The sequence below is a fragment of the Serratia sp. PL7 genome (assembly GCF_945957435.1).
In genome coordinates this window covers 1-57,671 of the sequence record NZ_CAMFLB010000036.1, presented here as the reverse complement: position 1 = coordinate 57,671, position 57,671 = coordinate 1, and the positions used below count along the sequence as shown (strand labels likewise).

Sequence of the window (57,671 nt, the reverse complement as noted above, 5' to 3'; positions counted from 1 at the left end):
AGATAGACCCCGGTGGAATATTCGCGTTCGAAGATCAGGAACATCAGCAGCCAGGATCCAATCAGGCCATAGCGGGAGAGCGGGATCGTCACATGGCGCGTGATCTGCCCGCGAGAGGCTCCGGTGCTGCGTGCAGCCTCCTCCAACTCGGGAGCAACCTGCAACAGCGTCGATGAGATCAGCCGTAGGCCATAAGCCATCCACACCACGGTATAAGCCAGCCAGACGCTGAAAATGGTGCTGCGCAGAGAGCGTAACCACACCACCAGGTTTTCACGCAGCCATTCGGCGATCGGCAGCGCGGAGAGCCAACCGGCTTTTAGTGATTTATCCAGCCACATCGGCAGGAACAAGAATACCCACAGGAAAGCCAAGCCTGCCAGTAAGCCAGGCACCGCACGCGGCACCAGTACGCTGTAATCCAGAAAGCGGGTCACGCCGTCAGGTTTACGGTGCATCGCAATACCGATAAACAGATAACACACCACCGCCAGCGCACCACCAAACACCCCGATCGCCATCGAGTTGACAATCGCCCGCAGCAGGTTAGGTTGCTGCCATATGGTGCGGAAGGTGTTGAGCGACAGCTCATCCCAAATGGAAACCCCGACGCCCCAGTTGGAAATAAAGGCGCGCAGCACCACACCCACCAGCGGAACACCGATGGTAACGGTAAGCCACAAGACCACCACGCCACCGGCGACCCAGCGCCATTTACCCAACGGCAATGCACGGGCCTGAGAGGCTTTTCCCTTGACCGTGACAAAGCGGTTGGCGGTTCGCATCAGACGCCGTTGCAACATCACCAGTGGAATGGTAATGCAGATCAACACCACCGCCACCGCCGCCATCAGATGGTAAGACGGCGTACCCAGCTTGTTGGTCAGTTGATACAGGTAAGTCGCCAGCACCAGGTTGCCTTCCGGGTCGCCCAGCACCAGCATCAGCCCAAACACTTCCAGCCCCAGGAAGAACAGCAACACGCTGGCATACAGGATCGACGGCCGCACCATGGGCAAGCTGACGGCGGTCATGACCTGCAACGGAGAAGCCCCGGCGGTGCGGGCGGCCTCTTCAACATCTGAACCGACGCTGCGCAGCGCCGATGAAATATAGAGATAAGCGTGGGGAACATGCGTCAGCCCGGCGATCACCACGATGCTACCCATCGCATAGATATTCCAGGGCACAAAACCCAGCAAGGATTCTGCCCACAGCGAGAAGAAACCGACCGGTCCGGCTGCCACTACGTAGCCAAAGCCCAACACCATCGGCGAAACGAAGATCGGCACCAGGATCAGCGGTTCAATAAAGCGGCGGCCCGGCAAATCGGTTCTCACCATTAAAAACGCCAGTACGCCACCTAACGGAATGGAGATGACAACCAGGCCAAATGCCAGAATAAATCCGCTTTTCAGCGCCTTGTAGAAATCGGGGTCGGTAAAGATAAACCGGAAGGCCTCAAGGCTGAACACCTTGGAAGGCGAGAAAAACGGCGCGGAAAGGAAGCTTTGGATCACGATAAACGACAGTGGTACGTAGATAACCAGCGCGGTTATCAGCACCACCAAGCCGCGCGGCAGGCTCTGCCACTTGTTGCGCAATGCTTTCATAGACTGTCCCGATGGTGATATCCCCCTGCATCCTGAGATGCACCGGGGTAGAGTTCCCTGTTTAAGCAATACAGGCTTCATGCTGAAGGAGAACGCAGGAAAGACTCTGTGCAGTTCCCCTCACCCTAACCCTCTCCCACAGGGAGAGGGGACTGAATGTGCCACGACTTAATCACGACACCCGCCCCAAGCATTAATCCTGTTACAGATTAACTTCTGCACCTGCCCCCAACCCCGTACCAGCTCCCTCTCCCTGTGGGAGAGGGTTGGGGTGAGGGGTAACAATGATTGGCGTGCCCTATTCCGTCATCACTTCGCAGCGGCGGTACGCCACTGTTTGATGTACTCCAGGCGCTTGGCAGGTTCCAGATATTCCAGCAGGCTTTCATCCACCGGGATCGGTTTCAACGCCTTACCCAGCATCTGCGTCATGCCATCGATGTCGTTCTTACCTTCGATATCGTTGCGGATGGAGGGGATATCCGCCTTGTTGGCCAGGATATTCTGCCCTTGCTCAGACAGCACGTAGTTCACCCACAGTTTGGCCGCATTGCTGTTGGCCGCTTCCTGGCTGATAAAGGTCACTCGTGACAACACCAGCGTGTAGTCTTTGGGATACGAGATACCGAGTGAAGGGTCCGTTTTGGCTCGCGCCTCGGCATAGGACCCCAGGATATTAAAACCAATCAGGTTTTCGCCTGAGGAAACCCTTTCCATCATGGTGCCAGTGGAAGACTGCACGGCCAACCCGCCCTTGGCGATATAGGCCAAGGTAGCGAAGTAGTTTGGATCGGCCTTGAAGTCTTGCACCGAGAGCATGAAGCCCAGGCCCGACTTCTCGATGTCATAGGTGGTGACTTTCTTTTTGAATTTATCCGGCTGGCTGGCAATCAGCTTAGCCAGCGCGGCATGGGAGTCCGGCACCTCACTCTGCGGGATCAGGCGCTTGTTGTAGATAAACACCACCGGCTCATAAGTCGTGCCATAGGCCTTATCTTTCCACACGGCCCATTTAGGCAGTTGCCCCAGCTCTGGCGAGGCATATTCCAACGCATAGTCGGTGGCCAGCTTCAGCGCGGTATCCATAGAAGAACTCCACACCACGTCACCGCTAGTGCCCCCAGCCGCCTGCTCGCTGATATAGCGGTTATACAGCTCGGTGCTGTTCATATCGTTGTATTCTACTTTGATACCAGGATACAGCGCTTCAAACCCCTGGATCAGTGCCCCTGCGGCTTTGGTATCCGTGGTGGAATACACCACCACCTTGCCTTCTTTTTTCGCCGCATCGACAATCTTTTGATAATCGGCCGGGTAGCCTGCCGGGAACTGGGCAAAGGCCGGAGCAGAGATTAAGACGGCCGCCGCCGCCATAGATACGCCAATCTTAAAAAACATACCATTAACTCCTAGTTACATTTATAAAACCAAAAATTAACATATAGCGAATGGCGGTGGTTAAGCAACGCCGTTAATTCGCTATGTTGCTGTTTTGTGATGGTGGGCGATTTTTGGACAGCAACAGCCATGATTATCCAATCATTAAGGATTTCTTAATGTTGTCTGGGCTGAGGAGAGAGAAAGGTGAGTGGGTGGGGAGTAAAAAATAAGGGGCGAATATTCGCCCCTCGCACAGTTAAAGCTCAGTCGTTATTTCAACAACGCGTTAGCCTTGGCTACCACGTTGTCGACGGTGAAGCCGAACTCTTTGAACAATTGCTCTGCCGGAGCAGATTCACCGAAGGTGGTCATGCCCACGATCGCGCCGTTCAGGCCAACATACTTGTACCAGTAATCCGCGATACCCGCTTCCACCGCTACGCGAGCAGACACTGCCGCTGGCAGCACGGATTCACGGTAGGCCGCGTCCTGCTTGTCGAAGGCGTCGGTAGACGGCATGGATACCACACGCACTTTACGCCCTTCGGCGGTCAGTTTGTCGGCGGCTTCAACGGTGATGCCCACTTCAGAACCGGTGGCAATCAGGATCACATCCGGCGTACCTGCACAGTCTTTCAGCACATAACCACCGCGATAAACGTTCGCCAACTGCTCGGCGGTACGTGGCTGCTGGGTCAGGTTCTGACGGGAGAACACCAGCGTGGTCGGGCCGTCATTGCGCTCGATGCCGTACTGCCAGGCGATAGCCGATTCAACCTGGTCACAAGGACGCCAGGTGCTCATGTTCGGCGTCACGCGCAGGCTGGCCAACTGCTCAACCGGCTGGTGCGTTGGGCCATCTTCGCCCAGACCGATAGAGTCGTGGGTGTAGACGAACACGTTGCGGATTTTCATCAGCGCAGCCATACGCACCGCGTTACGGGCGTATTCCACGAACATCAGGAAGGTCGCAGAGTACGGCAGGAAACCACCGTGCAGCGCGATACCGTTGGTGATGGCGGTCATGCCGAATTCGCGCACGCCGTAATGGATGTAGTTACCCGCCAGATCGTCACCCAGAGACTTGGAGCCGGACCACATGGTCAGGTTGCTTGGTGCCAGGTCCGCAGAACCACCGAGGAATTCAGGCAGCAGTTTACCGAAGGCTTCCAGTGAGTTCTGTGATGCCTTACGGCTGGCGATGTTGGCCGGGTTAGCCTGCAACTGCTCAACGAATTTCTTCGCTTCCGCTTTCCAGTTGGCTGGCAGTTCACCGCTGGTGCGGCGTTTGAACTCTGCGGCCAATTCTGGGAAGGCTTTGGCGTAAGCGGCGAGTTTCTCGTTCCAGGCGGCTTCTTTAGCCTTACCAGCTTCTTTGGCATCCCACTGGGCATAGATATCCTGCGGGATTTCGAAGGCGGCATATTTCCAGCCCAGAGCTTCACGGGTAGCCGCAACTTCAGCTGCGCCCAGTGGAGCACCGTGGGAATCATGGGTGCCCGCTTTGTGTGGTGAACCGAAGCCAATCACGGTTTTGCACATCAGCAGGGAAGGTTTGTCGGTGACCTTACGGGCTTCTTCGATCGCGGCTTTGATAGAGTCGCTGTTGTGGCCGTCAACGCCACGCACCACGTGCCAGCCATAGGCTTCGAAACGCTTGGCGGTATCGTCGGTGAACCAGCCTTCTACGTGGCCGTCGATGGAGATGCCGTTGTCATCATAGAACGCAGTCAGTTTGCCCAGCTTCATGGTACCAGCCAGGGAACAAACTTCGTGAGAGATGCCTTCCATCATGCAACCATCGCCCATAAAGGCATAGGTGTGGTGGTCAACAATCTCGTGGCCTGGGCGGTTGAACTGCGCGGCCAGCGTACGTTCGGCAATGGCGAAACCGATCGCGTTAGCGATCCCCTGGCCCAGCGGACCGGTAGTGGTTTCTACGCCTGGGGTATAACCATATTCTGGGTGACCCGGAGTTTTGGAATGCAGCTGGCGGAAGTTTTCCAGCTCGCTCATCGGCAGATCGTAACCGGTGAGGTGCAGCAGGCTATAGATCAGCATTGAGCCATGGCCGTTAGACAGCACGAAGCGGTCACGGTCAGCCCAGTGCGGGTTGGTAGGGTTGTGGTTCAGGTAGTCACGCCACAGGACTTCGGCGATATCTGCCATGCCCATAGGGGCGCCCGGGTGGCCGGAATTTGCTTTTTGAACGGCGTCCATACTGAGTGCGCGGATGGCGTTGGCAAGCTCTTTACGAGAGGACATGTTTTACTCCAGGTCGGATTAAAAAAGCGATCAAGATTTCTATTTTCTCAGACTCGGCATTGAAACAGCAATCCCTAATACCGAATGAGAGCGAGTTCATCACTAATGCGCACGTTCGGGACACATTTCGGAATATGGCTATTTCAGCCAAGCCTGCCGTACACTAGGCTATGCGCAGAATAATGGCAGCAGAACACAGTACCACCCCCCTTTACTATCACAGGACGATAGAACGATGAAAATCCGTACTTCTTTGATTGCACTGAGCATTACTGCTTTATTGAGCGGCTGTCAAAACCTTAATACCGATACCCTACTACAATCCGGTGCCCAGGCCTACCAGGCGGCGACGCTGAGCGATAGCGACGTCAAGGCACTCAGTGATAAATCCTGCGCAGAGATGGATAGCCAGGAGCAAATCGCGCCAGCAAGCAGCGAATATACCAAGCGCCTGAACAAGATCGCCGCAGCGTTGGGGGATAATATCAACGGTACCCCTGCAAACTACAAGGTTTACGTGACCAAAGACGTCAACGCCTGGGCGATGGCAAACGGCTGCATCCGCGTCTACAGCGGCCTGATGGACATGATGGATGATAACGAAGTCGAAGGCGTACTGGGCCATGAAATGGGCCACGTTGCGCTGGGCCACACTCGTAAAGCCATGCAGGTCGCTTATGGGACAGTTGCATTACGTACCGCAGCATCTTCAGCTGGCGGTGTAGCAGCCTCATTGTCTCAGTCGCAGTTGGCCGATCTGGGCGAAAAACTGGTCAATGCCCAGTTCTCTCAGAAACAGGAAAGCGAAGCGGATGATTACTCGTTCGATCTGCTGAAAAAACGCGGCATCAATCCTGCTGGCCTGGCTACCAGTTTCGATAAACTGGCGAAATTAGACGGTGGTCATGAAAGCAGCATGTTTGACAGCCACCCAACTTCCGAAGCCCGTGCCAAGCACATTCGCGATCGCATCGCTGCCGGTAAGTAACTCTATGTTCCCTCTCTTGGGAGTACGCCTCTGGAGAGAGGGAACTGAGTAAACGGTCAGTACAGCTTCTGCGGTGGGCCAGCGAAGGTCAACGGCCCAACGCTTTTCATATCAACCTCTACCACCGATGGCCCTGGGTAATTAATCGCCTCTGCCAGCACGCCACCAAACTGCGCAGCATCGCTCACTTTCCAGGCTTTCAGCCCCATCGCCTCTGCCACCTGGCAGAACGCCGGAGTATGCAGTTCGTTATAATACTGGCGTCCAGAGAAATACTTGTCCTGAATGCCACGCATCACGCCATAGCCGCCGTCGTTCATGATCAGTAAGGTAATATTGGCCTGTTCCTGCGCCATGGTTGCCAGTTCCCCCAGGCCCAGCGCCAAACCGCCGTCCCCAACCAAGCCAACCACTTTACGCTGCGGGTTGGCAATGGCCGTGCCGATCGCCATCGGTAACCCCATGCCGATCGCTCCTGCCAGCGAGTGAATATTGCATAAAGGCGAAATGGCCCGGAACAGGCGGCTACCCCACACGCTGCCAGAAACGGTGATATCACGTACCAGCAGGCCATCCTGCGGCAGCGCAGCGGCGATAGCATCGTTCAGTTTGGCGTATTCACCAGACTGCTGGCGCAGTGCCGTTTCGGCCAACTCCACCGCACGGCCAATCTCGGCATCCCACTCGGCATTCACTTTCTCGCCGGGTGCCAGGCGTGCTGCCAGCGCACTCAGCAAGGCGGAACAGTCGCCATAAACCTGCTCATCCGCCAGATAATTACGGTTAGCCGCCGCCGGATCGATATCAATCTGTACCAACGGGCGCGGCAGTGGGAGTGACCAGGTACGAGTTTCGTTACTCCGCAGGCGGGAACCGGCCACCAGCGTCAAATCACACTGCGTCAGGATAGACTCAACGCTTGGCGAGTTGTGGAAGGCCCGTAGGCTGCGCGGATGGCTATCCGGTAAAATCCCACGCCCATGGGTGCTGGAGATCACTACCACACCGGCATCCGCCAACTGTTTCACCGCCTCACGACAGGCCAGCGCACCACCACCAACCCACAGTAATGGACGTTTGGCACGCTTCACCTGCTGGTAAAGACGTTCAACCGCAGCTTCATCCGCAGCAGGCAGCGCTGGAGGCTGTACCACCTTCCCTACCAGGCTGGCGGGAACCAGGCTGTTCTGAATATCGATCGGGATCTCTACCGCCACCGGGCCACAAGGCACGGTCTGAGCATCCAGAATGGCGCGCTGGATCACCGCAACCGCCTGCTCTGGCGAGTTCACCCGGTAGGCCTGTTTCGAACAGGCGCGCAGGAAGCCCAGTTGATCCTTGGTTTCGTGGATAAAACCGGCATCGGCGTCCAGATAGGCTTTCTCTACCTGACCGGTGATATGCAACAGCGGCGTATTGGCGTTCAGCGCTTCAATCATCGCACCGACGGCGTTACCGGCTCCGGCACCGGTGCTGGTCAGCGCCACCCCCAAGCCAGAAAAGCGCCCGTGGGCATCAGCCATGGTTACAGCACCTGCCTCACCGCGCGCCGGAACAAAACGGATCGCGCCACGCTGCCCAACGGCATCGGCAATCGGCAGATTGTGGATCGAGATGATGCCGTACATTGCCGCCACCTCGTACTGTTCCAACGTTCGGGCTATCGCCTCACCAACCGTAATTTTTTCGCTCATCATCTGCCTTCTTATTGTCTTTGATCGTAGGGTACGTCAGTCGCTCCAGCGGTTAGGCTGATTGCTGAGGGAGAGATACAAACTCTTTTGCTGCATATAGGCCTGGATGCCATGCAGGCCCTTTTCGCGCCCCAGGCCGCTTTGTTTAAAACCGCCAAACGGTGTGGAAATCGAGAATGTCTTGTAGGTATTGATCCAGACGGTGCCGGTTTCCAGCTGTTCCGCCAGCGCCATCGTGCGGGCAAAATCACGGCTCCAGATCCCGGCCGCCAAGCCATAGATCGAGTCGTTGGCCTGTTCGATCAGTTGCTGTTCATCATCAAACGGCAACACCACCAGCACCGGGCCAAAGATCTCTTCCTGGCAGGTGCGAGCACTGTTGCTCAGCCCTTCAATAATGGTCGGCAGGTAGTAGCAGCCCTGAGCCAACTGCGGATCGGCAGGAGCTTCACCGCCAATGAGCACCCGGCCCCCCTCCTGCTGAGCCAAGGCCACGTAGTCCGCCACGCTCTGGCGATGCTTGTGGCTGATCAGCGGGCCAAGGTGGACACCGGCTTGCAGCGGGTTACCAATACGCAGCCCGGCGGTCAGCTCGCATAAACGGGCCAACAGCGGCTGATACAGCGAACGGTGCACAAACAACCGTGATCCGGCGATACATGCCTGCCCGGCCGAGCTGAAAATGCCGTAGCAGATGCCACGTGCCGCCTGTTCCAGATCCGCATCTTCCAGCACGATAGTGGGCGACTTGCCTCCCAACTCTAGCGATGTAGGGATCAGTTTTTCTGCGGCAATATGTGCCAAATGACGGCCAGTGGAAGTCCCGCCGGTGAAGGAGATCTTTTTCACCAACGGATGGCGAGCCAAGGCTTCACCAATCACCGACCCCTTGCCCGGCAATACGCTGAGTAATCCGGCAGGCAAGCCTGCCTGTTCAAACAGTTCGGCCAGCTTCAGCGCCATTAACGGCGTGGCTTCTGCCGGTTTCAGTACCACCGCATTCCCTGCCGCCAGCGCCGGAGCCACCTTCTGCATTTCACTGGCAATCGGTGAGTTCCACGGCGTGATCGCCGCTATTACGCCCAGCGGCTGATACTGGCTCAGCGTCATCGCATCACGGTTACGCTGGGTAGGAAGTTCACCCTCCAACACCTCGCAGGCCGCAGCAAAATAGCGAGCCGTAGCTGCCGCACTCATGACCAGACCACGGGTTTCCGCCAGTGGTTTGCCATTGTCACGGGTTTGCAACTGCGCCAGAGCTTCCACTTGTTCAGTAATCAAATCGCTAACGCGATGCAGGATCGCCGCACGCTGATGCGGCACCAATCCACGCCAGCTCGGCTCGCGCCAGGCTTTTTCTGCCGCCGCAACCGCCTCATTCACATCCTCGACGTTCGCCGCTCGCAGGCGAGCATTCACGCTGCCATCAGCCGGGAAAACCGAACTCATCTCTTCGCCACGCCCTTCGCACCAGCGGCCGGCAAGAAAAATCTTTAACGTTTCCATGCTTTGCTCCTGCCATTCAGGCAATAAAACCGCCGTCCACCAAACTGCGGCAGGCTTGTACCGCACTCAGCGCCGCCAGCGTTGATGTTTTCGGGTTGCTGGCCAGCGGGTTGCCGCACAGCTCAATCTGGAACTCGCCAAACTGGCCACACACCTGTAGGCGGTGAGTATTACGTTGAGTATGCGGATCTACCTGCAAGCGTACCCGCGTGGCATCCATCCCCAAGCCATGGAGCGCAATGGTGGCCGCTACGTTGGCGTTGGCTGGGAACATGCTTGCGGCTTCCCGCGCCGACCCCTCAAAGAACACCTGGGCTTCGCTGACCGCATCCAGATTAATCATTTTTTCCGCCGGGCTGCCGCGCCAACTGGCCGGGCTTTTGCTGGACTGATAGGTCACGCTGTCCAACCCGCCTTCCCGCGCCGAAGCCAGGCCATCCATACCCGCCACCGCACCAGACAGCACGATCAGCCGCCCGTGGTAACGTGCGCAGGACTGCTGCAAACGCTGCTGCAATGCGGCATCTGCCAGGGCGCCAGTAGAGATCACTGCCAGCCGCCAGCCACGTTTAACGATGGCCTCACCAAACTCGGCGACCGCCTGCTGGCTAGCACACTCCAGCACCAAGTCAGGTTGCCCGGTACACTGGTCAGGATGGGTCAAAGCCTGCACCTGCCCGGCAAATGCGGCGTCGATCTCGGCATGATGCGCTTCCCGTGCCACGATCCAACCGACTGCCACGCCCTCCGGCAGGCGCGCCAGCACCTCTTTTGCCATCGCGCCATAGCCAATCATCATGATCTTCTTCATCTTTTCAGTCCCGTCAGAGATGGCGATTGAAGCCGCCGGAAACGTCCAGCGCCGCGCCGGTGGTAAAGGAGGACATCGGGGAGGCTAAAAACAGCAGCGCCCGTGCCGGTTCCTGCGGTTTACCCAAACGCCCCATCGGGATGCCACGCCGCTCGGCAATCGCCGCCGTCCACTGTTCCCAGCTTTGTTGTTGATCCTGGCGCTCGGCGAAACGCCGCCGCCATTGGCCCGACTCCACCATCCCCAGCAGGATGGAATTGACGCGGACTCCTTTGCTCACCAGCTCTTTGGATAAGGTCAGCGTCATATTGAGCAACGCGGCACGGGCTGCCGAGGTGGCAATCATGTGCTCTTCCGGCTGCAGGGCCAGCAGTGAGTTAACGCAGGTAATGGAGGCGATATCCGAGCGCTCCAGCGCCGGTAAAAAGGCCTGCACCGGGTTGATCACCCCGAACAGCTTCAGCTCAGCCTCATGTAACCAGGCCTCGCGCGGCGTCTGATCGAAATGCGCCACAAACCCCTGCCCGGCGTTGTTGATCAACATATCCACTGCGCCAAAATGCGTGCTGACCTGCTCGGCAAACTTGGCAACCTGCTCGGCGTCGAGCACGTCGCAGCGTAACGCCAGGATCTCCGCCTGCGGGAACTCTTCACGCAGGCTGGCCTCGGCGCTGGCCAGTTTGTCCTGATTGCGGCCACAGAAGGCCACCTTCGCCCCTTCGGCCAGCAGTAAACGCAGCGTCTCAAAACCGATCCCCGAGGATCCTCCGGTGACCACCGCCACTCGCCGCTCAATCTGAAAATTCATGGTTGGATTGCCCCCGTAAAGTCCTGCAAATAGCGGTTAAACAGCGCTGGCGCATCGAGATAGCTGGCATGCCCCGCCGCATCAATCAGACGCATTGTCGCATCCTGCTGTTGTGCCAACGTTGCGGCCCCCTGCGGTGGCGTGATGCGATCGACACTGCCACACCACACCTGTAACGGGCCGCGATAGCGCACCAGGTAGCGGTTGATATCGTCATTGGCCAACATCCAGGCGGCGCTGAGAAAACCGGCCGGATTAAGTTGCTGCATGCCGCTGCGTACCCAGGCAATATCCTGCGGATCCGCATCTTCACGTAACAATGCTGCCGCACGCTGTTCGCCGTAGCCCTGTGGGCCAAGCGTTTCGATCATCTTTTTGCGTTGGCCATATACCTGCTGGCGTTTTTCCAGCGGCGCTGTGGCATAGCCCTGAGCCGGATCGGCCAGTACCAGCCCTCTCAGCCCATCCGGGTTGGCAGCGGCAAAGGCACTGCCGATCAACGCACCGAGCGAATGCCCCACAATCAACGGCTGTTGTAACTGCAACTCGGCGATCAACCCCGCCAGCGCGTTGGCATAAGCAGCAGCATCTGGCTCTGTCTGTGCCAACGCTGCACTACCGCCATAACCTGGAGCATCCCAGGCAATCAGGCGGTGGCCGTCTGTCAGGGCGCGATCGCTGAACTGCTTCACCCACGAAGCAGAACCGGAACTGATGCCATGCAGCAGCACAACTGCCCGGCCATGCCCGGCTTCGCGCCAACTTAGCCGCTGGCCTCCACAATCCGCCTGCTGGCGTTCCGGTAAGCTGTTCATCAGTTACGCTTCACTTTCGACAACGGGTGATCGGCCGGGTAAGTCGGGGTTTCCGGCTTGGCAGTACCGAGCATCACGCACATCAGAGCTTCTTCTTCACCGTGATTGAACAGGCCGCGATAAACCCCCGCCGGAACAGAAATCAGATCGCGCTCTTTCAGGATGGTTTCGTAATACTCTTCACCGTCCTGGATCATCAGTGTGATCTTGCCTTTGAGCATAAAGAACACTTCTTCAACGTCGTCATGCAGGTGTAATGGCCCCTCACATTTTGACGGCAGCACCATGGTGGAGAAGGTAAAGTTCCCCGCCGGAATGGTGTTGGTGTCGCTGACTACGCCAGTGGCACCGGTGCCGATATAGCGCATCTGCGCCCGGCGGTATTTCGGATCGTAATCGGCCTGGAACTTCAGTGCGTTCCAGTCATACTTACGGCCTTCAAAACGGGCGATACGCGATTCCACCCACTTTTCCATTGTCAGATCCTGCGGCTTGATGCCGGCTTTATTCTCAACCTGGGACATGTTGTCTCTCCTTCGTTGCATCAATACTTATTCAGTAACGGCAGCAGAATGGCGCAGCCGACAAAGGCCATCACCACCAGGAACAGCAAACCGTTATCCATATTGCCGGTGGCGGCGATCAGAGCCCCCATCAGCACCGGTGCCAATGCGCCGGCAAAATTACCCAATCCGTTAAATACCCCACCAGCGGTAGCGCTCACCCGGCTGCTGGTGGCCTTGGCCAACAGCGCGAAGATGTTTGGCGCGCCGGCTCCCCACATAAAGGTGCTGAAGGACATGGCGGCGATCACGCTGTAGGTGCCCTGCATATACAGAACGACACCTAAACCGATCCCTGCACCGCACAGCGAGATGAAACAGGCCAACGCTCGGCGATCCATCTTGTCCGACAGCCAGGCCCCTACCACCTCGCCAAGCAACATGGCAATAAACGGCAGTGACGACAGGTATCCGGCGTGCTCCAGATGAATGCCTTTGCCTTCGATCAGATAGCTCGGCAGCCAGCCATTCATACCCCACAGGTAGGTGAGAAATGCGATGTTAAACAGGCAAATCATCCAGAAATGTGGCGTGCTGAACAGTTCGCGGCGCAGTTGCTTGCGTTCGGCAACGGCCGGTTTACTGGTGGTGCTGGCCGCCGGGCGTGCCACGTTCAGGTGACGCATGCCAAACAGCACCAGCAACATCACCGGCACGGTCAGAAACGCCATAAAGAAGAAGGTGGTTTCCCAGTTAAAGCGGCTGAGAATAAACAGCGTGACCGGGAAGCCCAGTGCCGCGCCAATCGGAGTCCCCAGCAGCCACAGCATGGTGGCACGTGCCTGGAGGCGCTGCGGAAAAGCCTGGCGCACGATGGCATAGGCCATTGGCAACAACGGCCCTTCGGCGATGCCCAGCAGGATACGCAGCGTCATCATGGTGTGATAAGAGCGCGTCATCCCCATCAGCACCATCAGTACGCCCCAGGTCACCATCATGCCAATCAGCACTTTGACCGGATTGAGCCGATCGCCAATGCCGCTCAACAACATCGAAGAGAAGCCGTAGGAGAACAAAAAGGCACTCATCAGCAGCCCGAGCCGGGTGGGATCAAAGCCGATGCCCATCGCCTGCTGAAACTCGTGGTCAGAAAACAGCGCGGCAATGCTGATCTTGTCGAAAAACGCCAGTAACACGCAGGCAAACAGGGCTGCCGGCACCGACCAACGCACGCTGGTTGGCGAATTTTCGGCAACAGCATCCCCCACCCGACCGCTGCGGGCGTCGATATCTTGCGTAGTCATAAAACGCTCCCTTTGGGTCGGGCGTTATTTCAACGCCATCAGAGAAAATTCCACATCCGCCAGTTGCTGCGGATCCAGTACCCGGCCGCTGGCCAGCCAGCGTTTACCCAGCTTGATGGTGCGTGCGTCGTTAAACGCGACCAGTTGCACCAGTTGCCGATCGGCATTCAGGGTGAAGAACAGTTGTGACTGCGGCGTGCGGCGCACTATCTGGTGAACGCCGCCGGTAGGAACGCCCAGGATTTGGATATTGGCGTCGTATTGATCCGACCACAGCCAGGCAACATCATCGTAAGGTGCGGCAAACGCATCCAACATGGCGCAAGCGGTGCTAATCGCCTGATTCTGTGCGTAGGCCCAGGATTGCAGACACAGGCCGAGGGTTGGATGGCGCGCAACATCGCCTGCGGCAAAAATGGCCGGATGGCTGGTACGCCCTTGTCCATCTACGACGATCCCGCCTTCAAGCTTCAGCCCTGCGCTGTGGGCCAGTTCCAGATTCAACTCAACACCGATACCGACAACCACCAGGTCGAAGGGCTGCACAGCACTGCTGGCACTGCCAATCCAGGCTTCACCATCGCGATCTTCAAGCGTGATCTCGCCGCAGTCGCAATGCACGGTGACGCCCTGCTGTTGATGCAGTTCCAACAACGCCTGGGAAACGCTGGCCCCTACGCTGCGCATACACAACGCGGGTTGGCGCTCAAACACCGTCACGTCAACGCCCAGCTTGCGGGCCGAGGCGGCAATCTCCAGCCCAATCCAGCCCCCACCCACAATCGCCAGCTTTTGGCATTGTTGCAGGCCCTGGCGCAGGCGTGCCGCATCATCCCAGGAACGTAAGGTCATTACTCGCGGGTGCTTGGCCCAGCTGGCATCCGGCAGGCGTGGTCGGCCACCGGTCGCAATCAGCAGTTGATCGAACTGCAGTTGGCTGCCGTCGCTGAGCGTGACGATTTGCTGCTGTCCGTCGATGGCTTCGGCACGTAGCGGACGATGCCAATCGATATTCATCCCGGCCACCACTTCTTCACTGAACAGGCGGCTGAGTGGCGCACTACCATCCAACAGCGCCGCCTTGGAGAGCGGTGGGCGTTCGTAAAAATCATAAGGCTCGTCACTGATCACTGACAGCCTGCCGTTGTAGCCGCGATCGCGCAGCGTTTTCGCCGCCCAACCACCAGCTTGACCGCCGCCGATAATGACAATGCCTGCACGGGTTGGTTGGCTCATACCGCCCCCGGCTTCTTATGTTGGCGGCGGGTATCGTGATCGATACCGCCTTCGACCGCCCATTCGGTAAACGACACCAGCGAATGCTCCAGCTCACGCGGCTGCCAGTTTTCCGTCAGGTAGTCATCATTGGTGTAATACTCAAAGGCACCGCCGGTCGGGCTGTTGACGTACCAAAAATAGGCCGAGGAGATCGGATGGCGGCCTGGGCCAATAAAGGTGCTCCACTGCTCTTTATTCATCGCGATGCCACCGCCGATCACCTCATGGATATCGCGTACGGTGAAGGCGACGTGGTTCAGGCCCCGTGGGCGGTTAGGCAGTTTCAGCAGGAACAGGTTGTGATGGCCACCGCGTGCCTGGGTGCGCAGGAAGACGGCGCGGTCGATATAGCGGTCGGAAACCTGGAAACCGAGCAGATCGCAGTAGAAGCGCTCGGTAGCAGCCAAATCCTCAACGAAGAACACTACGTGGCCAATATTGACCGGCTCGGCTTTGGCATAAACCGGGCTTGGCTGGTCGATGCGGCGTACATCGCCCCATTGGTTGATGGGCGAAACGGGCAGCTCCACCGGTTGCTGCGCCGTAACGGCAAAACGCAGCGTCATACCGTTGGGATCGCGGCATTCCAGTTCTTCGCCAACGTGGCGGAAACCAGGCATCTGCGCCAACAGGGGCTGCAACGCAGCCAGCGCCGCAGGGCTTTCAACTGCCCAGGTCATGCGGCGCAGGGTTGAACCCGCCTCAAACGCGGCCGGTAAGACCTCGCTGTCTTGCGGATACAGCACCACGCTAGCACCGCTCAGCGTGGTAAATTCACGGCGCGGTTCGCCCCAATGCTGTAGCGTCGGTTGCAGACCGAAGTCTTGCATGAATTTTTCGCACGTTGGCAGATCTTCGACGCCAAATTCCAGCTTTTCGATTCCGGTTATGCTCATTATTGTGCCTCACGTTCTCGCTGAATGCGTTTTTCAGGCATGATCGACCCCGGCCCATGAAGCTCATGAGTCTTATCCCTGCCTGAGTGATTGGTAGTGGGCGAATAGCGTCGCCCAGATAACAAAGCGTTTGGCCGGTTAGCCGACGTTAGCCTGCGGTGGCGCGCCTAACAGGCCCGATATTTTCACTGCGGCATCCCGGACTTCCATACGCAACCGCTCACGATCCGCCTTTGGGATCTCATCGGACGGCACCATAATGCTGACCACCGCTTCCACCCGCTGTTCGCGGTTAAAGATCGGATAGACGATCGAGGAAATGCCGTGGCGGTAGAAGGATTCGCCAATCACATAGCCACGGGCCTTATCCTGCTGCACCATCTGCCACAGCGCTTCGCGATTGGCCGGTGTCCCCGGCGCCGCATCGGGCAAGGCTTCATGCGGGAACAGGCGTTCAAACTCTTCCCGGCTGGTGCTGGTCAGGAGCATCCGGCCAAGCGAGGTGCGGTGAACCGGTAAACGGGTGCCCACGCTGACCTGGTTAATCTGCGAGCCAGCCGCGCTGACGCGGGCGATATAGATCACGTCATGTCCATCGCGGATCGCCAGATGGCTGCTGCATTGGCTACGATCGCGCAGCTGCTCGATCACCGGTTGGCCAGCCTGGGCCACGTCCAGCGAGGCGATATATTCAAAGCCCAGACGCAGTACTTTGATCCCCAACGCAAAGGTGTTGGTGCGTGGATTGCGCTCCAAAAAGCCCAGATGCTCCAGCGTTTGCACCACGCGGTAGGCGGTTGCCTTTGGCATATCGACCAGGCGATGTAATTCTGCAAAGGTCATTTCCTTATGCTGCTCGCCGAAGGCCAGCAACAGTTGTAACCCGCGATCCAGCCCCGGGATCAGATATTTACACGCTTGGTCGTCTGCCATGTGCTGCTCCTAAAATGTTTGCCTGTCCGTCAGGCGGTCAGTTAAACACGAAACCACCGTTGACCGGTATCAGTTGGCCGGTGACAAAATCCGCCAGCGGCGACAGCAGATAGAGCACGCTACCGGTCACATCGTCCGGATGCTGTGCACCTGCCAGTGCCCGGCCTTGCTCATACAGCTGATGCCGTTCGGCAGGGACGTATTCGGTCGCTTCAACGCGCGTCAAGCCCGGTGCAATGGCGTTGACGCAGATGCCCTGCGGCCCCAGCTCACGTGCCATGGAGCGGGTCATCGAGATGATCGCCCCTTTGCTCGCCACATAGGCCATCAGTTTCGGCGCCCCCCACAAGGCGGTATCAGAGGCAACGTTGACGATTTTGGCATGCGGCGTTTGGGCTAATAATGGCACCGCCGCCTGGCTCACCAACCAGGTCCCCCGCACGTTGACCTGCATGACCTTGTCCCACAGTTCAATGTCGTATTCCATCATGGTCTTGCCACCGACACCGGTTGCCATCGCAGCGTTGTTCACCAACCCGTCGATCGCGCCGCCCTTGGCAATCGCACTGAATGCCGCAGTGATGGATTGCGGTGAAGCCAGATCGATAACCTGAGCTTCAACCTGTGCCCCCTGCTCACGCAGGCTGGCGGCGCTGTCCTGCAACTCTTCCGCCAGGATATCGCACATCACCACGCTGGCCCCGGCCTGAGCCACTGCAGCGGCAAAGCTGCGCCCCAGTCCACGCGCCGCTCCGGTGACTACGATACGTTTCCCTGCCAGCAAGCCGTTCACTGTGCCGCCTCCAGCTCGCTAAGCGTTGCCAGTTGCTTTTGTGCCTCTTTCTGCATCATACGGCGCAGGCGGGAGAGGCCCACGTCATGTTGATACAGGTATTCACGACCACGCGCGTTCGGTGCCATGTTCTCCAGCACGATGCGATCCTGCTCCAGTACGTCCCAGTGCAGTTCTTCCAGACGGTTGCGGTACATAAAGCGCCATGCGTCACGCTGCCAGTCTTTCACTTTGCGGATACGCCAGAAGAATACCCGGCAGTGATCCTTATCTTCCGGCACCACCATGCCGATGATCCAGAAGTGGCCGCCTGGCCCAAAACGCTTTTTGTAAGGGATCGACAGGCGCATCCAATAGGCACCGCTGCTACCAAATTCGACCCAGTCGAAGTTCACGCCAATCTGGCCGTTCTTTTTAAAGATGAAACCGCTGTCGGTGGGTTCCAGCGCCATATCGGCCTTGCGATCCCCTTCCGCCATCGAATGCGATGAGGAGTGCAGGTAAGTGCCATGCATCGGATCCATCACGTTTTCCAATGCGTATTGATAGTTGCAGTCCCAGCTGGCGGTACACAGGAAGTTGCTGTAGTTGGCCTCATCCGCCAGCTCTTGCGGGAAGTTCAGTTCGGCAGGCTGTTCATCGGCAGTGACGCCGAAATACAGGAACACCGCGCCATAAGCCTCTTTCGCCGGGTAGGATTTCAGGCATTTCTGCCCTACCAACGGGCAGCGGTCTACCGCTGGCACATCTTTAACCTCGCCATCGCCACCAACTTCAACGCCGTGATACCAGCAGGCAATGCGATCGCCAAGGTTCCAGCCCATCGACAGGCGAGCGCCACGATGCGGGCAACGATCTTCCAGTGCGTGGATCGCCCCTTGTTTATCGCGCCACACCACGATCTGTTGTTCAAGACGGGTGATGCCCACCGGGTTGTTACCCACTTCCCAACTGGCCAATACCGGGTACCACATACCGCGCAGGCCCTGATCCAGATAGTCTTGTACCGTCTGCGCGGAGGATGTTGTGTTTGCTGTCATTGTCCTTCTCCCTGTGCGGCTCAGAAACCGTTGACGTGTAGGAATTCGCGGAACGTGGCTTCATTCCATGGCTGACCACTGCGATCGAACAGACGACGCTGATTGAGCGCACTGACGATCTGCTCCAGCTCCTCCGCCCCTTGCTCGAAGATCTCTTCCAGCGCGGCTACCAGTGAGGTTTCAAACCCGTCTGGCACACGTGCCCGGGTTTGCCAGATCACATTCTGAAACTGGCCGGGTTGGTGGATTTGGCCGTTGCCGCCCTCACGCGCCGGGATCACCTGTTGGGTATCCGGCAGCCAAGGGTTGAAATCGGTAATGTGCTGCATGCTTATTCCTCCGCGATAAAGGTGATTTGGATTTGATTGTCGATCACCCGGGTAGGGTAGGTTTGCAGATCTCGGCCACCGGGTTCGCGCAGGCATTGGCCGCTACGCACATCGAACACCGCTTCGTGCAGTGGACACTCCACTTTTCCGTCATCGACAAACCCTTGGCTGAGCAAGGCATAGGCATGCGGGCAAACGTCTTCCAGCGCGTAATATTGACCGTCGATCAAATAGACGCCGACCTCTTTTCCCTCAATGTTGGCGGAGAAAGGAAAATCTTCTTTAACTTGAGACACTTCGCACACGTTCTTCCAGCTCATTGCTTCTGTCCTCTATCTGATTGTTTCATATATGAAACTCAGTTTCTTATTTAATACAGTCACTATAGATATGGCGAATCTTTCGTCAAGCCGGCAAAGGGAAGAATGTTAATGATTGGTTATTTTAAAGTTACAACTGCGGAGTGGATCACGAAAAAATGCAGCGGGGGTGTAAACAAAGCAAAACGGCCCCAGTCATCAAGACTGAGGCCGTTTAATTAGCAGTGATTGGCAGAAAACGCCGACTTAGCGCCCTTTCTTTTTGCGCCCCGGCTGAGCAAAACGCTTACGCGCCGGTGCTTGACTGCCCGCTTTATCCGCGGTTTTCTGCCCGCCACTCGCCGGTTTTTTCACCGCAGGCTTGGGCTTGGCCGCTTTCTTCGCAGGTTTAGCCTCTGAAGATGAGTCTTCAATCAACTTAAACAGCTCAACCAGTTCGTCATCCGTCAAATCGCGCCATTCCCCTAACGGTAGCCCAGACAGGCCGACGTTCATGATGCGGGTGCGCTCCAGCTTGGTCACTTCATAACCGAAATGCTCACACATACGGCGGATCTGGCGGTTAAGCCCCTGTACCAGCACGATACGGAACACAAAGGGCGCTTCTTTCTTCACCTTGCATTTTTTGGTCACCGTGCCCAGCATCGGCACTCCGGCACCCAAACCACGAATAAAATCGTCGGTTACCGGTTTGTTGACCGTGACCAGATATTCCTTCTCGTGGTCGTTACCGGCACGCAGGATCTTGTTCACCAGATCGCCGTGGTTGGTGAGGAAGATCAGCCCCTGCGAATCTTTATCCAACCGCCCGATCGGGAAGACACGGGTGCTGTGGTTGACGAAATCGACAATATTGTCTTTCTCACCGTCTTCGGTGGTGCTGACGATACCCACCGGCTTGTTCAGCGCAATAAAAATCAGATTGTCTTCGTTACGGGGTTCAATAAGCTGCCCGTTAACCTTGACCACGTCGCCAGCGAATACCCGATCGCCGAGCGCTACGCGCTTACCGTTGATAAAAACATTGCCCTGTTCGATGTAACGATCGGCATCGCGACGCGAGCAGATGCCGCTCTCGCTAATATATTTGTTGAGGCGTATAGATGGTTTAGTCAGCACGGTTCCTCCGTAAACGCGAAATACACTTTATCTTCACGGCAATATTTTCATGATGGGTTGACGGGTAAGGGCCGCTGCCAAGCGGGCGCAGCATACCGCGCCCCTACGGTCGACTATGTGCGACCCCTACCCATTCAGCAAACTGATTTAGCCCTGCTTTTTGGCCGCTTGCAGATACAACATTTCCAGGCCCAGCGTTGCCGCTGCCAGTGCGGTGATCTCAGACTGGTCGTAAGCCGGAGCTACTTCTACCACATCCATACCGACAATGTTCAGCGATTGCATACCACGCACCAGTTTCAAGGCGCGATCGGAGGTCAGGCCGCCGATCACCGGGGTGCCGGTGCCAGGTGCGAAAGCCGGATCCAGGCAGTCGATATCGAAGGTCAGATAAACCGGCATATCGCCAACGATCTGTTTGATCTGCGCCAGCAGATCGTCCACGCCACGATCGTTAACCTGCGCAGCATCCAGTACGGTGAAGCCGTTGTCACGATCGAACTCGGTACGGATACCGATTTGCACGGAGTGATTTGGATCGATCAGGCCTTCGTTCGGCGCATGGAAGAACATGGTGCCGTGGTCAAACTTGCTGCCGTTGGCATAGGTGTCGGTATGGGCATCGAAATGCACCAGCGCCATTTTACCAAAATGCTTGGCATGCGCGCGCAGCAGCGGCAGCGTCACGAAGTGGTCGCCGCCGAAAGAGAGCATGCGTTTGCCAGCTGCCAGCAGTTTTTCTGCGTGCGCCTGCAGCTTGTCGCTCATATCCTGGGCATCACCAAAGTTGAATACTACGTCACCACAGTCGACCACGTTCAGACGATCGCGCAGATCAAAGTTCCACGGCCAGCGCGCCCCTTCCCATGCCAGATTGGTAGAAACCTGGCGGATCGCCGCAGGGCCATGACGCCCACCGGCGCGGCCGGAGGTAGCCATATCAAAAGGAACACCGGTGATCACCCACTCTGCATCGCTATCGTAAGGCATAAAGTTCAGCGGAAAGCGCAGGAAACCAAAGGCGTTGGACACTAAGGAATTATCGGGCTGATGGCCTAAGGTACTCATATTTACCCTCATTTTTCAACGGTTCGCCCGTAGCCGGACGCTTGGGCGGTAGCAAAAAAAAAATCCCTCCCGCGTCGTTAGCCCGACGAGAAAGGGATTTATTCGATGTCTGTTTCAATGGGTAGATTATCGCCGCAATTGGCTCACTCTTCAAGGTGCCCGTTGTCAGCAGATGCACAAGAAGGAACAACCAACCTGCCAGCATCGAGTTCGACTACGCGATCGGCAGAGGCTATCGTCTCGGGCCGGTGAGCAATCAGCAGGATGGTTAAGCCCAGGTTGCGCAAAGTGCTGCCGATCAGGATTTCATTGGTGACATCAAGATGGCTGGTTGCCTCATCCAGGATCAGTAACCGTGGGCGTTTATATAATGCCCGAGCCAACAGCAGGCGCTGCTTTTGGCCCCCCGACAGCGAATTACCCATTTCCCCAATCAACGTCTGGTAGCCCATCGGTAACGCGATGATATCCTCATGCAACTGAGCCAGTTGAGCACAGTGTTGCGCCCAATCCAGATCGCTGTGTTGAGAAAAAAAGGTGATGTTGTCGAGTATTGCCCCACGAAATAGCCGATCCTCTTGCATCACCGCGCCAATCATTTGGCGAACCTGCCCATATCCCGCGCGGTGATGCTCGATGCCAAACACCTGCAACCGCCCTGCCGTTGGCGGGTAAAGCCCCAGGAGGAGCTTGGCCAAGGTGGTTTTCCCGCAGCCAGAACGCCCTACCAGTGCCACCACCTCTCCAGGCATGATTCGCAACGCCGCTCCTGCCAAGATATCGTTACCTCCCTGGCCGTAGCTGAAGGTGATATTTTCCAGTTCCACAACTGGGCGATCCTCTCTCTGCTTGGGGAAAGCTACGGTAAGAGATTCTGCCGTCTGAGCACCGCCCTCCTTCTGGGTCAGCACAATATCTGCCAGCCGTTCGTTATAGACATCCAGCATTCGCCAGGCAAACGCCTTATCGATCAGGCCATTGATGCTGGCGGAAAAACGCCCTTGAAATGACATATACGCCACCAGCATGCCGATCGAGAACGAGCCCGACAGCACCGCATTGGCACCAAACCACAGCACCGCCGCGCCCACCAGGCTACCAATGACCTGGTTAATGATGTCGTAGCCGATGGCCAGCTTATGCTCACGCAGTTGGCTATTGCGCCTGGCGATATTCAGGTTACGCCAAGCTGATTCCCGCTGGGCCAGCGCTCCGTTAACCCGCAGGCTGAGCATGCCATGCAGCGTTTCCAGAAAGTGGCTTGATTCCAGGGTGCCCGCCGTCCAACTGTCCTCTGCTGCCCGGCGCAGGGTGCGAAACCATAGCACGCGTAATAAGCCGTATATCAGCGCTGCGCCTAGCGCCAGCATGGATAACGACACGCTGTAGAGCAACATCATGCCCAAGGTACCGACCACCAGCAATACGTCCAGCATCGCCTCAAGGATGCTGGTGGTGAGCGTATCCTGAATGGTATCGACCGCATCAAACTTGGCGCTGACGTTACCAATGTCACGCTTCTCAAACCAGTCGATCGGCAAACGCAGCAGGTGATGGAACACGTTGGCCGTCCACTGCATATTGAAATTGACCGCCATGGTGATGGTGGCCCATTGCCGGGCCAGGCCAATCAACGTCTGGGTCGCACTCATCAGCAGCATGGCAATGACAATCAGCACCAACAGGCTATCATCCAGCGCCACCAGGACTTCATCGATCACGATCTGATTGATCAACGGGCTAAGCAGGGCCAAGACTTCCAACGCCAGGGCAAAGCAGAAAATGCGCGCCAGCGCAGCCTTCAACCCTACCGTCTTGCCAACCAATTCCGTTAGCCGCACTTTCTTGCGTTCATCACGCTGCTCAAAGTCATGGGTTGGCGTCAGTTCCAACGCGACACCGGTAAAATGACGGTTAGCCTGTACCAACGACATGTTAACCACCCCGCATGCCGGATCGTGCAGTTCGATCTCGTTACCTCGTACCCGTTTAAGCACCACAAAGTGGTTGAGATCCCAGTGCAAAATGCAGGGTACGGTCAGTTGGCTGAGTTCCTCCAGCTCTAAACGTACCGCACGACCTGTTAATTTCAGGATCTGAGCGCATTCCATCAAATGCACGAAAGTCATGCCCTGCGTCGAAACACTGAATTTTGCTCGCAAGCTGGGGAGGTCAATACGGTAACCGTGCCAACCGGCGACCATCGCCAGGCAGGCTACCCCACATTCCGCCGACTCGGTTTGACGGATCAACGGCAAGCGGTGGCGCCAATGCAAATTCAGGTGCAAATGCTCGGTCCATTCCATGGCTATATTTTTCCTTGCAGGCTCCATAACGGTTCCAGCAGCCATTCATATAGCCGCCGCTTGTCCAGCTCGATATCTGCGGCCACCACCATCCCGGTGCGCAATAATTCCTGGCGGCCATACACGGTCACGCTGGGTTTATCTGGCACGACAATCACCCGGTAATGCCCCTCATTTTCTTTCCACACCACCGGGTTATGTGACATGACATCTGTCGGGCTGAGGCTGATGCGGGTCACCTCCCGCGTCGTGCCATACTGCACGCCAAATTTTTCATAGGGATAGGCCGCGAAACGCAAGCCAACCCGCTGATGAGGTTTGATAAACCCAACGGACTTGCTGGGCGCATACAGCTCAATCTGCATTTGGGCCGCCTGTGGCACCAGCGTTAACAGCGGCTCATTTTGGCTGACCGTTTGCCCCGCCTTGACCAGCACCGCGGCAACACGCCCTGCCACCGGGGCAGCCAGCGTGCTCTCCTCCTGCGATTGCAGCTCTATCTGTTGTTGCCGGATCCCTTGTAGTAACCGGTCCAGCTCCACCCGGCGGCTTTGCCCCTGCTGCAACAAACTCCCCTGATCCGTTTCAACCGAGGCCAACTCACGCTTCAGGCGCTGTTGTACCTGCCGCTGGTTTTCGACATAACCTTCCGCGGCCGCCAGTTCGATCTGCTTTTGCTGATACTCAAGCTCGGAGACATACTTCTGCCGCACCAAACGTTGATAACGCTCCATCATCGAGCGGGTTAACTCCGCCTGGCGCAGTGTCTGCTTCAGGGCCTCATCGGCACTGCGCAGTTCATCCTTCAGTTGGCTTGCCCGCTGCCGTAATCCCTGTATCTGCAAGGTATTGGCGGCAACTTCCTGATGCTGTTGCTGCACCAACATCTGATACTGCTGCGCCAGGGAGTTTTTTAGCGTCGCCAAGGTGGCCAAACCCTTGCCGTCATAGCGTTCGCCACTTAGCCGATAGAGTAATTGGCCTGCTGCAACCTCATCGCCTTCGTTAATCAGCAATGCTTCAACCCGTCCTTGCGTACGCGCAACCACTTTGACTACCCCGGTTGAAGGCATCACGACACCTTCCAGACGGGCTTTACGGGTATATTCACCCCCGATTAAAAAAGCGATTAATGCAGCCACCAAGAGCACGCTGGCACAGGCATAAAGCGTCATGTTCGGGCTGGGGGAAATCAGAATCCCTCCTTCGGCTCGCGTGGCCTGGGCAGCTAAATAGGCCTGGCGGTAGAGACGCGTCACGTGATTGAAGCAGCCAATTTGATCGTCTTAACGGCGATATAATGTTGTTCTGGCAATCTATTATTAACCATAAATATTACCGTTCCCTATAACTGAAGTTAATAGCGATTATTACCAATCGACACTTGAGCATTAGTTATTTAATTAAAGGTGACAGACTGTTATTTACTTGATTTTAGAACAGAGATTTTCTTTAACAAAGAAATTACCAAAATAAACAGAACAACTCAACAATATCGTCAACTATTATTAATTGATTGATAACGTAAAATAAATAAGTAAAAGCCATCTCCGAGGAGATGGCTTGAGGCTACTGGGAAAACTCCACTGGCTAATATATTACAGCAAAGACTCTTATTAATTAACCAGCACCGGTTCTGCACGATATTGCGTTGGGAACAGTTGCTGTAGCTGTTTTACCTTTGGCAAATCATTCACCACGATATAGGGTTGATCTGGGTTAAGCGTGAGATAGTTTTGATGATAAGCCTCGGCAGGATAAAAATGACCATTTTCCTCAATGCGGGTCACCAGTGGTTTGGCAAAGCGCTTACTGGCATCCAACTGTGCAATATAAGCCTTGGCAACCTGCTGTTGTGATTCCGTCAGAGGGAAAACGGCTGAGCGGTATTGTGTGCCGCTGTCCGGCCCCTGGCGATCGAGCTCGGTTGGGTTGTGTGCTACCGAAAAATAGATTTGCAGCAGTTGGCCATAGGAAATCTGCTGTGGATCAAAGGTGACCTGCACCGACTCCGCATGGCCGGTATCCCCTCCGCTGACGGCCTCATAATTAGCCGTTTGTGCCGCACCTCCGGTATAACCGGATATGGCATTGGTCACGCCTTTAACGTGCTGGAAAACCCCCTGCACGCCCCAGAAACAACCGCCGGCAAAGATCGCGGTTTCCGTACGCGATGTCGTCGGCGCTTCGTCTTTTACCGGCGAAGGGATCGCTACCGCCGCCTCAGCATCACCCAGTGGCCAGGCAACGCTTTGTAAACAGAACCCGGCGGCAACCAATATCGCGCCCCATATGCCGTATTTACCTAGCGATGGCAGCTTTTTGTCTACGTTTCTCATGTTATTCCTCACTATTCTGGTTAGGCCGAGCTTGGCGTGAACAACATGGCGATGCCATTCATGCAGTAGCGCAAACCGGTGGGTTGTGGGCCATCGTCAAATACGTGCCCCAAATGCCCGCCGCAGCGACTGCAATGCACCTCTTCGCGGACCATGCCCAACGTTCGATCCTTGCGCGTCGCCACCGCCTGTTCGAGGGGTTGCCAGAAACTGGGCCAGCCGGTATGGCTGTCAAACTTGGTGTGGGAAGAAAACAGCGCCTGCTGGCAACCCGCACAGGCAAACTGACCATCGCGGTGCTCATCGTTAAGTGGGCTGCTATAAGGGGGTTCCGTACCTTCCTCGCGCAAAACCGCATATTGGCTGGCTGAAAGCCGTTGCCGCCATTGTTCTGCGGTATAGTTGACGGCAAACGACTCCGCCATCGCCGAACGAGAGAAAAGTGCAGGCAGCAGGCCCACGGCATAGGCCACAGAGAGTGCTCCACCACCCAGAATAAAATACCGTCTGTTGATCATCATCGTTACCTCTGGTGCTATTCACCGACAATGACAAACTACAGAGAAAGTCGTGACCAAATCCTCACGGAGAGTTCACAAATTTGTGATAACTGAGAACACGCCATTAAGACGTTGAAAGTTTAAATGGATTTTCTAATTTGGCGGGGTTCGGGCTAAGAGGGAAAAATGAAGGGGCGCAGCCTCTGCCGCGCCCCTGGATAGAAAGTATGTCAGCTTATCGGGATAGTTTACTCATCTTCGAGATAAGTATAGCCATACAGACCGGCCTCAAACTCTTCGACAAATTGCGCCTGCAACTCCGCGTCAAGATCGGTTTCTTTCACCTGATCGCGGAATTTCGCCAACAGCGCGATCGGATCGAGCTGCACGTATTCCAGCATGTCGGCTACGCTATCGCCTTCATCAGACAGCTCGGTTTCTACGCTGCCATCAGGGAATACAAACACGTCTACCGAAGCCGTATCGCCAAACAGGTTGTGCATATTGCCCAGGATTTCCTGATAGGCACCAACCATGAAGAACCCCAGCAGAGGTGGGTTTTCCGGATCGTACGGAGGCATCGGCATGGTGGTGGCTACGCCGTCACCGTCAATATAGTGATCGATGGTGCCATCGGAGTCACAGGTGATATCCAGCAATACCGCACGACCTTCCGGCGGCTTGTCCAAGCCTTCCAACGGCAAGACCGGGAACAGCTGATCGATACCCCAGGCATCCGGCATCGACTGGAACAGTGAGAAGTTGACGTAGAACTTGTCCGCCATCCGCTCCTGCAATTCGTCAATGATTGGCCGGTGCGCACGATTGCTTGGATCGAGCTGCTGCTGGATCTTGTTGCAGATGTTCAGATACAGCTGCTCGGCATAGGCACGCTTGGTCAGATCCAACATGCCATGAGCATACTGGGTATGTACATCGTGCAGATCCATCTGGCTATCGTGCAGCCATTCACGCAACGAACGACGGTTCTCCGGCTCGTTCATTTCCTGCCAGGTTTCCCACATGCTTTCCAGCGCGCGAGGTGCATCTTCGACCGGAGGAACCGGCTCACAGAATTCGTTGCGCTCCACGCCAATGACGTTGGAAACCAGCACCGTATGGTGGGCGGTTACGGCACGGCCAGACTCGGTGATCACCGTTGGATGCGGCAGGCCATGCTCATTACAGGCATCACCGATCCCCCAAATCACGTTGTTGGCATATTCATTCAGGCCGTAGTTGACCGAACAGTCGGACTGCGAACGGGTGCCTTCATAATCCACACCCAAACCGCCACCCACGTCGAAACATTGAATGTTTACGCCCAGCTTATGCAGCTCTACATAGAAACGCGCAGACTCACGAACGCCAGTGGCGATATCGCGAATGTTGGCCAACTGAGAGCCCAGGTGGAAATGCAGCAGTTGCAGGCTATCCAGGCGGCCCGCTTCGCGCAGGGTTTCCACCAGCTTCAATACCTGAATGGCTGCCAGACCGAACTTGGATTTTTCGCCACCGCTCGACTGCCACTTACCTGCCCCTTGTGAGGCCAGGCGGGCACGCACGCCCAGGCGTGGGATCACATTCAGGCGTTCAGCCTCTTCCAGCACCATCTGGATTTCCGACATCTTCTCGATCACCAGGTACACCTTGTGCCCCAGCTTTTCACCGATCAGCGCCAGACGAACGTATTCACGGTCTTTGTAGCCGTTACAGACGATCACCGAGCGGGTCATACCAGCATGGGCCAGTACCGCCATCAGTTCCGCCTTGGAACCCGCTTCCAGCCCCAGTGGTTCACCGGAGTTGACCAGTGATTCAATCACGCGGCGATGCTGGTTAACCTTGATCGGGTAAACCAGGAAGTAGCCACCTTCATAGCCGAAGGATTCACGTGCACGTTTGAACGCGGCGTTAATGGAACGCAGGCGATGCTGCAAGATCTGCGGGAAGCAGAACAAGGCAGGCAGGCGCTGGCCATCTTTTTGGCGCTCTTTCACCAACTCGGCGAGATCGACGCGCGCATGCGGGACGTCTGGGTCCGGGCACACGCTGATGTGGCCCAGCTCATTGACGTCAAAGTAATTGTTGCCCCAGTAGGCGACGTTATAAGTGCGCAGCATCTTGCTGGCATTACGATCATTCATGGCAACCTCCTGCATGGAGCGTAAAGATAAATTATCACCCGCTACTGACGGGCGTTGGATCGGCATATCTTCAGACATTACTCGCCTCACCTTGCATACTGACGATATAGTCAGCCACTATCGCAGCTACAACCCGCGAGAACAACCCGGAAACACCCCATTTTAGCAGTGAATTCACCTGCCGTTCGTGGTCAGCGATCGGTTTATACCCAATAGATTTATTGTAAGACACCCTGTTCAAACCTCGTGAATCGGGTAAAGAATCATCCCACAGGAGAGCTGCAGGCTACCCTTGTTCAGTGCTTCAGACAGCCGTTAACCGGCCCGAGAATCCTGAGTAGCGCCCAGATGCGTGTAACATCGGGTAGATGGTGTAGAGACAAGACGGGAAATAGCACAAGAATGCGCGCCAGAACGGCACTGCTGTTGAGAACCAACAACCAGTAGACAACGGATCATTAATCCAACCACCTCCACGCATGCCGCTCGCGATGAACGACAAAGCCTCTATATAGTATAAGAACATGAACGTTCAATGAAGCGGCGGCCCCATTAGTGGGTACCTACGGTAGATCATGGCGCGGCGTTGCCGGGGTTTACAGAAAGTTTCAATTTTCTGCAACACGCTGTGCACCAAATGAACCGCGCGCGCAGTTTATACCGGACCCCCGGGCAAAATGCAAAATGAAAATTCGCCAGAAACTGTTTCAAGCGATGAAAATGGCGGCAAGCGGTTTGCCCAAAAGAGCGTTAGGGCAAAAAATTACTGGCAATCCGGCTAAAGGCTGACCTAAAATAGACGTCCAGATGTTAATCCATCTATACCGATTAACTGATAAACTGCTTAACGGCTTTGCCTGAGGGGCGTTGCAGGATGCATCTCGCCATCAGCGGAAGACCCTTCGCTTTGATGCCCGGATCTCCAGCGCTGTGCAGTAATTTCCAACCCGTCTTTTGCAAGGTAAAGAACACCATGGCTAAACACCTCTTCACGTCCGAATCTGTTTCAGAAGGACATCCGGATAAAATTGCCGATCAGATCTCGGATGCCGTTCTTGATGCCATCCTGGAACAGGATCCAAAAGCCCGCGTAGCCTGCGAAACCTACGTGAAAACCGGCATGGTGCTGGTTGGCGGCGAGATCACCACCAGCGCCTGGGTCGATATCGAAGAGATCACCCGCAAAACGGTGCGCGAGATTGGCTATATCCATTCCGATATGGGCTTTGATGCCAACTCCTGTGCCGTACTGAGCGCCATCGGTAAACAATCACCGGATATCAACCAGGGTGTTGACCGCAGCGATCCGCTGGAGCAAGGCGCTGGCGATCAGGGCCTGATGTTCGGTTATGCCTCTAATGAAACCGACGTGTTGATGCCTGCACCAATCACTTATGCCCACCGGCTGGTTCAACGCCAGGCCGAAGTGCGTAAAAATGGCACCCTGCCTTGGCTGCGCCCAGATGCCAAAAGCCAGGTCACGTTCCAGTATGACGATGGCAAAATCGTCGGTATTGATGCCGTGGTGCTGTCCACCCAGCATTCCGATGATATCGCGCTGAAAGATCTGCAAGAAGCGGTGATGGAAGAGATCATCAAGCCGGTACTGCCAGCCGAGTGGCTGACCGCAGGCACCAAATACCACATCAACCCAACCGGCCGTTTTGTTATCGGTGGCCCAATGGGTGACTGTGGTCTGACCGGCCGTAAAATCATCGTTGATACCTACGGCGGCATGGCCCGTCACGGTGGCGGCGCGTTCTCCGGCAAGGATCCTTCCAAGGTTGACCGCTCTGCAGCTTATGCGGCGCGTTACGTGGCAAAAAACATCGTTGCCGCAGGCCTGGCAGATCGTTGTGAGATCCAGGTGTCCTACGCTATCGGCGTAGCGGAACCGACTTCCATCATGGTGGAAACCTTCGGTACCGAGAAGATCTCAACCGAGCAACTGACCCTGCTGGTGCGTGAGTTCTTCGATCTGCGCCCATATGGCCTGATCCAGATGATGGATCTGCTGCAACCGATCTACCGTGAAACCGCAGCTTACGGCCACTTTGGCCGCGAACACTTCCCATGGGAAGCGACCGACAAGGCAGCCCAGTTGCGTGAAGCGGCTGGCTTAAAGTAAGCCTGAGCGTTAGACCTAACAACGGCGAGCCTGAGGCTCGCCGTTTTCGTTTGTAGACTAAACATAGTCAACCGGATCGATAACTCACGGAGTCTTCTGAACTGCACCACTCAAGGTTAACTGTAAATTTACTTTCATGTTATCCGAGGGAGAAAAATGAGCAACGCTGTTTCGAATAACGGCTTTGCGCTACAGTAGCCCTCCAATTTCCAGCCGGATGGATAACATGCCAACCGTGGTTTCTACCGAATCTTTCAGCAGCATCATCCATTTTGTGACGGCTGCAAATTCAAGTAGCTTTACTCAAGCTGCTGAACAGCTAGGTGTGTCCAAATCAGCAATTGGAAAAAGCATTCAGCGTCTGGAAAATAACCTCGGTACGCCTCTATTCCATCGCACCACGCGGAAAATCAGCCTTACGACAGAAGGAGAAGCATACCTGGCAAGCTGCCAGAGTGCGCTAGAGACATTACAGATGGCCGAGATGGCGTTACGTTCGAAACTAACGGAACCCGTAGGCACAGTCAGAATTGATCTTCCTGCTGCCTTTGGCCGTTCGGTCATGATGCCGGTGTTGATGGACATGACGAAACGCTATCCCCACCTGAAACTGACCATTACCTTTAATGACCGGATCATCGACCCTCTGGATATAGGTTTTGATCTCGCCATTCGTTTCGGGGCGGTTAAAGATACCACCGACCTTGTAGCCCGCAAGCTGAATGAGCAGCACCTGATTATCTGTGCATCGCCAGCCTATCTTTCTGCCTATGGCACGCCTGAAACCTTAGCCGAACTGAGTATCCATCGCTGTATTTTAGCCTGGCGCGGCGGAGCACCTTTAAGCTGGTTGATTCGGGATGGTGAAGGGAAAGACGTCAGACTTAAACCCGCACCTTTTCATCAAATCAGTGATGGCGACGCTATGATAGATGCCTGTATCGCCGGAGCCGGTGTGATTCAATTTCCGGAGGCGTTACTAAGACCGCATATACAGAGTGGTAAATTAGTGCCAATACTTGAAGCATACAACCCCTCACCAACCGAATTGAATGTCATATGGCCTCGAGCCCGTCATCTGCTACCAGGAGTACGCTTTATCATTGATGAATTAATCGCGTTAGCCGCACAAAAAACCTTCGGCTAATTGTAGATTTTTATTCTACGCTGTGTGCTCTTTTAGACAGTTTATCCACTTTCTTTACCCTAGTAGGATCCCTCCAACGTCAGATTACCTGACATATCATCCATTCTTGTAGGGGTTCTAAAATGCCAGTAGTCAATATTCAGATGTTCGAGGGCCGTGACGACGCTAAACCTGCAATTGCTAAAGCGGTAACCGACGCTATCGCCACACACGCAAAAGTTGATCCGCAGTATGTGTATGTCATTTTCAATGACGTAACGACAGACAACTGGGCAATTTCCGGTGAACTCTTTTCCGAAACGCTTAAAAAGTTGAGCTGATAGTTACGGTTATAAACGACGGGCCAGAAGCCCGTCGTTTGGGTTTGTAGAGAATGGGTGCTCATAGATCTGCACGCTTACAACCAACGGGCGGGAGCAGGCCCCCGCCGTTGGGTTGCCTTACCGTTCGGATTCGTAGGCCAAAATGGCCGCAACCTCCGTGTTGCCCGATCGAATACGCAGCTCGCAAAGTTTGCTGCGCGTTATCCATACCAACAAGATAACCGTGGTACAGATAATGACCAGTTTTACGATATCTCCTCTGTTTGGCATCATGCCTCCTTATCCTTGCCTCGCGGCGAGTAAGAAGCTAACCTAACGTTGTGGAGCGTTAGAGTTGGCCTCGGGTTGATATTATCGACTCGGGGCTTTTCTCTTTGTACCTTTCGTATTGGCTCCAGATACAAAGATCCAGAGCACCCATCCGCAGTATATTCATCTCACCAGCCCGACCAGCGGCCGTTTCACCCCTAATTTTCAACTTTGCGCAGTGCCACGCAATGCATTGTAACGGCCTGAAAAAACAGCGCTCAATGACCGTGGCAATATTGCTGAATGTGTAGGCCGAACTAACCTGAACGGGCATAGCAGGATGAATGTGTGAGCAGACTCAAACAACGAACCGTCAGCCCGCCGTTTGAATTTGTAAGAGATGGGTGCTCATAGATCTGCACGCTTACAACCAACGGGCGGGAGCAGGCCCCCGCCGTTGGGTTGCCTTACCGTTCGGATTCGTAGGCCAAAATGGCCGCAACCTCCGTGTTGCCCGATCGAATACGCAGCTCGCAAAGTTTGCTGCGCGTTATCCATACCAACAAGATAACCGTGGTACAGATAATGACCAGTTTTACGATATCTCCTCTGTTTGGCATCATGCCTCCTTATCCTTGCCTCTCGGCAGATAAGAAGCTAACCTAACGTTGTTCGGCGTTAGAGTTGGCCTCGGGTTGATATTATCGACTCGGGGCTTTTCTCTTTGTACCTTTCGCTCAGGCTCCAGATACAAAGATCCAGAGCACCCATCCGCAGTATATTCACCTCTCCAGCCCGACCAGCGGCCGTTTTACCCCTAATTTTCAACTTTGCGCAGTGCCACGCAATGCTTTGCAACTGCCTGAAAAACCAAGGGCCCAGCAATGCTGAGCCCTTGGTGGCAATGGTGGTAACCCAAGATAGTCTACGAAGTTTGCTTACGCAGCAGATAGACAAAGTACGGCGCGCCAATAAAGGTCGCCAGCAGCCCTGCGGGGATTTGGTAAGGGAACATCACCATTCGGCCACACCAGTCCGCAAACACCATCAGCAGGCCGCCTAGCAGTGCAGCAATCACCATCTGCGGCAGCGCCCGGCGGAATCCCAACATGCGGGCCATATGCGGTGCCATCAGGCCAATAAAACTCAGCGGCCCGACGGTTAACGTCGCCATCGCCGTCAGCGTTGCCGCCAGCAGCAAAATGCTCAGCCGGGTCGGCGTCAGGGCAATCCCTACGGAACGTGCTGTAGCGCCGCCCAACGGCAGAATTGTCAGCCAACGTCTACACAGCGGGGCCAAGACAATCAACACGCCAGCAATCGCCGCCGTACGTATTGCCTGCGGAGCATCCACCGAGTAGGTAGAGCCGGAGAGCCACACCAACAGCCCTCCCATGCGGGGATCGCCACTGGCCAACAGCAGGAAAATGGTCGTACTAAAGGCGGTGCTGAGGGCGATACCCGCCAACAGCATGCGTTCGGTAGAGAATCCGCCACGTCCAGCCGCAATCATGATGATCAACAGCGTAGCCGCCGCCCCCAGACTCCCGGCGGGTAACAACCACATAAAAGCATCACCAGGGACGATAAACAGCATCATCACCACGCCGAAAGCCGCGCCGGAACTGATCCCCAGCACTTCCGGGCTGGACATCGGGTTACCGGTCAGTTTCTGGATCAGCGTTCCGGCTACCGCCAGCATCATCCCGGCCGCCAGGGCTGAAACCACTCGTGGCCAGCGCCAAGGCATCAGCGCCTGTAATTCACTGCCTACGCTCCAGTGCCAGCCGTGGGGGTTTTGCCCAAACATCAGCGCCACCGCAATCCCGGCCAATAGTAAAACGCTCCCCAGCAGGATCCATATCGGTAAGCGGCCACGTTCGACAGGCACTTTGTCGCCCAAATCCATCGGCGGCGGGGTTGCGCTGCTGCGTAAGCGTGGTAACAACCAAAGCAGCAACGGCGCACCAATCAGCGCCGTCGCCGCGCCGGTCGGGATTTCACGCCACACCAGCGTCAGCCAGATCATCACCTGATCGGTCAACCACAGCAGCAATGCCCCCAATAGCGGAGCCAACATCATGCGGTGGGCCAGACGGCGAGCTCCCAGCATCTTGGCCATCAACGGGGCAAATAGGCCGATAAAACCGATCACGCCGACCGCATTGACCAACATGGCGCTGAACACAATCGCCACCGCCAACGCCGCAAAGCGCGACATTGCCAGGCCCAGGCCCAGATTACGTGCCACGCCGTCATCCAGCCCTAACAGCGTTAATGGGCGGATCAATAACGCAGCCAGCACGGCAACCAGCAGCAAGCGCGGCAGGATAAACTGCACGGTCCCCCAATCCTGCTGATTTAGTGCACCGGTGCTCCACAGGAACAAGCCTTGCAGCTGATCGTAATTGAACAACGCCAGCAGACTATTGACTGCCCCGCAGTACAGCCCAAGTACCAGACCGGCCAGGATTAACGTCACAGGCGACATCCGTTTTCCCCAGGCAACGCCGAACACCAGCCCACCGACCACAATGGCACCGACCATCGCCGCCAGCTGTCGGGTCAATTCGCCCCCAGGCAGCATCCACAACGTGGCAATCGTCAAGCCTAGCTGAGCCCCGGCAGCCACGCCAAGCGTGGCAGGTTCCGCCAAAGGATTACGTAATACCTGCTGGAACAGTACGCCGACCAATCCCAACCCTGCTCCCACCAGTAACGACACCGACAGGCGTGGCAACAGGCTGTAGTGGAACAGCATCTGATCGACATTGTCGATGTCTGGTTGTACCAAAGCCTGCGACCACTGCCCCCACGGCAGTTGATGCAGCAGGTTGAAGAACGTCAGGCCACCCGCCGCTGCCAGCAGTAACAGGATCAGCGCTATCGGCAAGATATGCAGGCGTGCACTCATGAGCGAGCCTCCTGCGCCTGCTCCAGCAAGCGGCAAAAACGCATGGCCGAAAGCGTAGCCCCGTAGAACCACACCGCTGGCACCTGCCGCAGTTGGCCCTGGCGGATAAACGGCAAGGCCTGCCACAGCGGCGTCTTACTGACTTTATCCATCATGGCTTGATTACCGTGATCGAGATAAATCGCGCGCGCATTTTTTATTGTCGCCAGGCGTTCGATCCCCACCACCGAGGTCCCCCAGAAGTTGGTTTCCCCCTGCCAGGCGTTCTCAATGCCTAGCTGATCCATCACTTCCTGAAACAGGCTCTTCTGGCCAATCACCAACACATGCCGAGGATCGAGCAAAGAAAACAGCAGCAGCGGCTGTTGCCGATACCCCGCCAGGCGGTTACGCGCCTCCAGCATGAAAGCATCAAACTGTTGCAGATGCTGGGTAGCCCGCGCCTCCAGACCTATCCGCTGTGCCAATTGCAGCAACGAGTTTTTGCCCACGGTGAGCGGCTTACCGCTGCCGTCGTTAAAGCCAAACTCCATGGTCGGGCCGATAGGCTGCAGTTTTTGTGGCGAAGGGCCATAGCCTTTGGAAAGCAGGATCAGAGAAGGTTTGATCTGTTGCAACAGCTCCAGATTGGGTTCGGTACGTTGACCGACGTCGATCACCGAGTCCGGCAACCGAGGATCTTGTACCCACAGGTTGTAGTTGTGGATATCGGCAACCGCCTGCGGCATCACGCCCAGTGCGATCAGCAGCTCGACCGGTAGCCACTCCAATGCCGCGATCCGGGTGATATCGGGCAAGCCTGTCGCACGCGACGGTAAAGAGAACAACAGAGGCGATAATGCCATCGCCGTTAATAAACGCCGGCGCAGCGGGTCATGATGAAAATCGGCAGAGGTAGGCATTAATACACGAAGCTCACTGGTGCACCGCCACTTGGATGCGGCAATATGCCCATCGGGATGCCGTAGATCTGTTCCAACACCGGCCCTTGCATCAGTTCGAGCGATGACCCCTGGGCAATCATTTCGCCGCCGCGTAACGCCACCAGATGGTCGCAATAACGAGCCGCCATGTTGATGTCATGCAGCACTGCAATCACCGTCAGGCCGCGTTCATGGCTCAGGCGTTGGATCAACGCCAGCACTTCAACCTGATGGGCAATATCCAACGCCGAGGTCGGTTCATCCAGCAACAAACAACGGCTATCCTGCGCGACCATCATCGCCAGCCAGGCCCGTTGGCGTTCGCCACCGGAGAGGCTGTCTACCAGGCGGTTGGCAAAGGGTTTCAGCCCCACCAATCCGATCGCCTCTTCCACCAGCTCGCGATCGCCAGCCTTGAAACGGCCTAACGCACCGTGCCACGGGTAGCGGCCGATGGCGACCAGTTCGCGCACCGTCATCCCTTCCGCTGCGGGCAATTGCTGCGGCAAATAGGCCACTTGGCGAGCAAAGGCTTTGCTATCCCATTGGCCCAGCGGTTGCCCATTAAGCAATGCCTGGCCAGAGGTAGGATTTTGGTGACGACCAAGGATTTTCAGCAGCGTGGATTTGCCGGAGCCATTATGACCAATCAATCCACACACTTTGCCTTGAGGAAAGGCCAATGACAGCGGCTGTAACAGCACCCGCCCTGGCACGGCAAAGCTCACGCGGTCGAGCTGGAAAGTAGCATCGCGATTAAGGTGTTTATCCTGCATAGGCCCTGCTTGGCAGGGAGCGACCAAAGGCCGCCCCCATTAGCCGATTAGAAACTGAAGGTTGCCGTGGCGACCACTTGACGTTCTGCACCCCAGAAACAGCCATAGGTGGCGAAACAGCTAGAGACATACTCTTTATCAAACAGATTGTTAACGTTAAGCGCTACGGAAGAACCTGGCAGGTTGAAGCGCGCCAAATCATACTTGACCACGGTATTCCACACGGTGTAATCCGGCACTTTGAAGGTGTTGGCTTCGTCACCATAGGTCGAGCCGGTATAACGCACACCCGCGCCCAGCGTCAGACCACTCAATGCCGTTTCGTGGAAGGTATAATCTCCCCACAGCGAGGCCATATGCTTAGGAATGATCGCCGGCGTATTGCCTTTGTTGGTGGTGTCTGCAGTGTATTCAGCATCGGTATAGGTATAAGACGCCAGCAGGTTGACGTTAGCCGTCAGTGCCGCTTTGCCTTCCAACTCTACGCCGCGAGAGCGGATCTCCCCGGTTTGCTGCTGGAACCAACCTTTATCGGCATGCTCAACATCCGTGACCAGGTTATTTGACTTGGTCAGTTGATAGAGGGCAATGGTGGCTGAGACAGGGCGATCTTTTGGCATGTACTTCACACCAGCTTCATACTGTTCGCCTTTGGAAGGCACAAAGGCCTTGCCGTCAAAACCTGCGCCCACGTTCGGCTCGAAGGATTGTGCGTAGCTGACATATGGCGAGATGCCGTTGTCGAACAGATAGTTCAGACCGATGCGATTGGTAGACTGGTGGTCTTTCTGCTCACTGTAGGGGATCGTAGCCGCTTCAGTGCGATCCTCAACGGTGCTTTTTGCCCAGTCATAACGCGTACCGGCTGTCAGGATCCACTGGTTCCACTCGGCCTGTTCCTGCAGGTAAATACCCACCTGCCGTTGGCCATTGACCTTACTAGTTGGGTTTAACGCTCCCTTGGTATAATTTCCAAACTGCGGGTTGGCTAGATCCAGTGGACTCGCCACACCCCAGCCGCCCTGAATATCGTTACTCATGCGCATAAAATCTACGCCAGCCAGCAACGTATGATCCACGCGGCCAGTAGCAAACTTGGCCTGGCCCTGGGTATCGACGCTGAAGTTATTCAGACGCTCATCCGAAGCGATATAGTTACGGTTGAGGGTCGTATTGTCTGCATTGACCCCGGTGCCATAGATATTGTTCTGGTTGGTATGCAACTGCATATAACGCAGGTTCTGGCGTACGGTCCAGGTATCATCGAAATCATGGGAGAAGCTGTAACCAAACATGCGCGTCTGGCGCGAATAGAAGTTACTCTTTTCACCTTCGTTGAAGCTGGTTGGCAGCTTGCCATAAGGCGCGTTAACCACCGTTCCCTGCATCGGTAACCAGCCGTAGTAGCCGAGGTTAGGATCGTTTTGCAGGTAAGAATACAGCGTCAGGTTGGTATGCTCATCGGGCTGCCAACTGAATGAAGGCGCAATGGTATAGCGTTTTTCCTTGGCCATCTCCTGCTGAGCGTCAGCGTCTTTGGCCAACCCGGTCAGGCGGAAGGAATACTTGCCGTCATCATCCAATGCATTACTGAAATCAAAGCCAGTCTGGAACAGGTTATCTGTACCCATTTTAAATTGGATTTCTTTCAGCGGTTCCGTGGTTGGGCGCTTGCTGATCAGCGAGATAATTCCACCCGGGCTGCTTTTACCGTAAAGCACGGAAGAAGGCCCGCGCAGCACTTCGGCCCGCTCGAGGAAATAAGGATCGATTACGGCTTCGTTAAAATAGTCGCCTTGCAGCTTCAATCCGTCCAGATAGATATTCTGGTTGACCGAGCCAAAACCACGAATATAAACCGCATCATAGACGTTGGAGCTGCCGCGGCTGCCCACCATCACACCGGGGGTGAAGCCTAACGCTTCTTTCACCGAGGAAGGCTGCATAACGTCCATTTGTTCACGCGTGACCACCGATACCGATTGAGGGGTCTTCACTAGCGGCGTATCCGTTTTGGTGCCGGTCGCGCTGCGTTTCGCCACGATGGTGCCAACTGGGCCCCAGGCGCTTTCCTGTGAAGCACCACCGTTGCCGCCCCCTACCACCGTAATAGTATCGGCATCTGCGGCAGCCGTCGTCTGAGCAGCAACCGCAGGCAAGGTTAGCGTAGCCGCGATCGTGGCAGCCAAAACGCTTACGGGGAACAAGCCAGATCTGGCTGGTGATGAGGGATGACGCTTGGTCGGCATGTCTGGTTTCTCTGATGTAGTTTGATAACGAATGTGAACGATAATAATTATTATAAGCGCGGCATTTTATGCAGAAGGCTAACGGAACTGCAAGCGTATTTCGGCCGTAAAAAGGCTATGGGATTGGCGCGGTAACCGCATTAACAGAGTGGAAATAAAACCGACAACAAAAAAAGGAAAGCCCGTAACAGAACGCTACGGGCTTGATAACGAGGTAAAATCAAATGATAAATATGCTTAACATAACGGCTGTGGTTTATTTGCCAAACATATCTTTTATCCAGCCAGCAACGCCGTCGGCATCTTTCTGTTCGCCAGCTTGCTGCTGCTGAGTTTGTTGCTGCTCGGCCTGGCTTGCCTGGCATAGCCCCTGCGGGTTTTCAGTCCAAACCGGGATGGTGCGCCAACTGCTGCCACTACAGATAAAGTTACCGGCAGAATCAATACCCATCTGGCTAATGCCTTCCGGTTGTTGCAGCTTCAGCACCAGCGGCGTCTGGTTTTCCAGATAGCGTCGATACAGCGTCAAGGCGCCGTTGGCACCGGTCAGCTTGGCCGGGCCGTTATTGTCACGCCCTACCCAGGCAATCGCCACTTCCTTACCGTCGATACCGGCAAACCAGCTGTCACGCAGATCGTTAGTGGTACCGGTTTTAGCGGCCAGGTTGTAATTAGGGAACTTGACCGACAGCGAACGGGACGTCCCGCGTGCCACACCCTGCTGCATAGCGTACAGCGTCAGGTAAGCCGCCTGTGCTGGTACCATACGTTCCGCCTGCGGGAAGCTCTGATACAACACTGTACCGTCTTCCGCAATCACCGAACGCACGGCAGACAGCGGCGCACGGTTACCCCCGCTGGCGATGGTCTGGTATTCCTGTGCCACTTCCATCGGCGTCAGGCCAATGGCCCCCAGCAACATGGAAGGCATTGGAGTAATCGCCGATTTAGGAATACCCAGTTTTTGCAGGGTAGCGCTGATCTGATCCAGCCCCACCGACATCCCCAGGTTGACCGTTGGCACGTTGAGCGAGTTGGCCAACGCATCCACCAGCATCACTCGGCCACGGAACTGACGATCGTAGTTATTCGGCTGCCACGAACTGCCATTAGACAGTTTGATCGACAGCGGCTGATCGGCCAGCCAGGTATTGAGCCGATACTTATCCGGTTCCGACAGCGCGGTCAGATAGGTTGGTGGCTTGGCCAGTGACCCTACCAGACGGCGCGCCTGCAGCGCACGGTTAAAGCCGGCAAACTGAGGATCGGCACCGCCCACCATGGCACGAACCTCTCCGGTAAAGCGATCGACAATCACCATCGCCGCTTCCAGATCGTTCAGGTGACGCGCAGCACGCAGCGCCGGGATACCGTCTTCCACCGCCTTCTCGGCCGCATCCTGTGAAACCGGATCCAGCGTAGTGAAGATCTTCACGCCGGAAAGATCGTTAACCTTGTCACCCAGCTTGGCCTGCAACTCCTGACGCACCAGTTGCATAAACGCAGGCTGCGGTGAAATCACCCCACCTTTCGGTTGTACACCCAGCGGGCGAGCACTCAGCATGTTGTACAGCTCAGCGTCGATCACCCCCTGGTTCTGTAACAGCTTGAGCACCAGGTTACGACGCTCCAGCGCCAGCGTTGGGTTACGCCAAGGGTTATACAGCGAGGCCCCTTTCACCATGCCCACCAGCAGCGCCTGCTGATCCAGACTCAGTTCATCGACTGGGCGACCAAAGTAGTACAGGCTGGCCAACGGGAAGCCACGGATCTGATCGCTACCGCTCTGGCCGAGATACACCTCGTTCAGATAAAGCTCCAGAATACGGTCTTTGCTATAACGGTAATCCACCAGCAAAGCCATGTAGGCTTCGTTGACCTTACGCCACAGCGAACGCTCGTTGGTCAGGAACAGGTTTTTTACCAGTTGCTGAGTCAAGGTACTGCCGCCCTGCACCGCACGCCCGGCTGTCAGGTTGGCCACCACGGCACGGCCAATGGAGTAAAAGCTGATACCATCATGCTCGTAGAAATGGCGGTCTTCGGTAGCGATTAGCGTGTCGACCAGCAGATCAGGGAAACCAGAGCGCGGCACAAACAGGCGTTGCTCGCCATTCGGCGATTGCAGCATGGTGATCAGGCGCGGATCGAGGCGGAAGAAGCCAAAGTTACGCTGATTTTCCATGTTGACGATTTTCGCCAGGCCATTGTTTTGGAAATCGAGGCGAGCGTGGATCTGGCCTTCTTTGCCATCCGGGAAATCAAACGGGCGGCGCAGCATCTCGATGCTGTTGGCCTGCACGGTAAACTCTCCAGGCCGGGTCATGCGGCTGACCTGGCGATATTGCATCCCTTCCAGCAGGGCAACCATTTCTTTCTTGCTGTAAGGCATACCCGGCTCAAGGTTGACCATGCGGCCATACACCGCCGCCGGTAGCTGCCAGACTTTGCCATCGATGCGGCTACGGATCTGGGAATCCAGATAAACTCCGTAGATCGCCAGCAGCACCGCAATCACCAGGAACAGTTTTATCAGCAGGCCGAGCCAACGGCGCTTTTTACGCGGCGACTTCGCTTTTACCTTGGGCGGCATGCGTTGTTCCTCTTCGTCGTCATCGTACTCATCATCGTCATACTCATCCTGATACTCGTCTTCTTCATAATCGTCGTCACGCTGACGACGCGCCGGTTTACGCGGCACATTACGTTTTGGTTGTTTGCCTTTGCGCCCGATGGGCTCGCGGTCATCCCCAGCCATTGCGGTTCTTCTCCACGCTTGCAGCACTCTATACCCTATGGATTTCAAGCTGTAGCCAGGCGACAAGCTATCTCATCCCCAGGAGCTTACTTTTGGGTAAGTGACTGGGCTGTGATAGCGCAGGTAACAACGCTGCAGCTTGAAAGACGACGGGTCCGTTATTTTGTCGCTTAATCTGTCCCTAAGCCATCTGGCTGAACAGAAGAAACATCTGAATTCGTTACTGGTATTTCTTGGTGCGCCGGGTGGGGGCGGTATTGGCCGGGTCGTCTGGCCATACGTGCTTGGGATAGCGCCCCTTCATTTCCTTTTGCACCTCGCGGTACGCCCCTTGCCAGAAAGCGGCCAGATCGCCGGTGATCTGCAATGGCCGGTGCGCCGGAGAGAGTAACTCAAGCACCACCGGGATGCGACCCTCAGCCAACGTTGGGCTATGCTGTTCACCAAACATCTCCTGTAAACGCACCGCCAATACCGGCGGTTTATCGGCATCGTAGCGGATTGGTAAACGACTGCCGGTCGGCACAGCATAATGAGTTGGCAGGGCATTATCCAGCCGTTGCTTTTGCTGCCAGTTCAACCGGCGGGCCAAGGCTTCAGCGATATTGACCTGCTTTAATCCGCGCAGATCGCGTACACCGCTCAATGACGGCAGCAACCAGCTTTCCAGGGAGTCGAGCAACGTCTCGTCATCCACTGGCGGCCACTCGGCCTCTGGCAACCAACGCTGGGCACAGTGTAAACGCAGGCGCAACTGTTCGGCAGCGGTATCCCAATCAAGCACGGCCAATCCCTGGGCGCGGACCCAGTTTATCAGTGCCTGTTGCAGTTCCTCTTCCGCCGGTTTGGCCAGCGGTTGAGCCCGCAGCGTTAAGCGGCCTATCTGTTGGCGCTTCCAGGCCCGCAGGGTGCCCTTTTCTTCATCCCACTCGACGGCGGTCTGGCTGCTGACAATCTCAGGCAACCGAGCCACCAGCGCATCAATTTCGATCGGTAACGCCAGCAGGATACGGGCATCCGGGCTGTTATGGCCTTGCAGCAGGCTGGGAATAATCAACCAGGGAGCCCTGGAGAGCGCTTCGTCCTGATCCATCGCCGCGCCCAGGCCATTGGCCAACAGATAGCGGCCATCCTGTCCACGCCGTTGGGCGATACGATCGGCAAATGCCTGCGCCAGCAAAGGGGCGGCCAGACCAACGTCAATCTGTCCGCTTTTTTGCGGTAAGCGCTTACTTAATTGGTTTGCCCGGCGCTGCCAATGCGGCTGTGGGCGGCTCAGCCAATAGCCGATATCCATCTGCCCGCTGCGTGGCGGTTCCTCCAGCAGGGCAGCCAACATCGCCGCCGTGGCTACTCCATCGGCTCCCATCTTGGCACCGGCACACAGCATGGCCGCCAGTCTGGGTTCGCACCCCAACCCGGCCATTTGGCGACCAATGGCTGTGAGCTTCTCGCCGTCATCGATAGCTGCCAGGGTATGTAATAAACGGCGAGCAGCAGCTAATGCCGCCAACGGTGGCCGATCGATCCAGGTAAGTTGATCCACCTCCACACAGCCCCATTGCAGCAGCTCTAGCCAGAAGCTGGCCAGATCGCTTTGCAGGATCTCCGGTTCCGCATGTTCCGCAGCGCGCTCCGCCTGCTCTTTGGCAAACAGATGCCAGCAAATTCCGGGTTCCAAGCGCCCGGCACGCCCGGCGCGCTGGATCATCGAAGCCTGGCTGATGCGCTGGGTGACCAATCGCGTCAGGCCATTACGGACGTCATAACGCGCTACTCGCTCCAGCCCGCTGTCGACGACCAGGCGGATGCCTTCAATGGTCAAGCTGGTTTCGGCAATATTGGTCGCCAACACCACTTTACGCCGCCCGTGCTGCGCCGGTTGGATCGCCTTTTGCTGCTGTGTCAGCGGCAATGCGCCATACAGCGGACAGAGATCGGTATCCGCTGGCACCTCGCCAATGAGCCGTTCCTGCACGCGGTTAATCTCCGCCACGCCAGGTAGAAATAACAACAGCGAACCTGATTGCTCAGCCAATAGGCGCTTTACCGCCGAGGCAACACCATCCTCCAACCGCTGGTGACTAGGTAATGGCTGGTACTGCCGTTCAACCGGGTAGCTTCGTCCTTCTGACACCACCACCGGCGCTTGCGGCAGCAGTTGTGACAAGCGCGCATTATCCAGCGTCGCCGACATGATCAGCAGTTTCAGATCGTCACGCAGGCCCTGTTGCACATCCAGCAGCAAGGCTAAAGCCAGATCGGCCTGTAAACTGCGCTCGTGGAATTCATCAAGAATAATCAACGAGACGCCCTGCAGTTCAGCGTCCTGCTGCAACATGCGGGTGAGAATGCCTTCGGTCACCACCTCCAGCCGCGTCTGCGGCCCGCTTTTGCTCTCGGCACGCATGCGATAGCCCACGGTCTGGCCCGGTTCTTCACCCAGCTGTTGCGCCAAGCGATACGCGACGTTTTTTGCCGCCAGCCGCCGTGGTTCCAGCATGATGATACGCCCCGGCAGCCCAGCTTTTGCCAGGATCTGCAACGGCAGCCAGGTGGATTTCCCGGCACCGGTGGGGGCATGCAACAACACCTGCGGGGCAGATTGCAGTGCGGCAAGCAGCTCATCAAGAACCGCGCTGATGGGCAATGAGGACACAAAACTCTCCCTGGGGTAGTTAATGGACGGCGCACATTGTAGCATTACGCCCCGTGTTTCATTGATATTCCGGGGTTCCATGTCCAGTTCGCGCCGCCTGTTCTTTGCCTTGTCGCTACCCGATGCCTTGCAGCAGCAGGTGATCCGCTGGCGTGCCGAGGCATTTAAACCCGAAGATGGCCGCCCGGTAGCCGCCGCCAATCTGCATCTGACGCTGGCCTTTCTCGGCGAGGTCAGCGCACAGAAAGAACAGGCACTAAAAACGCAGGCAGGGCGTATCGCACAGACGGGTTTTAGCCTCAATCTGGACGATCTTGGCCACTGGCCGTGCCCCGGAGTGGTGTGGCTGGGCAGCAAACGCCCCCCACGCGCGCTGTTGCAGTTGGCGGAGTTGTTGCGTTCGCAAGCGGCCCGCAGCGGTTGTTATCAAAGCCCGTTGCCGTTTCATCCCCATATCACGTTATTGCGGGCTGCAACCCAACCGGTCGCTATTCCTCCTGGCACGCCGGGTTGGCCGTTCAACGCCAGCCATTTCTCTCTCTACCAATCGTCGTTTGAACAGGGCCGCACCCGCTATCACGAATTAGAGCAGTGGCCACTCGGCCCACAGGATAAATCATGATCTTTGACCCACCGCTAAAACCGGCCACGCTCATCAAGCGCTACAAACGTTTTCTGGCCGATGTGATCACCCCTGAAGGCGAAACCTTTACCCTGCACTGCGCCAACACCGGCGCCATGACCGGCTGTGCTTCGCCAGGGGACACTGTGTGGTACTCCACTTCGGATAACGCCAAACGCAAATATGCCCACAGTTGGGAGCTGACGCATACCCAGGCAGGCGACTGGATCTGCGTCAACACCCTGCGGGCCAACACTCTGGTTCGTGAAGCCATTGAGCAGAATATAATCAGTGAATTATCCGGTTACAGTAAAATCACCGGCGAAGTGAAATATGGCGGCGAAAACAGCCGTATCGATTTGTTATTACAGGCAGAAAACCGGGTTGACTGCTATATTGAAGTTAAGTCAGTCACACTATTGCAACATCAACAGGGCTACTTCCCTGATGCCGTAACGCTGAGAGGGCAGAAGCATCTGCGTGAGTTGCAAAACGTGGTTGAACAAGGGCAGCGGGCGGTGCTGTTCTTTGCCGTGTTACACAGCGGCATCGATCGGGTCACCCCAGCAAATCATATAGATGAGCATTATGCGGTGCTACTAGCGCAGGTTCAGCAGTTGGGAGTAGAAGTTGTTTGTTACGGGGCAAAATTATCACCTGACGGTATCTCGCTAAGCGCTAAGTTACCGTTTTTTATTGGCTAGCGGTGCCGGGCACAAATAAATCGACAACCGGATATTGCGTCGCCAAATACGCCTTCCTTCACACCATTGTCAAGCAGGCGACAGGAATAATTGCCATCCCTCTTCCCTTCTGTTATTTATAGCGGCCTGTTTTTCCCCCGTATTGGGGATTCGACATACCCTACTAGCATTAAAGGGTATAGTGCGTGTGTATGTAGGAGAAGCAATATGCAAGAAGGGCAAACCCGTAAAACCTCGTCCTTGAGCATTCTCGCCATCGCTGGGGTGGAGCCGTATCAAGAGAAACCGGGCGAAGAGTACATGAACGACGCCCAGTTGACGCATTTCAGGCGCATCCTTGAAGCATGGCGCAACCAACTCAGGGACGAAGTCGATCGTACCGTGTCGCATATGCAAGAAGAGGCAGCTAACTTCCCCGATCCGGCAGACCGTGCCACTCAGGAAGAAGAGTTCAGCCTCGAACTGCGTAACCGTGACCGCGAGCGCAAACTGATCAAAAAGATCGAGAAAACGCTGAAGAAAGTTGAAGACGATGATTTCGGCTTCTGCGAGTCTTGCGGCGTGGAGATTGGCATTCGTCGCCTTGAAGCGCGTCCGACTGCCGATTTGTGCATCGACTGCAAGACGTTGGCCGAAATCCGCGAAAAGCAGATGGCCGGCTAAGCAGTTGTTACCTCCTGCGGCGCGTGCCAATAACGCGCGCCGCATAGAGTTAAGGGAAGTAATCCCTTCAGATATGCTAGCAAGTCACTATGTGGGGCGCTTTGCCCCATCGCCTTCCGGGGATCTGCATTTCGGTTCGCTGATTGCCGCTCTGGGAAGCTACCTCCAGGCTCGTGCTCAACGCGGGCAATGGCTGGTACGTATTGAAGATATCGACCCTCCGCGCGAAGTCGCCGGAGCTGCCGGGCGTATCTTATCCGCACTCGAACACTATGGTCTCCACTGGGACGGCCAGGTCATCTATCAATCCCAACGCTCTGAAGCTTACCGTGCGACCCTTGATTGGCTACAACGCCAGGATCTCAGCTATTACTGCACCTGTACCCGCAGCCGCATCCAGCAGATCGGCGGTTTGTATGATGGCCATTGCCGCCAGTTACGGCTTGGCCCGCAGGGTGCCGCGATCCGCTTACGTCAATCAAACCCGGTATATGCCTTCCACGATCGGTTGCAGGGCGAGCTTCGGGCCGATCCAGCGCTGGCACAGGAAGATTTCATCATCCGCCGCCGCGATGGCCTGTTTGCCTACAATCTGGCGGTGGTGATCGACGATCATTTTCAAGGCGTGACCGAAATCGTCCGCGGTGCCGACCTGATCGAACCCACAGTGCGCCAGATTGCGCTGTATCAGCAACTACAGGCACCGGTTCCCGCCTATGTGCATTTGCCACTGGCGCTGGGGAACAACGGCATTAAACTGTCAAAGCAAAATCACGCCCCTGCGCTGCCCACTGGCGATCCACGGCCAGTACTGGTTGCTGCCCTGAAGTTTCTGCACCAACCGCTGCCGGAAAACTGGCAAGATCTTGATCTGCCGTTATTATTGAGCTGGGCGGTTGAGCATTGGCGGTTGGCAAATGTGCCACGTCAGCAAGCGATCCCGCAGTGTGAAAACACAACGGCATTCTCAAAACAGCTGGGGTAAGCTATGATTAGCCGCTATTTTTTTGTTAGCGCCATTTTTATCCGTCACTATCGAGGTGTACCATTTTTACCCGAGTAGCCAATTTCTGCCGTAAGGTACTAATCCGCGATGACAAGTTGACCCGCGAAGATGCGCCGGCCAGCGATAAAAACCAAGTCCGCGAAGAAAGCGCGCCTGCAGAACCGTTAGCAACAACGCCACCGCGCTCAACCGAGAGCGGCAGAGAGACACCTGCCCGCCGTCCAGCGCCGCGTAAACGCCCGCCATTTGTAGCCGCAGAGGGAACGCGCTCAATGACCGTTATCCCCCGCGATCAACATGCGATCTCGCGCAAAGATATCAGCGAAAACGCGCTGAAAGTGCTGTATCGCCTGAATAAATCCGGTTACGAAGCCTATCTGGTCGGCGGCGGTGTACGCGATCTGTTGCTCGGCAGAAAGCCGAAAGATTTCGACATTACTACCAACGCCACCCCAGAGCAGGTGCGTAAACTGTTCCGCAACTGCCGCCTGGTCGGCCGCCGTTTCAGGCTGGCGCACGTGATGTTCGGGCCGGAAATCATCGAAGTCGCCACCTTCCGTGGCCACCACGAACAGAGTCAGGAATCTGACAAGAACTCCTCCCAGCAGGCCCAGAACGGCATGCTGCTGCGCGATAACATCTTCGGTACCATCGAAGACGATGCCCAGCGCCGCGATTTCACCATCAACAGCCTGTATTACGGCGTAGCCGACTTTGCCCTGCGTGATTACGTCGGTGGCATGCGCGATCTGCAACAGGGCGTGATCCGCCTGATCGGCGATCCGGAAACCCGCTACCGTGAAGATCCGGTGCGTATGCTGCGCGCAGTGCGCTTTGCCGCCAAGTTGGACATGACCATCAGCGAAGAAACCGCCGAGCCTATTCCACGCCTGGCCTCGCTGCTGCACGAAATTCCACCTGCACGCCTGTTTGAAGAGGCGCTGAAGCTGCTGCAAACGGGTTACGGTTACCAGACCTACCTGAAGCTGTGTGAATATCAGCTGTTCCAGCCGCTGTTCCCATTGATCGCGCGCAACTTCACGCCGAATCACGACACGCCGATGGAGCGCATTCTGGAGCAGGTATTGAAAAATACCGATCACCGCCTGCAAAACGACAAGCGTGTCAACCCGGCGTTCCTGTTTGCCGCCATGCTGTGGTACCCACTGCTGGAGCACGCACAGAAACTGGCGCAGGAAAGCGGCCTGGCCTATTACGACGCCTTTGCGCTGGCCATGAACGACGTGCTGGACGAAGAGTGCCGTTCACTGGCAATCCCCAAACGAATCACTACACTGGTACGTGACATCTGGCAACTGCAGTTACGCCTGTCCCGTCGTCAGGGCAAGCGTGCGCACAAGCTGATGGAACATCCTAAATTCCGTGCGGCGTATGATTTGCTGGCACTGCGTGCCGAAGTGGAAAACAACCCGGAGATGCTGCGTCTTGCCGAATGGTGGGATGAGTTCCAGGTGGCCACCGCGGCCCGCCAGAAAAACATGTTGAGCACGCTAGGCGAAGATCCAGCACCGCGTCGGGCTCGTCAACGCCGCCCACGCCGCAGGTCTCCAAATAACGAAGGAGCATAATGATCCGCGTTTATATCGCGCTGGGTAGCAATCTGGCGCAACCTTTGCAACAGGTGAATACCGCGTTGGAGGCGTTGGAGCATATTCCACGCACCCGTCTGATCGCTTGTTCGCCGCTGTACCGTACCAAACCGCTGGGGCCACAGAATCAGCCGGATTATCTCAACGCGGTGGTGGCACTGGATACCCAGTTGCCACCGGAACAGCTACTCGATCACACCCAGGCGATAGAACGTAATCAGGGCCGAGTGCGCAAAGATGAACGCTGGGGCCCTCGCACGCTGGATCTGGATATGATGCTGTACGGCGATCTGGTGATCGACACCGATCGTCTCACGGTGCCCCATTATGGCCTGAAACAACGTGAATTTATGCTCTACCCGCTGGCGGATATCGCTCCGGATCTGGTCTTCCCAGATGGTGAAACGCTGGCAGAGTGCCTGCAACGTGTGCCAAAAAACGGCATGACGCTGTGGCATCAGCCCAAGGCTTGAATACCGCTCCCAGACAAGGTTATCGTTGCGATAAACCCACCCTCCTGCCGATTGGCAAAGCTAACACGTAGCCCATGCAGGCTGGCAATCCGCTGCACAATAGACAAGCCCAGCCCGCTTCCCGTCTGTTCTTGCCCCGGTGGGCGATAAAAGCGCTCCCCCAGTCTTTCCAGATGCTCAGCCGTGACGCCAGGACCATCGTCCTCCACCGTCAGTTGCCGCTGGCTAAGCGTGACCGTAACCGTGCCACCGGCCGGAGTGTAACGTACCGCATTGTCCACCAGATTGCGTACCAACAGCGATAACAGCAGCGGCTGGCCCGATAATGCAGGAGGTTCGCCCTGCTGCTGGTAACGCAGTGTGATCCCGGAGGTATGCGCCTGTCGATCCAGCTCCGCCAGGGTCATCGGCACCCATTGGCACCAGTCGACCAAGGCCAGATCCTGCAAATCGGCGAGCGAGTCCAGCCGGGACAAGGTGAGCAGTTGATCCACCAGGCGCGTGGCTCGATCGATACCCACCGTCAGGTTGTTCACCGCATGTTCACGCATGGACACATCGTCTCCCGCCAGTTGCACCACCTCAGTCTGCACCCTCAATGCGGCCAACGGGCTACGCAACTCATGAGCAGCATCCGAAGTAAACCGACGCTCACGCACCAACAGGCTATTAATGCGCGTAAACAACGTATTGAGCGCCTCGACCAGCGGACGTACCTCGCTAGGTACCTGGTGTACATTCAGCGGCGTAGCGTCGTCTGGGGCTCGTTTACGCAGGCTGGCGGCCACCTCACGCAGCGGTCTTAGCTCGCGGCCTACCATCAGGGCAATCAACAACATCAGGATCGGCAACGTCACCAGCCAGGGCAGCAACTGCCCCATCACCAACCCCAACGCCATATCATGTCGATAATCCCATTCCTGGCCGACCACAATACGGTAACGGCCATCCGGGCTGGTGAGCCATAGCAACCGCCAGCTGTCGCTATCTCCTTTGCGGAGACCATCGACAAACCCTTGCCGCTCGCCGTCAAACTGAAAATCCTCACCGTTCTCACCGTCATTGAGCAGCATGCGTCCATCGTGGGAAAAGATGGCGAACGCCAACGCATCATCGTCCTGCTCTCCGCGTTTACCGTGGTTCAGCATTTTCTTGGTTTTTGGCAGACTGCGCACTTGCTGATTAGCCAGTAAATCCCCCAGATCGGCCGTCGCCAGCCGTTTGGCAAACAGCATCTGTTGGGTGTCGAACACTTCGTTGATATTGTGGCGCGTCATCATCCACGCCACCACGCTGGCAGAGCACCAGGTCAGCAATGCCAGCAGGCTGAAGATCAGGATCAGCCGCAACCGCAAACTCAATGACTTCATGGCTCATCCCCCAGCGTGTAGCCCACGCCATGTACGGTGCGGATAAAGCCGTTACCCAGCTTGCGCCGCAGATGATGGATATGGACCTCAACCGCGTTACTGCTCACGTCATCATCCCAGTTATACAGTTTTTCCTGGATCAGCGGCCGTGCCAGCACGCGCCCCTTGTTGTGCAGAAACAATTCCAGCACCGCCAGTTCGCGTGGGGTCAGCGTTACGGGTTCACCGTTGCAGCTCACGCTGCGCGATGCGGCATCAAACACCAGGTTGCCATGGACCAGTTGGGGCGTCAGTTGCCCATGGCGGCGACGGATCAACGCCTGTAAACGCGCGGCAACCTCCGTCAGGGCAAAAGGCTTGCACAGGTAATCGTCGGCTCCGCTTTGCAAGCCGCTGACACGCTGTTCCAGTGCGTCACGCGCTGTCAGGATCAGCACCGGTACATCTTGTCCGGCCTGACGCCACTGGCGCAGCAAATCCAACCCGTCCAACCCCGGCAAGCTGAGATCGAGGATCACCGCATCATAAGGAGCGCTATCCAGAGCGTTCTTTCCGATGATGCCATCGGTGAACCAGTCGAGGTTAAACCCCAGCTTGGTCAAGCCCGCCTTGATGCCATCACCGATCAGTTTGTCGTCTTCAATCAACAGAATTCTCATGGGCTCTCCCTCTAGACAGACCATTACATCATAAGCTTCTTAAGAACATCTTAACCATCAGCATCGGAGCTACCCACCCCTGAAGGGTTACAGTAGAATGACAGCACTTTTTACCACCGTGCTACAAATCCAGGCCGCGCGGTTACTGCAGGAGACGTTGTGATGAAACCTACCACCCTGAGCCATTTACGCCAGTGGAAGCAGGAGCAGCGCAAGTTTGCGACTATTACCGCCTACGATGCCAGCTTTGCCCAGCTGTTTGAAGAACAAGGTATTAAAGTATTGCTGGTCGGCGACTCGCTGGGAATGACGCTGCAAGGGCATGACTCAACGCTGCCGGTAACCGTGGCCGACGTGGCTTACCATACCCGCGCGGTACGCCGTGGGGCACCAGCCAGCCTGCTGTTGGCCGACCTGCCTTTCATGAGTTACGCCACGCCAGAGCAAGCCTGCCAAAGCGCGGCCGAGGTGATGCGCGCTGGGGCCAACATGGTCAAAATAGAAGGCGGCAGTTGGCTCTGCGAAACGGTGAAAATGCTCACGGAGCGCGCCGTCCCCGTCTGTGGCCATCTGGGCCTCACGCCACAATCCGTCAACGTGTTTGGCGGCTACAAGGTGCAGGGGCGCGATGAGTTGGCGGCCAAGCAACTGCTGATCGACGCCCAGAATCTGGAGCTGGCCGGTATGCAGTTGCTGGTGCTGGAGTGCGTACCAACCGAACTGGCCCGCCAGGTTACCGAAGCCTTGTCGATCCCGGTGATCGGTATTGGTGCCGGCAATGCTACCGATGGCCAGATCCTGGTGATGCATGACGCCTTGGGGATCACCGGCGGCCATACCCCTAAATTTGCCAAAAACTTTCTGGCGCAGGGCGGCGATATTCGCGGTGCCGTGCAGCTGTATATTCGGGAAGTCGAGCAAGGTATTTATCCCGACGAAGAGCACTCGTTCAACTGAGTGACCGGCCACGATTGATAGCTAACTAGCTTATCCCTCAACACCGAGGAGTTATGGAATGGTAATTATCGAAACCCTGCCACTGCTGCGCCAACAGATCCGCCGCTGGCGGCAAGAGGGCAAGCGCGTTGCGCTGGTGCCCACCATGGGCAATCTGCATGAAGGCCATATGACGCTGGTGGAAGAAGCCCGCGCCCGTGCCGACGTGGTGGTAGTGAGCATTTTCGTTAACCCGCTGCAGTTCGAACGTGCAGACGATCTGGAGCGCTATCCGCGCACCTTGCAGGAAGACTGTGAAAAGCTCAATCGCCGTAATGTCGAGTTGATCTTCGCCCCTGCCCCGGCCGAAATTTACCCCAAAGGGCTGGAAGAACACACCAGCGTTGATGTACCGGTGATCTCCACCATGTTGGAAGGCGCCAGCCGCCCGGGCCACTTCCGTGGAGTCTCCACCATCGTCAGCAAACTGTTCAATCTGATCCAGCCGGACCTGGCCTGCTTTGGCGAGAAGGATTATCAGCAGTTGGCGTTGATCCGCAAGATGGTGACGGATATGGGCTATGACATTGATATCGTTGGCGTGCCGACGGTGCGGGCCAAAGACGGGCTGGCGCTAAGCTCTCGCAACGGTTATCTCACCGCAGAAGAACGCAAGGTCGCACCGCAGTTGAGCAAAATCATGAACGCCCTGGCGGAGCAGCTAGGCAACGGTGAACGCCACGTGGAAGAGCTGCTGGCACAGACAGCCGAGAAGTTGCGCGAGGCAGGTTTCACCCCAGACGAGCTGTTTATTCGCGATGCCGACACGCTGCAACCGCTGGGCGTAGAAAGCCGCCGGGCCGTGGTGCTGATGGCCGCCTGGTTGGGTAAAGCCCGCCTGATCGATAATCAGCAAGTCGATCTGACGCAGTAAGCCATTTGTTGTACAGTCGTTGCCGTTTTTACCCGGTTGGCGGTAGACTGATCGGGTTTTCGGTGACGATAAATATTGCAAGGAAGCAGCTCTTCTTCAGCCGCCTGAAAAGGCCGATATTCAGTTAGGTAACGCTATGATACGTACTATGTTGCAAGGCAAGCTGCATCGGGTGAAAGTGACTCAGGCTGACCTGCACTACGAAGGCTCCTGCGCCATTGACCAGGATTTTCTGGAAGCCGCCGGGATCCTGGAATATGAAGCGATCGATATTTACAACGTGGATAACGGCCAACGTTTCTCCACCTATGCCATCGCCGCCGAACGCGGTTCGCGCATTATCTCGGTCAACGGTGCGGCCGCCCGCTGTGCCTGCGTAGGTGACAAACTGATCATCTGTTCTTACGTGCAGATGAGCGATGCCGATGCCCGCCAGCACCACCCCAAAGTCGCCTACTTTGAAGGTGACAACCACCTGCAACGCAAGGCGAAAGCCGTCCCCGTTCAGGTTGCCTAAAAAAATCGGGCGCTTTCAGCGCCCGTCTTCTCTCTATTCCGTTACCGTCACACCCGGCAATGCACCAGACTTGTTGGCTATCCGCTCCGCCATGGTGGGGATGGAGTCGGTGCGCAGGATATACAGCCGTTTCAAGGTATAGGGGTTATCGCCCGGCTTAACTTTGCCCTGCACCGTGGTCACCGCCATATGAAGCCCGGCATCTTTTGCCGCCTGGATCGCCTTTTGGTTATAACCACCAAACGGATAGGAAAGGTACAGCACATGCGGATTAAACTGCTCCAACGCCCGTCTTGAGTGCTCAAAATCGAATTCGATGTTATGCAGCGAACGGCTGAGCAGGATCGGCTGGCGGTTGCCATCGGTGCGATGCAGGAAATGGGTATGCGACTGAATATCAAACACATCCTGGATCGTTTTCAGCTCCGAAATGCTCATAAACTGCAACGAATCCGGGTTCCATTTTTGCGGATGACGTTTGATGCGTGAAGAGATGATAAACGCCGTCGCGCGGAAACCGTAATCCTTCAGTACCGGATACGCGTAGCGATATACCGATTTCAACCCGTCATCAAAGGTCAGCACCACTACTTTGCCCGGCAGGTTGATTTGATTATTCAGGTAGGCTTCCAGCTGGTACATCGAGATGGTGTCATAACCCGTCTGCTTCAAATAGGTCATCTGGTTGCTGAAGGCCACGTCCGAGGTGGTCGTCGACGTATTACGGAAACGTTTGTTCTCTTCGTTTTTCAGCAGATGGTGATAAGTCAGCACCGGAATGCCGTTGTCGACCTCACAGTCCAATTCGCTGATAAATCCCAGACGATCGCCGATATTGACTTCGTACCAGGTGTTATTGAGCCGATCTTTCAGCTTGCCGATAATCGGATAGCGCAGGTTCTCTTCCAGTACGCCAAAGATTTCACTTTTGTTATCCGCCGCCGTGTAGACGTTAATTGCGCGCTGGGTGATCAGGTTCTGATTGGTCAACGGCTTGTTCAACTCCCCCAGATCGTCCTTCACCTTACGGGTCTTGCTGATGGCGCGAACGTCGTCTTTATCGATAAAGCCGGTGCCGTAGCCGAACTTAAGCTCGTAATATTCCGCGTCCGCCGGGAACATCTGGATCAGTTGTCCTTTTTTCACTTCACCGACCGGGATCACATGCTCACCGATCAACGAATAAACCTCGCTGTTACGCTGCACTTCCATGTATTGGGCTTGAACAGCGCTGTCTTCTGACAGCAAATCCGCCAACGCTACAGGTGCCAACAACGACATAACAATGCCGAGTAGTCCTGCTGTTATCTTATGTTGAGGCTGCATGATTTGTTCTGCTTACGAGTGCGTCATGAAAAAATGAAGAAAATGTGGATTTCCAGCATAGCACGATTTAAATCGCCGGGAGAAAGGGCTTATTGCCTTAAATTTATAGATTTAGCTGATGTGTGTGCCAAATCAATAAACTCCCTCCCCCGACAACAGGGGAGGGAAATCACATCAGGAACGCAAACCGCGGCCACGCTCAATGAGATACCAGGCCAACCCGTAGAACACCGCAATGAATGCCACCAGCACCAGCATGGTCAGCGCTAACGGCACGTCGGAAATGCCCAGGAAACCGAAGCGGAAACCGCTGATCATATAGACGATCGGGTTCAGTTTGGAGACCGCCTGCCAGAACGGAGGTAACAGCGTCAGCGAGTAAAATACCCCGCCCAGATAGGTCAGCGGCGTCAGCACAAAGGTCGGGATCAGGCTGATATCGTCGAACGTGTTGGCAAAGACCGCATTAAGTAAACCGCCTAGCGAGAACAGGATCGCTGTCAGCAGCAGCGTTACCGCGATCACCCACCAGGAATGGACCACCAGGGGAACGAAGAACAGCGAGATCACCGTCACCAGGATCCCCACACAGATACCCCGCGCCACGCCACCGCCAACATAACCGGCAATGACAACATGCGTTGGCACCGGTGCCACCAGCAACTCTTCAATATTACGCTGGAACTTGGCGCTGAAAAACGACGCTGCCACGTTGGCGTAGGAGTTGGTAATCACCGCCATCATGATCAGGCCCGGTACGATAAACTGCATATAATCAAAACCGTGCATCTCACCAATACGCGACCCAATCAGGTTGCCAAAGATGATGAAATACAGGGTCATGGTGATCACTGGCGGTACCAGCGTCTGGATCCAGATGCGGGCAAAGCGGTTGATCTCTTTAGCCCATATGCTTTTCAAGGCCACCCAATACAAATGCATCATGCTTGCTCTCCACTGCCGTTCACCAGGTTGACGAACAGCTCTTCCAGCCGGTTGGCCTTGTTACGCATACTCAGGACCTGGATCCCCTGCGCGCTCAGTTGGGTGAACAGACCGTTCAGACCTTGCTCACGCATCACTTCTACTTCCAGCGTGGAGGTGTCCGTCAGACGGCTGTGGTAACCCTCAAGATGGGGCAATGGGCTTTTCGCCGCCAGATCCAGGATGAAGGTTTCGGACTTCAGTTTGGCCAACAGCCCCTTCATTGAGGTGTTTTCTACCAGCTCACCGTTCTGGATGATGCCGATATTGCGGCACAGCATTTCGGCTTCCTCCAGATAGTGCGTGGTCAGGATAATGGTAGTGCCCTGGGCGTTCAGCTCTTTGAGGAAGCCCCACATCGAACGACGCAGCTCGATATCTACCCCGGCAGTCGGTTCGTCGAGGATCAACAGTTTGGGCTGATGCATCAGCGCACGGGCAATCATCAGGCGACGTTTCATCCCGCCAGACAGCATACGCGCCCGCTCGTTACGTTTCCCCCAGAGATCGAGCTGATTGAGATACTTCTCTGCCCGTGCCATCGCCTCGCGGCGTTCTACGCCATAGTAACCCGCCTGGTTGACCACAATCTGCAGCACGGTTTCAAACGGGTTAAAGTTGAACTCTTGCGGCACCAGCCCGAGCTGGCGCTTGGCGTTAACGATATCCTTATCGATATCGTAACCAAACACCCGCACCGTGCCCGCCGTCTTGTTGACCAGCGAACTGATAATGCCGATGGTGGTGGATTTCCCGGCGCCGTTTGGCCCCAGCAGGGCATAAAAGTCCCCCGCCTCCACGTTCAGATCGATGCCGCGCAATGCCTTGACCCCACCGGCGTAGGTTTTGGTCAGCTGCGCTATTTCCAGTGCATAATTCATAAGTTATGAGAGTACCTTGTGATGGAGTTGGCTGCCGAACTTGTCTAAGAGGGAGTTTATCATCAGCGGCCCGATTACCGAGTTGAATCCGTGCGCATATCTATT

Annotated in this window: 51 protein-coding genes (1 of these 51 running past the window's edge); 13 read left to right on the top strand and 38 right to left on the bottom strand. The window is 56.1% G+C overall.

The features are described 5' to 3' along the window. The 3 genes from N6G83_RS50065 to tkt all read right to left on the bottom strand — a co-directional run. Positions 1–1,613, bottom strand: partial view of an ABC transporter permease gene (locus tag N6G83_RS50065; protein WP_074029700.1) — the 5' portion only. It extends 157 nt beyond the left edge of the window; 1,613 of the gene's 1,770 nt are visible here — the first part of the coding sequence; it begins with the start codon at positions 1,611–1,613; its stop codon lies beyond the left edge, outside the window. A 309-nt stretch (positions 1,614–1,922) separates the two neighbouring features. Next, complete coding sequence (locus N6G83_RS50060) at positions 1,923–3,011, bottom strand: ABC transporter substrate-binding protein (protein WP_074029698.1); 1,089 nt, start codon at positions 3,009–3,011, stop codon at positions 1,923–1,925. A 252-nt stretch (positions 3,012–3,263) separates the two neighbouring features. Beyond that, a complete protein-coding gene (gene tkt / locus N6G83_RS50055; RefSeq protein ID WP_211134636.1) occupies positions 3,264–5,258 on the bottom strand; it encodes a transketolase in 1,995 nt (664 codons plus the stop codon). Between the two features lie 235 nt (positions 5,259–5,493). Between tkt and N6G83_RS50050 the strand changes: the two genes are divergently transcribed. Continuing rightward, the gene (locus N6G83_RS50050) at positions 5,494–6,246 is read left to right on the top strand and encodes a M48 family metallopeptidase (protein ID WP_074029696.1); all 753 of its coding nucleotides are present in this window, start codon (positions 5,494–5,496) and stop codon (positions 6,244–6,246) included. A gap of 56 nt (positions 6,247–6,302) precedes the next feature. On the opposite strand, the gene N6G83_RS50045 is transcribed toward N6G83_RS50050, so the two are convergent. From N6G83_RS50045 to N6G83_RS49940, 22 genes are all read right to left on the bottom strand, one after another. Next, positions 6,303–7,940, bottom strand: a complete 1,638-nt coding sequence (locus N6G83_RS50045) for a thiamine pyrophosphate-binding protein (protein ID WP_173410111.1) — start codon at positions 7,938–7,940, stop codon at positions 6,303–6,305. 36 nt (positions 7,941–7,976) lie between these two features. Then, a complete protein-coding gene (locus tag N6G83_RS50040; RefSeq protein ID WP_065684507.1) occupies positions 7,977–9,446 on the bottom strand; it encodes an aldehyde dehydrogenase in 1,470 nt (489 codons plus the stop codon). A 16-nt stretch (positions 9,447–9,462) separates the two neighbouring features. Beyond that, positions 9,463–10,257, bottom strand: a complete 795-nt coding sequence (locus N6G83_RS50035; RefSeq protein ID WP_024528295.1) for an aspartate dehydrogenase — start codon at positions 10,255–10,257, stop codon at positions 9,463–9,465. 13 nt (positions 10,258–10,270) lie between these two features. Then, positions 10,271–11,065, bottom strand: a complete 795-nt coding sequence (locus tag N6G83_RS50030) for an SDR family oxidoreductase (protein WP_024528296.1) — start codon at positions 11,063–11,065, stop codon at positions 10,271–10,273. Next, on the bottom strand, positions 11,062–11,880 hold the full coding sequence (locus N6G83_RS50025) for an alpha/beta fold hydrolase (protein ID WP_211134635.1): 819 nt from the start codon (positions 11,878–11,880) through the stop codon (positions 11,062–11,064). The genes N6G83_RS50030 and N6G83_RS50025 overlap by 4 nt, the downstream gene beginning before the upstream one ends. After that, positions 11,880–12,404, bottom strand: a complete 525-nt coding sequence (locus N6G83_RS50020) for a cupin domain-containing protein (protein ID WP_021179767.1) — start codon at positions 12,402–12,404, stop codon at positions 11,880–11,882. Before N6G83_RS50020 ends, N6G83_RS50025 begins: the two co-directional genes overlap by 1 nt. A 20-nt stretch (positions 12,405–12,424) precedes the next feature. After that, complete coding sequence (locus tag N6G83_RS50015; protein WP_021806229.1) at positions 12,425–13,687, bottom strand: MFS transporter; 1,263 nt, start codon at positions 13,685–13,687, stop codon at positions 12,425–12,427. A gap of 24 nt (positions 13,688–13,711) precedes the next feature. Then, positions 13,712–14,923, bottom strand: coding sequence for an NAD(P)/FAD-dependent oxidoreductase (locus N6G83_RS50010; protein WP_211134634.1), 1,212 nt, complete (start codon positions 14,921–14,923; stop codon positions 13,712–13,714). Next, the gene (locus tag N6G83_RS50005) at positions 14,920–15,861 is read right to left on the bottom strand and encodes a VOC family protein (RefSeq protein ID WP_021806231.1); all 942 of its coding nucleotides are present in this window, start codon (positions 15,859–15,861) and stop codon (positions 14,920–14,922) included. Before N6G83_RS50005 ends, N6G83_RS50010 begins: the two co-directional genes overlap by 4 nt. A gap of 138 nt (positions 15,862–15,999) precedes the next feature. After that, on the bottom strand, positions 16,000–16,794 hold the full coding sequence (locus N6G83_RS50000; RefSeq protein WP_021806232.1) for an IclR family transcriptional regulator: 795 nt from the start codon (positions 16,792–16,794) through the stop codon (positions 16,000–16,002). 37 nt (positions 16,795–16,831) lie between these two features. Beyond that, positions 16,832–17,587, bottom strand: a complete 756-nt coding sequence (locus N6G83_RS49995; RefSeq protein ID WP_186579078.1) for an SDR family oxidoreductase — start codon at positions 17,585–17,587, stop codon at positions 16,832–16,834. Further along, positions 17,584–18,627, bottom strand: a complete 1,044-nt coding sequence (locus N6G83_RS49990) for an aromatic ring-hydroxylating oxygenase subunit alpha (RefSeq protein ID WP_074029686.1) — start codon at positions 18,625–18,627, stop codon at positions 17,584–17,586. The genes N6G83_RS49995 and N6G83_RS49990 overlap by 4 nt, the downstream gene beginning before the upstream one ends. Before the next feature lie 20 nt (positions 18,628–18,647). Beyond that, positions 18,648–18,956 carry a recombinase-like helix-turn-helix domain-containing protein gene (locus tag N6G83_RS49985; RefSeq protein ID WP_024484370.1) on the bottom strand — a complete coding sequence of 103 codons (309 nt, stop codon included), beginning with the start codon at positions 18,954–18,956 and terminating at the stop codon, positions 18,648–18,650. 2 nt (positions 18,957–18,958) lie between these two features. Then, on the bottom strand, positions 18,959–19,276 hold the full coding sequence (locus N6G83_RS49980; RefSeq protein WP_021179759.1) for a Rieske (2Fe-2S) protein: 318 nt from the start codon (positions 19,274–19,276) through the stop codon (positions 18,959–18,961). Positions 19,277–19,522: 246 nt separating this feature from the next. After that, entirely contained in the window at positions 19,523–20,395 is an 873-nt protein-coding gene (rluF, locus tag N6G83_RS49975) for a 23S rRNA pseudouridine(2604) synthase RluF (RefSeq protein ID WP_024528301.1), read from the bottom strand. Between the two features lie 147 nt (positions 20,396–20,542). Beyond that, on the bottom strand, positions 20,543–21,463 hold the full coding sequence (gene speB / locus N6G83_RS49970; RefSeq protein WP_024484368.1) for an agmatinase: 921 nt from the start codon (positions 21,461–21,463) through the stop codon (positions 20,543–20,545). Positions 21,464–21,606: 143 nt separating this feature from the next. Further along, positions 21,607–23,769 (bottom strand): peptidase domain-containing ABC transporter, encoded by a 2,163-nt coding sequence (locus N6G83_RS49965; protein ID WP_211134632.1) that lies wholly within the window; start codon positions 23,767–23,769, stop codon positions 21,607–21,609. Between the two features lie 2 nt (positions 23,770–23,771). Beyond that, positions 23,772–24,842 carry an HlyD family secretion protein gene (locus N6G83_RS49960; RefSeq protein ID WP_260524245.1) on the bottom strand — a complete coding sequence of 357 codons (1,071 nt, stop codon included), beginning with the start codon at positions 24,840–24,842 and terminating at the stop codon, positions 23,772–23,774. A gap of 543 nt (positions 24,843–25,385) precedes the next feature. Next, positions 25,386–26,108: a peptide-methionine (S)-S-oxide reductase MsrA gene (gene msrA / locus N6G83_RS49955; protein ID WP_211134631.1), complete on the bottom strand. Its 723-nt coding sequence runs from the start codon at positions 26,106–26,108 to the stop codon at positions 25,386–25,388. 20 nt (positions 26,109–26,128) lie between these two features. After that, positions 26,129–26,629 carry a peptide-methionine (R)-S-oxide reductase MsrB gene (gene msrB / locus N6G83_RS49950; protein WP_226906451.1) on the bottom strand — a complete coding sequence of 167 codons (501 nt, stop codon included), beginning with the start codon at positions 26,627–26,629 and terminating at the stop codon, positions 26,129–26,131. Positions 26,630–26,856: 227 nt separating this feature from the next. Beyond that, on the bottom strand, positions 26,857–28,833 hold the full coding sequence (gene speA / locus N6G83_RS49945; RefSeq protein WP_024484363.1) for a biosynthetic arginine decarboxylase: 1,977 nt from the start codon (positions 28,831–28,833) through the stop codon (positions 26,857–26,859). A 750-nt stretch (positions 28,834–29,583) separates the two neighbouring features. Next, complete coding sequence (locus N6G83_RS49940) at positions 29,584–29,730, bottom strand: hypothetical protein (protein WP_158006211.1); 147 nt, start codon at positions 29,728–29,730, stop codon at positions 29,584–29,586. Here N6G83_RS49940 and metK point away from each other — a divergent pair. From metK to N6G83_RS49925, 3 genes are all read left to right on the top strand, one after another. Beyond that, positions 29,729–30,883, top strand: a complete 1,155-nt coding sequence (gene metK / locus N6G83_RS49935; protein ID WP_021179751.1) for a methionine adenosyltransferase — start codon at positions 29,729–29,731, stop codon at positions 30,881–30,883. The genes N6G83_RS49940 and metK overlap by 2 nt on opposite strands. Before the next feature lie 226 nt (positions 30,884–31,109). Beyond that, positions 31,110–32,030 (top strand): LysR family transcriptional regulator, encoded by a 921-nt coding sequence (locus tag N6G83_RS49930; RefSeq protein WP_211136845.1) that lies wholly within the window; start codon positions 31,110–31,112, stop codon positions 32,028–32,030. A gap of 122 nt (positions 32,031–32,152) precedes the next feature. Beyond that, on the top strand, positions 32,153–32,350 hold the full coding sequence (locus N6G83_RS49925; protein WP_065684517.1) for a tautomerase family protein: 198 nt from the start codon (positions 32,153–32,155) through the stop codon (positions 32,348–32,350). Between the two features lie 120 nt (positions 32,351–32,470). Here the strand turns inward: N6G83_RS49925 and N6G83_RS49920 are convergent, their stop codons facing one another. The 8 genes from N6G83_RS49920 to hrpB form a co-directional block, all read right to left on the bottom strand. Beyond that, a complete protein-coding gene (locus N6G83_RS49920) occupies positions 32,471–32,626 on the bottom strand; it encodes a Hok/Gef family protein (protein WP_080673338.1) in 156 nt (51 codons plus the stop codon). Positions 32,627–33,069: 443 nt separating this feature from the next. Continuing rightward, a complete protein-coding gene (locus N6G83_RS49915; RefSeq protein ID WP_080673338.1) occupies positions 33,070–33,225 on the bottom strand; it encodes a Hok/Gef family protein in 156 nt (51 codons plus the stop codon). Between the two features lie 302 nt (positions 33,226–33,527). Further along, on the bottom strand, positions 33,528–35,516 hold the full coding sequence (gene fhuB / locus N6G83_RS49910) for a Fe(3+)-hydroxamate ABC transporter permease FhuB (protein WP_024528309.1): 1,989 nt from the start codon (positions 35,514–35,516) through the stop codon (positions 33,528–33,530). Beyond that, positions 35,513–36,418, bottom strand: coding sequence for a Fe(3+)-hydroxamate ABC transporter substrate-binding protein FhuD (gene fhuD / locus N6G83_RS49905; protein ID WP_211135022.1), 906 nt, complete (start codon positions 36,416–36,418; stop codon positions 35,513–35,515). The genes fhuB and fhuD overlap by 4 nt, the downstream gene beginning before the upstream one ends. Further along, positions 36,418–37,215, bottom strand: a complete 798-nt coding sequence (gene fhuC / locus N6G83_RS49900) for a Fe3+-hydroxamate ABC transporter ATP-binding protein FhuC (RefSeq protein ID WP_024484359.1) — start codon at positions 37,213–37,215, stop codon at positions 36,418–36,420. Before fhuC ends, fhuD begins: the two co-directional genes overlap by 1 nt. Before the next feature lie 47 nt (positions 37,216–37,262). Next, entirely contained in the window at positions 37,263–39,464 is a 2,202-nt protein-coding gene (fhuA, locus tag N6G83_RS49895) for a ferrichrome porin FhuA (RefSeq protein ID WP_024528311.1), read from the bottom strand. A gap of 256 nt (positions 39,465–39,720) precedes the next feature. Further along, on the bottom strand, positions 39,721–42,222 hold the full coding sequence (mrcB, locus tag N6G83_RS49890) for a bifunctional glycosyl transferase/transpeptidase (protein WP_024528312.1): 2,502 nt from the start codon (positions 42,220–42,222) through the stop codon (positions 39,721–39,723). Between the two features lie 220 nt (positions 42,223–42,442). Next, positions 42,443–44,926: an ATP-dependent helicase HrpB gene (gene hrpB / locus N6G83_RS49885; protein ID WP_211135030.1), complete on the bottom strand. Its 2,484-nt coding sequence runs from the start codon at positions 44,924–44,926 to the stop codon at positions 42,443–42,445. A 34-nt stretch (positions 44,927–44,960) separates the two neighbouring features. Here hrpB and thpR point away from each other — a divergent pair, with 34 nt between their 5' ends. The 6 genes from thpR (at position 44,961) to folK (ending at position 49,959) form a co-directional block, all read left to right on the top strand. Continuing rightward, positions 44,961–45,503: an RNA 2',3'-cyclic phosphodiesterase gene (gene thpR, locus N6G83_RS49880; protein ID WP_211135032.1), complete on the top strand. Its 543-nt coding sequence runs from the start codon at positions 44,961–44,963 to the stop codon at positions 45,501–45,503. After that, the gene (sfsA, locus tag N6G83_RS49875) at positions 45,500–46,207 is read left to right on the top strand and encodes a DNA/RNA nuclease SfsA (protein WP_211135034.1); all 708 of its coding nucleotides are present in this window, start codon (positions 45,500–45,502) and stop codon (positions 46,205–46,207) included. Before thpR ends, sfsA begins: the two co-directional genes overlap by 4 nt. 207 nt (positions 46,208–46,414) lie before the next feature. Further along, a complete protein-coding gene (dksA, locus tag N6G83_RS49870; RefSeq protein WP_021179742.1) occupies positions 46,415–46,870 on the top strand; it encodes an RNA polymerase-binding protein DksA in 456 nt (151 codons plus the stop codon). Positions 46,871–46,943: 73 nt separating this feature from the next. Next, positions 46,944–47,855, top strand: coding sequence for a tRNA glutamyl-Q(34) synthetase GluQRS (gene gluQRS, locus N6G83_RS49865; protein WP_211135036.1), 912 nt, complete (start codon positions 46,944–46,946; stop codon positions 47,853–47,855). Positions 47,856–48,148: 293 nt separating this feature from the next. After that, entirely contained in the window at positions 48,149–49,465 is a 1,317-nt protein-coding gene (pcnB, locus tag N6G83_RS49860) for a polynucleotide adenylyltransferase PcnB (protein ID WP_233169600.1), read from the top strand. After that, positions 49,465–49,959, top strand: a complete 495-nt coding sequence (gene folK, locus N6G83_RS49855; RefSeq protein ID WP_024528318.1) for a 2-amino-4-hydroxy-6-hydroxymethyldihydropteridine diphosphokinase — start codon at positions 49,465–49,467, stop codon at positions 49,957–49,959. The genes pcnB and folK overlap by 1 nt, the downstream gene beginning before the upstream one ends. On the opposite strand, the gene qseC is transcribed toward folK, so the two are convergent. Together qseC and qseB are read right to left on the bottom strand one after the other, a co-directional pair. Next, positions 49,944–51,329 (bottom strand): quorum sensing histidine kinase QseC, encoded by a 1,386-nt coding sequence (qseC, locus tag N6G83_RS49850; protein WP_211135038.1) that lies wholly within the window; start codon positions 51,327–51,329, stop codon positions 49,944–49,946. The two genes, folK and qseC, sit on opposite strands and share 16 nt — an antisense overlap. Then, positions 51,326–51,988 (bottom strand): quorum sensing response regulator transcription factor QseB, encoded by a 663-nt coding sequence (gene qseB, locus N6G83_RS49845; RefSeq protein ID WP_199063329.1) that lies wholly within the window; start codon positions 51,986–51,988, stop codon positions 51,326–51,328. The genes qseC and qseB overlap by 4 nt, the downstream gene beginning before the upstream one ends. A 162-nt stretch (positions 51,989–52,150) precedes the next feature. Between qseB and panB the strand changes: the two genes are divergently transcribed. The 3 genes from panB (at position 52,151) to panD (ending at position 54,375) form a co-directional block, all read left to right on the top strand. Next, positions 52,151–52,945: a 3-methyl-2-oxobutanoate hydroxymethyltransferase gene (gene panB / locus N6G83_RS49840; RefSeq protein ID WP_024528320.1), complete on the top strand. Its 795-nt coding sequence runs from the start codon at positions 52,151–52,153 to the stop codon at positions 52,943–52,945. A 58-nt stretch (positions 52,946–53,003) separates the two neighbouring features. Further along, a complete protein-coding gene (gene panC / locus N6G83_RS49835; RefSeq protein WP_074029654.1) occupies positions 53,004–53,858 on the top strand; it encodes a pantoate--beta-alanine ligase in 855 nt (284 codons plus the stop codon). A gap of 136 nt (positions 53,859–53,994) precedes the next feature. Beyond that, positions 53,995–54,375 carry an aspartate 1-decarboxylase gene (gene panD, locus N6G83_RS49830; protein WP_024484346.1) on the top strand — a complete coding sequence of 127 codons (381 nt, stop codon included), beginning with the start codon at positions 53,995–53,997 and terminating at the stop codon, positions 54,373–54,375. Between the two features lie 33 nt (positions 54,376–54,408). Here the strand turns inward: panD and N6G83_RS49825 are convergent, their stop codons facing one another. The 3 genes from N6G83_RS49825 to N6G83_RS49815 all read right to left on the bottom strand — a co-directional run bounded on the left by N6G83_RS49825 (position 54,409) and on the right by N6G83_RS49815 (position 57,566). Continuing rightward, a complete protein-coding gene (locus N6G83_RS49825) occupies positions 54,409–55,701 on the bottom strand; it encodes a polysaccharide deacetylase family protein (RefSeq protein WP_024528322.1) in 1,293 nt (430 codons plus the stop codon). Positions 55,702–55,875: 174 nt separating this feature from the next. Beyond that, complete coding sequence (locus tag N6G83_RS49820) at positions 55,876–56,646, bottom strand: ABC transporter permease (RefSeq protein ID WP_024484344.1); 771 nt, start codon at positions 56,644–56,646, stop codon at positions 55,876–55,878. After that, a complete protein-coding gene (locus N6G83_RS49815) occupies positions 56,643–57,566 on the bottom strand; it encodes an ABC transporter ATP-binding protein (protein ID WP_024528323.1) in 924 nt (307 codons plus the stop codon). The genes N6G83_RS49820 and N6G83_RS49815 overlap by 4 nt, the downstream gene beginning before the upstream one ends. Between the last annotated feature and the right edge of the window lie 105 nt (positions 57,567–57,671).

Coding starts and splice junctions, on each gene's coding strand:
- N6G83_RS50060 (WP_074029698.1), bottom strand. CDS start 3,011: ATGTTTTTTAAGATTGGCGTATCTATGGCGGCGGCGGCCGTCTTAATC.
- tkt (WP_211134636.1), bottom strand. CDS start 5,258: ATGTCCTCTCGTAAAGAGCTTGCCAACGCCATCCGCGCACTCAGTATG.
- N6G83_RS50050 (WP_074029696.1), top strand. CDS start 5,494: ATGAAAATCCGTACTTCTTTGATTGCACTGAGCATTACTGCTTTATTG.
- N6G83_RS50045 (WP_173410111.1), bottom strand. CDS start 7,940: ATGAGCGAAAAAATTACGGTTGGTGAGGCGATAGCCCGAACGTTGGAA.
- N6G83_RS50040 (WP_065684507.1), bottom strand. CDS start 9,446: ATGGAAACGTTAAAGATTTTTCTTGCCGGCCGCTGGTGCGAAGGGCGT.
- N6G83_RS50035 (WP_024528295.1), bottom strand. CDS start 10,257: ATGAAGAAGATCATGATGATTGGCTATGGCGCGATGGCAAAAGAGGTG.
- N6G83_RS50030 (WP_024528296.1), bottom strand. CDS start 11,065: ATGAATTTTCAGATTGAGCGGCGAGTGGCGGTGGTCACCGGAGGATCC.
- N6G83_RS50025 (WP_211134635.1), bottom strand. CDS start 11,880: ATGAACAGCTTACCGGAACGCCAGCAGGCGGATTGTGGAGGCCAGCGG.
- N6G83_RS50020 (WP_021179767.1), bottom strand. CDS start 12,404: ATGTCCCAGGTTGAGAATAAAGCCGGCATCAAGCCGCAGGATCTGACA.
- N6G83_RS50015 (WP_021806229.1), bottom strand. CDS start 13,687: ATGACTACGCAAGATATCGACGCCCGCAGCGGTCGGGTGGGGGATGCT.
- N6G83_RS50010 (WP_211134634.1), bottom strand. CDS start 14,923: ATGAGCCAACCAACCCGTGCAGGCATTGTCATTATCGGCGGCGGTCAA.
- N6G83_RS50005 (WP_021806231.1), bottom strand. CDS start 15,861: ATGAGCATAACCGGAATCGAAAAGCTGGAATTTGGCGTCGAAGATCTG.
- N6G83_RS50000 (WP_021806232.1), bottom strand. CDS start 16,794: ATGGCAGACGACCAAGCGTGTAAATATCTGATCCCGGGGCTGGATCGC.
- N6G83_RS49990 (WP_074029686.1), bottom strand. CDS start 18,627: ATGACAGCAAACACAACATCCTCCGCGCAGACGGTACAAGACTATCTG.
- N6G83_RS49985 (WP_024484370.1), bottom strand. CDS start 18,956: ATGCAGCACATTACCGATTTCAACCCTTGGCTGCCGGATACCCAACAG.
- N6G83_RS49980 (WP_021179759.1), bottom strand. CDS start 19,276: ATGAGCTGGAAGAACGTGTGCGAAGTGTCTCAAGTTAAAGAAGATTTT.
- speB (WP_024484368.1), bottom strand. CDS start 21,463: ATGAGTACCTTAGGCCATCAGCCCGATAATTCCTTAGTGTCCAACGCC.
- N6G83_RS49965 (WP_211134632.1), bottom strand. CDS start 23,769: ATGGAATGGACCGAGCATTTGCACCTGAATTTGCATTGGCGCCACCGC.
- N6G83_RS49960 (WP_260524245.1), bottom strand. CDS start 24,842: ATGCCTTCAACCGGGGTAGTCAAAGTGGTTGCGCGTACGCAAGGACGG.
- msrA (WP_211134631.1), bottom strand. CDS start 26,108: ATGAGAAACGTAGACAAAAAGCTGCCATCGCTAGGTAAATACGGCATA.
- msrB (WP_226906451.1), bottom strand. CDS start 26,629: ATGATGATCAACAGACGGTATTTTATTCTGGGTGGTGGAGCACTCTCT.
- speA (WP_024484363.1), bottom strand. CDS start 28,833: ATGTCTGAAGATATGCCGATCCAACGCCCGTCAGTAGCGGGTGATAAT.
- metK (WP_021179751.1), top strand. CDS start 29,729: ATGGCTAAACACCTCTTCACGTCCGAATCTGTTTCAGAAGGACATCCG.
- N6G83_RS49940 (WP_158006211.1), bottom strand. CDS start 29,730: ATGGTGTTCTTTACCTTGCAAAAGACGGGTTGGAAATTACTGCACAGC.
- N6G83_RS49930 (WP_211136845.1), top strand. CDS start 31,110: ATGCCAACCGTGGTTTCTACCGAATCTTTCAGCAGCATCATCCATTTT.
- N6G83_RS49925 (WP_065684517.1), top strand. CDS start 32,153: ATGCCAGTAGTCAATATTCAGATGTTCGAGGGCCGTGACGACGCTAAA.
- N6G83_RS49920 (WP_080673338.1), bottom strand. CDS start 32,626: ATGATGCCAAACAGAGGAGATATCGTAAAACTGGTCATTATCTGTACC.
- N6G83_RS49915 (WP_080673338.1), bottom strand. CDS start 33,225: ATGATGCCAAACAGAGGAGATATCGTAAAACTGGTCATTATCTGTACC.
- fhuB (WP_024528309.1), bottom strand. CDS start 35,516: ATGAGTGCACGCCTGCATATCTTGCCGATAGCGCTGATCCTGTTACTG.
- fhuD (WP_211135022.1), bottom strand. CDS start 36,418: ATGCCTACCTCTGCCGATTTTCATCATGACCCGCTGCGCCGGCGTTTA.
- fhuC (WP_024484359.1), bottom strand. CDS start 37,215: ATGCAGGATAAACACCTTAATCGCGATGCTACTTTCCAGCTCGACCGC.
- fhuA (WP_024528311.1), bottom strand. CDS start 39,464: ATGCCGACCAAGCGTCATCCCTCATCACCAGCCAGATCTGGCTTGTTC.
- mrcB (WP_024528312.1), bottom strand. CDS start 42,222: ATGGCTGGGGATGACCGCGAGCCCATCGGGCGCAAAGGCAAACAACCA.
- hrpB (WP_211135030.1), bottom strand. CDS start 44,926: ATGCTACAATGTGCGCCGTCCATTAACTACCCCAGGGAGAGTTTTGTG.
- thpR (WP_211135032.1), top strand. CDS start 44,961: ATGTCCAGTTCGCGCCGCCTGTTCTTTGCCTTGTCGCTACCCGATGCC.
- sfsA (WP_211135034.1), top strand. CDS start 45,500: ATGATCTTTGACCCACCGCTAAAACCGGCCACGCTCATCAAGCGCTAC.
- dksA (WP_021179742.1), top strand. CDS start 46,415: ATGCAAGAAGGGCAAACCCGTAAAACCTCGTCCTTGAGCATTCTCGCC.
- gluQRS (WP_211135036.1), top strand. CDS start 46,944: ATGCTAGCAAGTCACTATGTGGGGCGCTTTGCCCCATCGCCTTCCGGG.
- pcnB (WP_233169600.1), top strand. CDS start 48,149: ATGACCGTTATCCCCCGCGATCAACATGCGATCTCGCGCAAAGATATC.
- folK (WP_024528318.1), top strand. CDS start 49,465: ATGATCCGCGTTTATATCGCGCTGGGTAGCAATCTGGCGCAACCTTTG.
- qseC (WP_211135038.1), bottom strand. CDS start 51,329: ATGAAGTCATTGAGTTTGCGGTTGCGGCTGATCCTGATCTTCAGCCTG.
- qseB (WP_199063329.1), bottom strand. CDS start 51,988: ATGAGAATTCTGTTGATTGAAGACGACAAACTGATCGGTGATGGCATC.
- panB (WP_024528320.1), top strand. CDS start 52,151: ATGAAACCTACCACCCTGAGCCATTTACGCCAGTGGAAGCAGGAGCAG.
- panC (WP_074029654.1), top strand. CDS start 53,004: ATGGTAATTATCGAAACCCTGCCACTGCTGCGCCAACAGATCCGCCGC.
- panD (WP_024484346.1), top strand. CDS start 53,995: ATGATACGTACTATGTTGCAAGGCAAGCTGCATCGGGTGAAAGTGACT.
- N6G83_RS49825 (WP_024528322.1), bottom strand. CDS start 55,701: ATGCAGCCTCAACATAAGATAACAGCAGGACTACTCGGCATTGTTATG.
- N6G83_RS49820 (WP_024484344.1), bottom strand. CDS start 56,646: ATGATGCATTTGTATTGGGTGGCCTTGAAAAGCATATGGGCTAAAGAG.
- N6G83_RS49815 (WP_024528323.1), bottom strand. CDS start 57,566: ATGAATTATGCACTGGAAATAGCGCAGCTGACCAAAACCTACGCCGGT.